47 protein-coding genes (1 of these 47 running past the window's edge) are annotated in these 49,566 nt (G+C 58.2%); 25 read left to right on the top strand and 22 right to left on the bottom strand.

Translation table 11 applies throughout. The annotated features are described in order from the left end of the window. The first annotated feature begins 275 nt into the window (after window positions 1-275). The 3 genes from KGB06_RS26060 to KGB06_RS26050 all read left to right on the top strand — a co-directional run bounded on the left by KGB06_RS26060 (window position 276) and on the right by KGB06_RS26050 (window position 3,485). A complete protein-coding gene (locus KGB06_RS26060; protein ID WP_223520940.1) occupies window positions 276-1,160 on the top strand; it encodes a LysR substrate-binding domain-containing protein in 885 nt (294 codons plus the stop codon). 100 nt (window positions 1,161-1,260) lie between these two features. Then, complete coding sequence (gene aguA, locus KGB06_RS26055; protein ID WP_223520938.1) at window positions 1,261-2,385, top strand: agmatine deiminase; 1,125 nt, start codon at window positions 1,261-1,263, stop codon at window positions 2,383-2,385. Between the two features lie 2 nt (window positions 2,386-2,387). Beyond that, window positions 2,388-3,485: an extracellular solute-binding protein gene (locus KGB06_RS26050; RefSeq protein ID WP_223520936.1), complete on the top strand. Its 1,098-nt coding sequence runs from the start codon at window positions 2,388-2,390 to the stop codon at window positions 3,483-3,485. Window positions 3,486-3,610: 125 nt separating this feature from the next. On the opposite strand, the gene KGB06_RS26045 is transcribed toward KGB06_RS26050, so the two are convergent. The 3 genes from KGB06_RS26045 to KGB06_RS26035 are packed head-to-tail and all read right to left on the bottom strand — an operon-like array spanning window position 3,611 to window position 6,151. Further along, window positions 3,611-4,228, bottom strand: coding sequence for a DNA-3-methyladenine glycosylase family protein (locus tag KGB06_RS26045; protein WP_223520934.1), 618 nt, complete (start codon window positions 4,226-4,228; stop codon window positions 3,611-3,613). 5 nt (window positions 4,229-4,233) lie between these two features. Then, window positions 4,234-5,037: an isocitrate lyase/phosphoenolpyruvate mutase family protein gene (locus KGB06_RS26040; RefSeq protein ID WP_223520932.1), complete on the bottom strand. Its 804-nt coding sequence runs from the start codon at window positions 5,035-5,037 to the stop codon at window positions 4,234-4,236. 31 nt (window positions 5,038-5,068) lie between these two features. Continuing rightward, window positions 5,069-6,151, bottom strand: a complete 1,083-nt coding sequence (locus tag KGB06_RS26035) for a bifunctional transcriptional activator/DNA repair enzyme AdaA (RefSeq protein ID WP_223520930.1) — start codon at window positions 6,149-6,151, stop codon at window positions 5,069-5,071. A 118-nt stretch (window positions 6,152-6,269) separates the two neighbouring features. On the opposite strand from KGB06_RS26035, the gene KGB06_RS26030 reads away from it, so the two are divergent. After that, window positions 6,270-6,680, top strand: coding sequence for a VOC family protein (locus tag KGB06_RS26030; RefSeq protein ID WP_223520928.1), 411 nt, complete (start codon window positions 6,270-6,272; stop codon window positions 6,678-6,680). A gap of 147 nt (window positions 6,681-6,827) precedes the next feature. Here KGB06_RS26030 and KGB06_RS26025 read toward each other — a convergent pair whose 3' ends face one another. The 6 genes from KGB06_RS26025 to KGB06_RS26000 all read right to left on the bottom strand — a co-directional run bounded on the left by KGB06_RS26025 (window position 6,828) and on the right by KGB06_RS26000 (window position 13,461). Next, window positions 6,828-7,616, bottom strand: a complete 789-nt coding sequence (locus KGB06_RS26025) for an SDR family oxidoreductase (RefSeq protein ID WP_223520926.1) — start codon at window positions 7,614-7,616, stop codon at window positions 6,828-6,830. A 46-nt stretch (window positions 7,617-7,662) separates the two neighbouring features. Then, complete coding sequence (locus tag KGB06_RS26020) at window positions 7,663-9,210, bottom strand: amino acid ABC transporter permease/ATP-binding protein (RefSeq protein WP_223520924.1); 1,548 nt, start codon at window positions 9,208-9,210, stop codon at window positions 7,663-7,665. A 64-nt stretch (window positions 9,211-9,274) separates the two neighbouring features. Further along, complete coding sequence (locus KGB06_RS26015) at window positions 9,275-10,069, bottom strand: ABC transporter substrate-binding protein (protein ID WP_223520922.1); 795 nt, start codon at window positions 10,067-10,069, stop codon at window positions 9,275-9,277. Between the two features lie 46 nt (window positions 10,070-10,115). Further along, on the bottom strand, window positions 10,116-11,186 hold the full coding sequence (locus tag KGB06_RS26010) for an isopenicillin N synthase family dioxygenase (RefSeq protein WP_223520919.1): 1,071 nt from the start codon (window positions 11,184-11,186) through the stop codon (window positions 10,116-10,118). 14 nt (window positions 11,187-11,200) lie between these two features. Continuing rightward, window positions 11,201-12,052: a sugar phosphate isomerase/epimerase family protein gene (locus tag KGB06_RS26005; RefSeq protein WP_223520916.1), complete on the bottom strand. Its 852-nt coding sequence runs from the start codon at window positions 12,050-12,052 to the stop codon at window positions 11,201-11,203. Window positions 12,053-12,543: 491 nt separating this feature from the next. Next, the gene (locus tag KGB06_RS26000) at window positions 12,544-13,461 is read right to left on the bottom strand and encodes a LysR family transcriptional regulator (RefSeq protein ID WP_223520914.1); all 918 of its coding nucleotides are present in this window, start codon (window positions 13,459-13,461) and stop codon (window positions 12,544-12,546) included. 246 nt (window positions 13,462-13,707) lie between these two features. Between KGB06_RS26000 and KGB06_RS25995 the strand changes: the two genes are divergently transcribed. The 7 genes from KGB06_RS25995 (at window position 13,708) to KGB06_RS25965 (ending at window position 20,673) form a co-directional block, all read left to right on the top strand. Next, window positions 13,708-14,148, top strand: a complete 441-nt coding sequence (locus KGB06_RS25995; RefSeq protein ID WP_223520912.1) for a DoxX family protein — start codon at window positions 13,708-13,710, stop codon at window positions 14,146-14,148. 74 nt (window positions 14,149-14,222) lie between these two features. Beyond that, the gene (locus tag KGB06_RS25990) at window positions 14,223-15,146 is read left to right on the top strand and encodes an NADP-dependent oxidoreductase (RefSeq protein WP_223520909.1); all 924 of its coding nucleotides are present in this window, start codon (window positions 14,223-14,225) and stop codon (window positions 15,144-15,146) included. Window positions 15,147-15,610: 464 nt separating this feature from the next. Continuing rightward, window positions 15,611-17,038 (top strand): APC family permease, encoded by a 1,428-nt coding sequence (locus tag KGB06_RS25985; RefSeq protein ID WP_223520907.1) that lies wholly within the window; start codon window positions 15,611-15,613, stop codon window positions 17,036-17,038. A gap of 42 nt (window positions 17,039-17,080) precedes the next feature. Next, entirely contained in the window at window positions 17,081-17,815 is a 735-nt protein-coding gene (locus KGB06_RS25980) for an SDR family NAD(P)-dependent oxidoreductase (protein WP_223520904.1), read from the top strand. Window positions 17,816-17,905: 90 nt separating this feature from the next. Further along, window positions 17,906-18,814 carry an NAD-dependent epimerase/dehydratase family protein gene (locus KGB06_RS25975; protein WP_223520902.1) on the top strand — a complete coding sequence of 303 codons (909 nt, stop codon included), beginning with the start codon at window positions 17,906-17,908 and terminating at the stop codon, window positions 18,812-18,814. A gap of 62 nt (window positions 18,815-18,876) precedes the next feature. Next, window positions 18,877-19,773: a polysaccharide deacetylase family protein gene (locus KGB06_RS25970; RefSeq protein WP_223520899.1), complete on the top strand. Its 897-nt coding sequence runs from the start codon at window positions 18,877-18,879 to the stop codon at window positions 19,771-19,773. Between the two features lie 537 nt (window positions 19,774-20,310). Beyond that, window positions 20,311-20,673 (top strand): DUF6124 family protein, encoded by a 363-nt coding sequence (locus KGB06_RS25965; RefSeq protein WP_223520896.1) that lies wholly within the window; start codon window positions 20,311-20,313, stop codon window positions 20,671-20,673. Window positions 20,674-20,746: 73 nt separating this feature from the next. On the opposite strand, the gene KGB06_RS25960 is transcribed toward KGB06_RS25965, so the two are convergent. After that, window positions 20,747-20,983 (bottom strand): hypothetical protein, encoded by a 237-nt coding sequence (locus KGB06_RS25960; RefSeq protein ID WP_223520894.1) that lies wholly within the window; start codon window positions 20,981-20,983, stop codon window positions 20,747-20,749. Window positions 20,984-21,160: 177 nt separating this feature from the next. Between KGB06_RS25960 and KGB06_RS25955 the strand changes: the two genes are divergently transcribed. Continuing rightward, entirely contained in the window at window positions 21,161-21,502 is a 342-nt protein-coding gene (locus KGB06_RS25955) for a hypothetical protein (RefSeq protein WP_223520892.1), read from the top strand. Between the two features lie 22 nt (window positions 21,503-21,524). Here KGB06_RS25955 and KGB06_RS25950 read toward each other — a convergent pair whose 3' ends face one another. Together KGB06_RS25950 and KGB06_RS25945 are read right to left on the bottom strand one after the other, a co-directional pair. After that, entirely contained in the window at window positions 21,525-22,145 is a 621-nt protein-coding gene (locus KGB06_RS25950; RefSeq protein WP_223520890.1) for a LysE family translocator, read from the bottom strand. 90 nt (window positions 22,146-22,235) lie between these two features. After that, entirely contained in the window at window positions 22,236-23,132 is an 897-nt protein-coding gene (locus tag KGB06_RS25945; RefSeq protein ID WP_223520887.1) for a DMT family transporter, read from the bottom strand. 87 nt (window positions 23,133-23,219) lie between these two features. Here KGB06_RS25945 and KGB06_RS25940 point away from each other — a divergent pair, with 87 nt between their 5' ends. The 6 genes from KGB06_RS25940 (at window position 23,220) to KGB06_RS25915 (ending at window position 29,462) form a co-directional block, all read left to right on the top strand. Continuing rightward, a complete protein-coding gene (locus tag KGB06_RS25940) occupies window positions 23,220-24,551 on the top strand; it encodes a PLP-dependent aminotransferase family protein (RefSeq protein WP_223520885.1) in 1,332 nt (443 codons plus the stop codon). A gap of 78 nt (window positions 24,552-24,629) precedes the next feature. Further along, complete coding sequence (locus KGB06_RS25935; RefSeq protein WP_223520883.1) at window positions 24,630-25,682, top strand: sterol desaturase family protein; 1,053 nt, start codon at window positions 24,630-24,632, stop codon at window positions 25,680-25,682. Window positions 25,683-25,803: 121 nt separating this feature from the next. Beyond that, on the top strand, window positions 25,804-26,769 hold the full coding sequence (locus KGB06_RS25930; protein WP_223520880.1) for a tripartite tricarboxylate transporter substrate binding protein: 966 nt from the start codon (window positions 25,804-25,806) through the stop codon (window positions 26,767-26,769). A 1-nt stretch (window position 26,770) separates the two neighbouring features. Next, window positions 26,771-27,265: a tripartite tricarboxylate transporter TctB family protein gene (locus KGB06_RS25925; RefSeq protein WP_223520877.1), complete on the top strand. Its 495-nt coding sequence runs from the start codon at window positions 26,771-26,773 to the stop codon at window positions 27,263-27,265. A gap of 24 nt (window positions 27,266-27,289) precedes the next feature. After that, window positions 27,290-28,798 (top strand): tripartite tricarboxylate transporter permease, encoded by a 1,509-nt coding sequence (locus tag KGB06_RS25920; protein ID WP_223520874.1) that lies wholly within the window; start codon window positions 27,290-27,292, stop codon window positions 28,796-28,798. Between the two features lie 76 nt (window positions 28,799-28,874). Further along, window positions 28,875-29,462 carry a LysE family translocator gene (locus KGB06_RS25915; RefSeq protein ID WP_223520872.1) on the top strand — a complete coding sequence of 196 codons (588 nt, stop codon included), beginning with the start codon at window positions 28,875-28,877 and terminating at the stop codon, window positions 29,460-29,462. A gap of 55 nt (window positions 29,463-29,517) precedes the next feature. Here KGB06_RS25915 and KGB06_RS25910 read toward each other — a convergent pair whose 3' ends face one another. From KGB06_RS25910 to KGB06_RS25900, 3 genes are all read right to left on the bottom strand, one after another. Continuing rightward, window positions 29,518-33,177 (bottom strand): Fic family protein, encoded by a 3,660-nt coding sequence (locus tag KGB06_RS25910; RefSeq protein WP_223520869.1) that lies wholly within the window; start codon window positions 33,175-33,177, stop codon window positions 29,518-29,520. A gap of 173 nt (window positions 33,178-33,350) precedes the next feature. Beyond that, on the bottom strand, window positions 33,351-34,184 hold the full coding sequence (locus tag KGB06_RS25905; protein WP_223520867.1) for an AraC family transcriptional regulator: 834 nt from the start codon (window positions 34,182-34,184) through the stop codon (window positions 33,351-33,353). A 35-nt stretch (window positions 34,185-34,219) separates the two neighbouring features. After that, complete coding sequence (locus KGB06_RS25900) at window positions 34,220-34,723, bottom strand: VOC family protein (RefSeq protein WP_223520864.1); 504 nt, start codon at window positions 34,721-34,723, stop codon at window positions 34,220-34,222. A gap of 254 nt (window positions 34,724-34,977) precedes the next feature. On the opposite strand from KGB06_RS25900, the gene KGB06_RS25895 reads away from it, so the two are divergent. From KGB06_RS25895 to KGB06_RS25870, 6 genes are all read left to right on the top strand, one after another. Beyond that, on the top strand, window positions 34,978-35,226 hold the full coding sequence (locus KGB06_RS25895) for a transmembrane sensor/regulator PpyR (protein ID WP_223520861.1): 249 nt from the start codon (window positions 34,978-34,980) through the stop codon (window positions 35,224-35,226). A gap of 1 nt (window position 35,227) precedes the next feature. Then, complete coding sequence (locus KGB06_RS25890) at window positions 35,228-36,382, top strand: NnrS family protein (protein WP_223520859.1); 1,155 nt, start codon at window positions 35,228-35,230, stop codon at window positions 36,380-36,382. 321 nt (window positions 36,383-36,703) lie between these two features. Continuing rightward, the gene (locus KGB06_RS25885; protein WP_223520855.1) at window positions 36,704-37,159 is read left to right on the top strand and encodes a (2Fe-2S)-binding protein; all 456 of its coding nucleotides are present in this window, start codon (window positions 36,704-36,706) and stop codon (window positions 37,157-37,159) included. A gap of 19 nt (window positions 37,160-37,178) precedes the next feature. Continuing rightward, window positions 37,179-39,347 (top strand): xanthine dehydrogenase family protein molybdopterin-binding subunit, encoded by a 2,169-nt coding sequence (locus KGB06_RS25880; protein WP_223520852.1) that lies wholly within the window; start codon window positions 37,179-37,181, stop codon window positions 39,345-39,347. A 1-nt stretch (window position 39,348) separates the two neighbouring features. Then, on the top strand, window positions 39,349-39,927 hold the full coding sequence (locus KGB06_RS25875) for a hypothetical protein (protein WP_223520849.1): 579 nt from the start codon (window positions 39,349-39,351) through the stop codon (window positions 39,925-39,927). 74 nt (window positions 39,928-40,001) lie between these two features. Next, a complete protein-coding gene (locus KGB06_RS25870; RefSeq protein ID WP_223520847.1) occupies window positions 40,002-40,592 on the top strand; it encodes a GGDEF domain-containing protein in 591 nt (196 codons plus the stop codon). Here the strand turns inward: KGB06_RS25870 and KGB06_RS25865 are convergent. Then, entirely contained in the window at window positions 40,570-40,995 is a 426-nt protein-coding gene (locus tag KGB06_RS25865) for a VOC family protein (protein ID WP_223520845.1), read from the bottom strand. The two genes, KGB06_RS25870 and KGB06_RS25865, sit on opposite strands and share 23 nt — an antisense overlap. A 114-nt stretch (window positions 40,996-41,109) precedes the next feature. Between KGB06_RS25865 and KGB06_RS25860 the strand changes: the two genes are divergently transcribed. After that, on the top strand, window positions 41,110-41,976 hold the full coding sequence (locus tag KGB06_RS25860; RefSeq protein WP_223520843.1) for a LysR family transcriptional regulator: 867 nt from the start codon (window positions 41,110-41,112) through the stop codon (window positions 41,974-41,976). Window positions 41,977-42,168: 192 nt separating this feature from the next. Here KGB06_RS25860 and fabI read toward each other — a convergent pair whose 3' ends face one another. The 6 genes in view from fabI to KGB06_RS25830 are tightly spaced (at most 24 nt apart) and all read right to left on the bottom strand, a layout consistent with a single transcriptional unit that may run on beyond the window. Beyond that, the gene (gene fabI / locus KGB06_RS25855; protein ID WP_007944572.1) at window positions 42,169-42,963 is read right to left on the bottom strand and encodes an enoyl-ACP reductase FabI; all 795 of its coding nucleotides are present in this window, start codon (window positions 42,961-42,963) and stop codon (window positions 42,169-42,171) included. A gap of 24 nt (window positions 42,964-42,987) precedes the next feature. Continuing rightward, window positions 42,988-44,595 (bottom strand): ABC transporter ATP-binding protein, encoded by a 1,608-nt coding sequence (locus tag KGB06_RS25850; protein ID WP_223520841.1) that lies wholly within the window; start codon window positions 44,593-44,595, stop codon window positions 42,988-42,990. Between the two features lies 1 nt (window position 44,596). Continuing rightward, on the bottom strand, window positions 44,597-45,616 hold the full coding sequence (locus KGB06_RS25845) for an ABC transporter permease (protein ID WP_223520840.1): 1,020 nt from the start codon (window positions 45,614-45,616) through the stop codon (window positions 44,597-44,599). A 1-nt stretch (window position 45,617) separates the two neighbouring features. Beyond that, the gene (locus tag KGB06_RS25840; RefSeq protein ID WP_223520838.1) at window positions 45,618-46,691 is read right to left on the bottom strand and encodes a microcin C ABC transporter permease YejB; all 1,074 of its coding nucleotides are present in this window, start codon (window positions 46,689-46,691) and stop codon (window positions 45,618-45,620) included. Window positions 46,692-46,695: 4 nt separating this feature from the next. After that, window positions 46,696-48,537: an extracellular solute-binding protein gene (locus tag KGB06_RS25835; RefSeq protein WP_223520836.1), complete on the bottom strand. Its 1,842-nt coding sequence runs from the start codon at window positions 48,535-48,537 to the stop codon at window positions 46,696-46,698. Next, window positions 48,534-49,566: the 3' portion of an extracellular solute-binding protein gene (locus KGB06_RS25830; protein WP_223520833.1), read on the bottom strand. It continues 800 nt past the right edge of the window; only the last 1,033 of its 1,833 coding nucleotides appear in the window; its start codon lies off the right edge, out of view; its stop codon occupies window positions 48,534-48,536. The genes KGB06_RS25835 and KGB06_RS25830 overlap by 4 nt, the downstream gene beginning before the upstream one ends.

The following is a 49,566-nucleotide window of genomic DNA, read 5'->3' as shown; positions in this document are numbered from 1 at the left end:
AGTCGCGAAATCAGACGATGCAGTGTTTCAGGAAGACCGCAAACTCAGGTTTTACGACTGCTGCGCAGCCGAACGCAGGCTTCGCCAGCTGCTACGGATCGCGTTATGGCTTAACTGATCGGCATTAGGGCAAGCCCGGCTCCTACATTGGTTTTGTGAACACTGAAGATCAACTGTAGGAGCCGAGCTCGCTCGCGATGAACGATGACGCGGTCTTGCTGGACGCCCGCTAATGGCCAAGGCAGCATGAGCGCCTTCACCACCGGGGCTGACTCATGCGACGACTACCTTCACTGGCAGCACTGCGAACCTTCGAATGCGCCGCCCGCCACGCGCACTTCGGCCGGGCTGCCGTTGAGTTGTGTGTCACCGACAGCGCTGTCAGCCACCAAATCCGCCAACTCGAAGAACACTTGGGCGTTTCGCTGTTCATCCGCGAAGGCCGGCAGATTCGCCCGACCATGGCTGCCGGGCGGCTGATGCAAAGTTTGCAGCAGGCTTTTGAACTGATCGGCGATGCCTGCGATGAGTTGCGCGATCCGTCATCGCTGGCGGTGTTGCGTCTGGCTGTTACCGCCGAACTGGCCCAAAAGTGGTTGATGAGCCGCCTCACGGATTTCTACGCGCGCTATCCGCACATCACCTTGCACCTGTACGAACAACCGATCGATGCAACGGCGCCGGGGGAAGACATCGACTTGGCGATCACCTACGGCACCGGTCCGGTGGACAGTAGTGCGTACTTTGTCAGGCCATTGCCGGCATTGCAGTTCTTTCCGGTGTGCAGCCCCGGCCTGTTCAATCAGGGCACACTCAAAGCGCCCAGGGATCTGGCACGCCATTGCCTGCTGCACGATGACCAGGACGGCAAGACCTGGACTGCCTGGCTGACCAGCCATGCCGGTGACCAGCGCCCCGAGCGACAGTTGTATTTCGCACATGCCGGCCTCGCACTGGAAGCGGCAGCCCAAGGGCAGGGCGTGGCGATGGGCGATAACCTGACAGCACAGGAAGATTTGCTCAGCGGTCGTCTGGTCCGGCCGTTCACCTCCAGCATGACCGCCCTCGGGCAATACGCGCTGGTGTGCGAACGAGTGCGGCTGGAGCGTCCGGCGGTGGCGCAGATGCTGGAATGGTTCAACGATCAACTGATCGATTGATGAGTTGAATTCAACTGTTCCGAAATAATCGTCGTTGGCGAGCAAGGCGCCAGCAACCTTAGCCTGTGGTCATTCCAATCCCCGCTGATGAGGTTTGACCATGGCACGTTTGCTCGATTCAACCCCTAAACAAGACGGTTTCCGTTTGCCCGGCGAATTCGAAACCAAGTCCGGTTGCTGGCTCGGCTGGCCGGAGCGAACCGACGTGTGGCGCAATGGCGCCAAGCCGGCGCAGAAAGTCTGGGTGCAAATTGTCACCGCGATCTCGCACAGTGAACCGGTCACCGTTTGCGCCTCTGCCACGCAGTTCGCCACGGCCCGCCGCCAGTTGCCGCCGCAAGTACGTGTGGTGGAAATGACCTGCAACGACACCTGGTTCCGCGACAGCGGCCCGTGCTTCGTGGTGAATGACAACAGCGGTGAAGTGCGCGGTGTCGACTTCGAATTCAACGCTTACGGCGGTCTCGACGGTGGTTTGTACTACCCGTGGGACAAGGACGATCAGATCGCCAGCAAGGTTCTCGAAATCGAACGTTTCGACCGTTACCGTGCGCCGCTGATCGCCGAGCTGGGCGGGATCCAGAGTGACGGTGAAGGCAGCATCCTCACCACTGAGCAATGCCTGCTCAACCGCAATCGCAACCAGCATTTGGGCAAGGATGAAGTCACGCGACGCCTGACCGATTACCTCGGCGCCGAGCAAATCATCTGGCTACCTCGGGGCTGCAAATTCGACGAAACCGACGGTCACGTCGATGACCTCGCCTGTTTCGTGCGTCCCGGCGAAGTGGTGCTGCAATGGACCGACAACCGCGATGACCCGCAGTGGGAAATCTATCAGGAGGCCTACGACATCCTGCGCAGCACCCGCGACAGCCGTGGCCGCGAGCTGATCGTGCACAAACTGCCGCAACCGGACGTGCTGGAGTGGACCGCCGAAGAAGCCGAAGGCCTGGATCAGCAAGACAGCACGCACACGCGTCAGGCCGGGACGCAAATCTGCGCGTCGTACATCAACTACTACGCCGGCAATACATCGATCGTGGTGCCGTTGTTCGGTGACCGCAACGATCAGGCCGCCATGGCGACCCTCGCCGAGCTGTTCCCGCAGCACAAAATCGTCGGCATTGAAAACTCCCGGGAGATCCTCCTTGGTGGTGGCAACGTTGCTTGCATCACCATGCCGCAATACGCGGCGCCTGCCAGCAACAAAAAGGGAGTTTGAATATGGGCCTGCACAAACTGACTCAAGCGTTATTGCTGGTGCTTGCACCCCTGTGTGTGCAGGCCGCCGACACCGCCAAACCGGTGGTCAACCTGTACATCTGGGGCGAGTACCTGGCGCCGGATACGCTGACCAATTTCGAGAAGAAAACCGGCATCCATGTGGTCGCCGATCACTTCGATTCACTGGAAACCGTCGAGACCAAATTGCTGACGGGTCGCAGCGGTTATGACCTGGTGCTGACGGCGGGACAGCATTTGTCCCGGGCGATCCAGAGCGGCGCGATCCAGACGCTGGACCGCAAGCATACGCCGCATTTTCAAGGCGTCGGCGAGGAGTTCCGTCAGCACATGGCGGTGTTTGATCCGGGCAATCGCTACGCCGGCATCTATGCCTGGGGCACCACCGGCGTCGGCTATCAGGAAGAGGCGGTGAAGCAGCGCTTACCCGACGCGCCCCGGGACAGTTGGGCGATGCTGTTCGACCCCGCCGTGGTGTCGAAATTTGCCGGTTGCGGAGTCAGCCTGCTCAACGATCCCAACGAGGTGTTTGCGGCGGTCATGAAGTACATGGGCCTGGACATCAACCGCCAGAACCTCGATGACCTGAAGCTGGCCGAGCAGCAATTGGCGAAGATCCGCCCGTATATCCGCTACTTCGACAATGACTTGAACATAAGCGACCTGGCCAACGGCAACACCTGCGTGGCGATGTCGTGGAACGGCAACGTGGCGATCGCCGCGGGGCAGGCCGAGGCGGCGAAGAAACCGTTCACGTTGAACTACCGGATACCCAAGGAAGGCACCTTGATCTGGTTTGACGCCATGGTCATTCCCAAGGACGCGCCACACCCCGAGGCGGGGCTGGCGTTGATGGATTATCTGATGACGCCTGAAGTGATCGCGCCGATCACTGACACCATTCACTACGCCAACGCCATTACAGCGGCGGATGGCTTGATTGATCCGGCGATTCGCAATGACCCGGGGACGTATCCGTCGGAGCAGGTGAGGGCATCGCTGTATAGCAAGAACGACAATGGGAAGGTGTTTAACCGGGCGTTGATTCGGGCGTTTAGTCGGTTGAAGTCGGGGTTGTGATTGGCCTTGAGTAATGTGGTGAATGTGATTCCGCCATCGCGAGCAGGCTCACTCCTACAGGGGATTTGTGGACACTGGAGATCCAGTGTAGGAGTGAGCCTGCTCGCGATGAACGATAACGCGGTCTATCTGGTAGGCACCCGCCACAAATACCACGCCGCCACCGTCCGATACGGGCTCCACGCCACCCCGATCTCTACCATTTGCTTACGCGTCGGCTGCACCTCCAGCCCCTTCAGCCGGCGATACCCTTCACGCACGCCAAAATCATCGGCCGGCAGAATATCCGGCCGTTCGAGGCTGTAAATCAGCAGCATCTCAACCGTCCAGCGGCCGACCCCGCGCAAGGTGATCAAGCGCTCGATCAACGCCTCATCCTCCATCGCCAACGCCGTCGCATATTCCGGCACCACGCCGTCCAGCGTTGCTTGGGCAATCCCCTGAATGGTCGCGATCTTGCCCGCCGAAAACCCGCAACTACGCATCTGATCAAACCCGGTCGCCAGTATCTGTTCCGGCCGTGGGAATGCCACCGACGGAAACAGGGCCAGCAACCGCCCGACAATCGCATCCCCGGCCTTGGCGTGCAGTTGCTGATAGGCAATCGCCCGCACCAGCGACTCATACGGATCGCGAGCCGCATGGGGCTGGTGCAGGCACGGACCGATGGCCGCGATGTGGCGCGCCCAGTCTGCGTCGAGGGACGCTAAAAACCGGGTCGCCGGCAGATAGGGATCGGGCATGGCGATCAAGTGTTTCCGGTTGATTTCAGCAAGGCGTTAACTTCACCGTAAGTAAAAGCCTTGAGGTGGCTGCTATCGAGTTTGCCGGTCTCCAGAAAGCTCTTGGCCAGCCCGGCCATGGCGCCATACAAAAACTCGGCGATGCCCGAACCGGCACTCAAACGCCTCACGCCCAGTGCTTTCAATGCTTCAAGCGATGGCAACCCCGGCAGCCCAAGCACATTCACCGGCAACGTCGTGCCCTGGCACAACGCGGCGATTTCATACTCCGCCGAGACACCCGCGGCAAACAGCCCGTCGGCACCCGCCGCTTGATACAGCGCGGCGCGCTTGAGTGTTTCGGCGACGCGATCTTCGGCCGGCACCAATCCTCGCAGGTACACATCGGTGCGGGCATTTATGAACAGCTTCACATTGCGCTGATCAGCAACCTTGCGCGCCACCTCGATCTTGCGCACCAGCAACTCGGGCGCAGACGCACCGTCTTCGATATTGATCCCGACCGCCCCGGCGGCAATTACTGCCTCAATCACTTGGGCAACCCGCGTCAGGTCATCGGAATAGCCAGCCTCGACGTCCACGGTCAACGGCAACGAAATCACGCGGACGATGGACTCGACGGTCGATACCAGTCGTTCGAGGGGCAGGGCATTACCGTCCGCATAACCATGAGCCCAGGCCACCGCCGCGCTGCTGGTGGCGACGGCTTTGCAGCCCAGTTGCTCGACGATACGGGCCCCGGTGGCATCCGCGACGTTGGTGAGGATCAACAAGCCTTCGTGGTGCAGTTGGTGGAATTGTGTGTCCATCGAATGTCCTTCCTGATGACGGTTGAGGCAATCAGAACGCCAGTTGTTGGGTGACCAGCATCGCTGCGTTTTCCAGCCGGAGCAGAAACGCCTTGCGCGGTTGTCCTCCACCATAGCCGGTCAGCGAGCCATCCGCACCGATGACCCGGTGGCAAGGCACCACGATGGCCAGTCGGTTGTGCCCGTTGGCCAGGCCCACCGCCCGACTGGCACCGGGTTTGCCCAACAGCCTGGCGATGTTGCCGTAGGTGCTGGTCTTGCCGTACGGGATCTTCGCCAATTCACCCCAGACCTGCCGGGCGAATTCACTGCCAGGCAGGTGCAGCGCGACGGTGAACTCGGTGAGTTTGCCGGCGAAATACTGCGCCAGTTCCACCTCGATCTGCTGTAGATGCGCGTTGTGCCCTGGCGCGACCGCGTAGCCATATCGGTTCTGCAGTTCTTCGACTTCACGGGTCAACGCCGGACGGTCGAGGAATTCCAGCAGCACCAGTCCACGGCGCTCGGCCATGGCGATCATCGGCCCCAGTGGTGTGGTCAGTCGAGTGTAGAGCAACGGTTCACTCTGCGCGGCTCGGCCCGGGGTGATGTGGAACGACTTTTGAAAGGCGTCACGGAAACCGCTGAGGGATTCATATCCCGAGTCGAATGCCGCGCTGTCGATGGAATCGCCCTGTTTGATCCCGCCCAGCGCCATGCCGAGACGGCGCGTGCGCAGCCAGGCGTGAAAGGTCATGCCCAAATGCTGCTTGAACCAGCGCCGCAGTTTCAACGGCTCGATGCCCTCGGCCAGCAACTGGGTGTCGGTCCAGCGCTGCTCGGGATCGGCATTCACCGACTTCAGCAGCGTCTGTACCCAGTCGGGCGCGATGGCCGCAGCGTCCAGCGGCTTGCAGCGCAGACACGCGCGATAACCCGCTGCCAGGCATTCATCGGCGTGCGCAAAGAACTCGACGTTCTCTGGTTTTGGCGAACGCGCCGTACAGCCGGGACGGCAAAAAATCCCGGTGGTTTTCACGGCCGTGAAGAACACCCCCTCGTAGGCAGTGTCGCGTTCGAGCATGGCGCGAACCATTTCAGCATGGGGCGGCAGTAAAGCGGTCTGTATGTTCATGGGCTGAGCATAAAACCCTGTGGGCGGTGTCTCCACCGGAAAATCGACAATGAATTTTTGTGGCTCTGGACTACAGTGATCGGGTTACTGATCAGGCAGCCAAACAGGGAGTGATTTCATGCAACCGTTTACGATTCAACACATCGATCACATCGTGCTGCGCGTCCAGGACCTGGAGCGAAGCATCACGTTCTACGCGCAGGTGTTCGGCGCTGAACTGGTCAAGCGCCAAGACAATCTGGGGCTGGTGCATCTGCGTGCCGGGACCTCCATGATCGACCTCGTCAGCCTGGACGGTGAACTCGGGCGCAAGGGCGGTGCCGCCGCCGGGCAAGAGGGGCGTAATCTCGATCATGTCTGCCTGCGCATCGAGCCCTTCGACGAAGCGGCACTCATCAGCCACTTGCAGTCGTTCGGTCTGGCGCCTGAGAAAGCGGCCACACGCTTCGGCGCCGAAGGCTATGGCTTGTCGCTTTATTGCTTTGATCCGGATGGCAATCAGGTCGAGCTCAAAGGGCCGTCCACGTAAAACACTACTGATCAGCCTTAGGTAGCCTGAAGTTGCTCGCGTAAAAATTCGATAAATCGTCGGGTTTGTTGGAGGGCCTGTTCTTGAGAAGTGCGGAGCGAATGGCGAAAACATCCATGCCATACGCTCCAATGGTGCCTGCCGTCATTATTGGCTGGAGCGAACGGCCCCTCCATCAATCAACAAATTCTGCCCGGTCAGGTAGCCCGCATGGCTGCTGCAAACGAAGGCACACAGCGCACCGAACTCCTCGGGTGAGCCGAAGCGTTTGGCAGGAATTTCGTGACGGCATTCGTCAAGGAATACCTCACTGTCTTGCCCCGACTCTTGGGCGGCCGCGACCAGGTTGTCACGCAGTCGATCGGTATCGAAGGAGCCCGGTTGCAGGTTGTTGATCGTCACATTACGACTGGCAATGTTTTCTTGCCGGGCAAGCCCGGCGATGAACCCCGTCAGACCACTGCGCGCGCCATTGGACAGACCCAGGCTTTCGATAGGGGACTTCACGGCACTCGACGTGATGTTGATGATTCGGCCAAATCCACGTGCCGCCATACCGTCTACCGTTGCCTTGATCAACTCGATCGGGGTGAGCATGTTGGCATCCAGCGCCTTGAGCCAGGCGTCGCGGTTCCATTCGCGGAAATCCCCGGGAGGAGGGCCTCCAGCGTTGTTGATCAATATATCGAAATGCTCATGGGCCATGAGCGCTGCCGCCCGACCCTCAGGCGTCGAAATGTCTCCGGCTACGGCGATGACAGTCACTTCAGGATTTATCGCTCTGAGTTGACGGGCTGTTTCATTCAGCGTCTGTTCGCCCCGTGCAGTGATCACCACGTTCACGCCTTCGTGGACCAGTGCCTGTGCGCAGGCTTTGCCCAGACCTTTGCTGGCGGCGCATACCAGCGCCCAGCGTCCTGCTATTCCTAGATTCATGCGGGTTTTCCTGAAAGAAGTAAGCTCAAAAAATGTAGTTGCCTATTCATGCAAGATCCACCGTTGCAGACCGGTTTGGCGATGGCGCATCGATTCCCATAAAGCGCCGCACTCGCTCTCCTTCGGCATCGCATCGTATGGTTTCAGGCGCGGCATCGAGTTGAATATTGCCGTTCTCCATGAAAATCACCCGGTCGGAGATCGACATGGCGAAGTCCATTTCGTGGGTCACGATCAGCATGGTCATGCCTTCCTTGGCCAGGTCGCGGATCACATTCAGCACGTCGTTGACCAGTTCCGGGTCGAGGGCTGAGGTCGGCTCGTCGAACAGCATGATCTGCGGCTCCATCGCCAGAGCCCGCGCGATCGCCACGCGCTGTTGCTGCCCGCCGGAGAGTTGATGCGGGTACTTGTGGGCATGGGCCAGCAGGCCGACCTTGTCCAGCAGCGCATAAGCGCGATGTTCACTCAGCTCGCCCGGCTGGCCGTGGTAACGCGGCGCCAGAGTGACGTTGTCGAGAATGGTGCGGTGCGGGAACAGGTTGAAGTTCTGGAACACCATGCCAATGTGCCGCACGCCTTTGCGCAAACGGGAGCTATCGGGTTTGTCCGAAGCTTCGATGAATTTTTCGCCGAACAACAGAATGTCGCCCGTATCGATGGTTTCCAGGCCGTTGACCGTGCGAATCAGCGAAGTCTTGCCGGAACCGGATGGGCCAATGATCGAGACAACCTGGCCGTATTCGACATTCAGGTCGATACCCAGCAGCACTTTGTGCGTGCCATAGCTCTTCTGGATGTTCTTCAGTTGCAGGATAGGCGTCGCGTTGTTGCCCGCTGCTTTGCGCGCACTGTCTGGCAAGGCTTCGGCGCAGGCCTTGAACTTGGCCACGGCGGCGTCATCGAGTGTGTGCGGCTTGCGGAAGTTCAGGTCCAGGTAGCGCTCCAGACGCTGCAGGAAGTAGCCAAACACGGTGACGATCAACACGTAGTAGACGCCTACCGCCGCCAGGGTTTCCATGACCAGGAAGTTGGTGGCATAGAGGCGCTGGCCGACAGTGAGAATTTCCGTCAGGGAGATCACCGACACCAGCGAGGTCAGTTTGACCACGGTGATGTATTCATTGATCAACGTGGGCAGCGAGATACGGAAAGCCTGGGGAATCACGATCAAGCGCTGCATGCCGAACAGGCCGACACCCAGCGCGCGCCCGGCTTCTTTTTGGCCCTTGGCCACGGAGATCAGACCACCACGGTGGATTTCCGCCATGTACGCCGCTTCGGTGACCACCAGGGCCAGCAAGCCAGAGTAGAAGGGGTTGGACAGTATCGGTCCACTGCCGGGAAACAATTGCGGCAAGTTGTAGACGAAGACCACCAGCACCAGCAACGGGATGCTGCGGAAGAACCAAATGTAGACCGCTGCGGGAATACGCAGCAAAGGCGACTGGGACAGCTTGGCCGTGGCCAGAACAAAACCCAGCAGCATGCCGATGAACCAGGCCAGGGCACTGAGCTGGACCACCGTGACGCAGGCACTCCAGAAGTCTGGCAGGGAGAACAGGGAGAAGAAATACGACCAATCAAATTGCATAGGGCACCTCGATCTGCCGCCCCGATGCAGGGGAGGCAGATGACCAAACTACAAGGACACGTTCTTAGTTGGCAGTCGGTTCTTCCAAGGCATATTTCTTAAGAATAGCGGCGTACTCACCACTCTTCTTGGTCTCCTCGAAGGCCTTTTGCACCGCCTGGAAGGTTTCTTCGTTACCTTTCTTGACGAAGATGCCCAAGGTTTGCTGATAGATCGGGTGATCGGTGGTGATGACTACCCGGCCGTTGGTCTTTTCCGCGATCAATTTTGCGGCGCCGGCGATTTCAACCTGGGCCTGAATGTTCTTGGACAGCAGAGCCTGGGTTACTTCAGGCGCCGAGGGGTACTCACTGACGGTGATGGCGCCTTTGTTGTTCGGCACGCAATATTCATCGGATAATTTCCTGAATTCCTTGACCCAGGTAGTGCCCTGTTCCAGACCCAATTTCAAACCGCACAGGTCTTCAGGTGTTTTCGCATTGATCTCGCTGCCCTTGGGCACCATGACCGCGGCACCGGTGTTGGCATAGGCGATGGTCTGGGCCTGAGTCTGGCGCTCCGGCGTGATGTACATGCCGGAAATGACCGCGTCGTACTTGCCGGAGTTAAGGCCCAGGATCAGGCTCGGGAACTTGGTGTCGACGAATTCCACCTTGGCGTTCATGTGCTTGGCCAGTGCCGCTGCTATCTCGGGGTCCGAGCCCACCACGTTTTTGTCCTTGTCATAGGACTCGAAAGGAGGGTAAGTGATTTCCATGCCGACCTTGAACGTGTCTGCCGCGGCCATGCTCACCGAGGCACCGAGCATACCGGCTGCCAATACAGCCAAGCTCAACAGGTTCTTTTTATTGTTTTTCATTTTTTACTGACTCCGGCGTAGGTAAGGGTGTAGATGAAAACTTCAATCAGGACGGTTGAGCCTGATTTTTCAAATGTCCGAAACTGGCGGGCTTGCGTGCCTTGCCTGGCAGTTGAACTTCCCCATTGGCCACCCTCGCGCGCAGGTATTGATAAGTCTGCAGTGCCTGGCCATACATGTGTTCGCCGATCGTGATTTCTTCGTAGTCCTTACTTGCCTGGGCGAACCCGGGAAGCGGTTTGATCTGGGTGTGGTAGTCGCAGGCATAAAACAGTGGAAAGGAATAACGCTCCTCGCTCACGCTGCGAACCCGGTGTGCAGTGGCAACGAATGCGCCTGCTGTCATCACTTCCAGCATGTCACCGATGTTCACCACAAAGGCATCGGCCATCGGTGGTGCATCGATCCATTGGCCAAGATTGTTCATGACCTCAAGGCCTGGTTTGTCGGCCAAGAGGATGGTGAAACACTCATAGTCAGTATGGGCGCCAAGACCCGGTGCGTCATGGGCGGCACCGTCGAAGGGGTAGTGGATCAGGCGCAGCTTGGACGGCGGACGGGTGACCAGGCTGTCGAAATAGTTTTCTTCCAGCCCCAGGGTCAGGGCAAAGCCGCCGAACAGGCGCTGGCCCAAGGCGAAGATCGCTTCATAGTAGGCCTGAACCGACGCCTTGAAACCTGGCAACTGCGGCCAGTCGTTGGGCCCCAGCAATGGGGTGTTGGCCAGCACCAGCGGGTCATCAGCCGGCACTTCGAAGCCGACGTCGAAGGCCTCCTTGTGGTCCGGCTTGCCTTTGGAATAGACCTCTTCGCCTTCGGGTACAAAGCCCTTGTGGGTTTGCGAAGTGCCGATGTAATGCCGCATCTTGGTGTCGAGGGGTTGGTCGAAATAGTCCTTGGCAGCCTTGCGCAGGTTGGCGATCAGCTGCGGGTCGATACCGTGATCGGTGATATAGAGGAACCCGACCTCGCTGGCAGCGCGCCCCAACTGTTCGGCCACGGCCAGGCGATGTTCCAGTTCAAAGCTGAGCAGACCGGCGATGTTAACTACCGGGATGCTGTTGAAATTGGCTTTGTGTGTGTCAGTGCTGGCGCTGTTATTTTTATTGTCAGGCATGACGCATCGGCTCCCTAAGGATTGCTTGAGTGGTGGAAGCGGCTGAAGTGTTGCCGCTCGGTCTGGCCCATCCACACGTTCAATGACCACAGGTCGGCAACGGGTACATTGGTGAAGGGCAAATGATGCAGGTAGCCGTCAGCGCCGAATTCCGGGGTCAGGGTGCTGATCTGGTAACCGCGGGCTTGCTGCGAGCGCCAAATGCTTTCCCAGTGCTGCTGATGGAAGGCCAGTTCTTTTGCATATTCGGGAGCCGCCGGGTGCGGAACCTGCGGGCCCTGGTCGTAACCGACCCGGGCCTGGATATGGTGAACCCGCTCGATGAAGGCGCTCAGGTCATCGGCCGGGTCGTTCAATAGACGCTCGCAGGTCACGACCCAATGGCTGATGTCACTGGTGAACAACAGATCGGGCAGCTGCCGGATCAACTCCAGCGTCACCCACGGGTTGAACAGCGACCGCGAGCGGTGGGTTTCGAAACTGCAGACCTGGCCATGTTTACGCGCCAGTTCCAGCGCTTGGCCAAAGAACTCCACTTGTTGTGGCAGGGACCAGCGATCATTACCCGCCAGCACGTTGACGAAGCGCGGGCCAAGTTCGCCGGCCCAGGCGAGTTTCTGCTGCAGGTCATTGAGGTGAATGGCAGGTGTTGCCGACTGGTCTGGCAGCACGTCGTACGCGGTGAAGACTGTGCTGATATAGCCCAGGCGATTGGCCTGGAGGAAGGCGCCGAACTCAGCCCGTTCACGGGCGTCCAGAGGCAGGCGTGCTTCCATGCCATCAAAGCCCGCCTGCAGCAGCTCCTCGAGCGCCTGGGCCTTGCTGGCGGTGTAACCCCACAGCGTGCGAAAAATTTCCAGCTTCATCGGTAATCCTCAAAAAACTCTGGGCGCAACCTGAGCCCACCCAGCGATGCCGTGGCGGGTTCGCTGTGGTGCCGATGTTAGGCATAGGCTGCGGCGTGAAAGAATCTGAAAGTTCAAATGAATACTTCAGACTTTCTTCAACAAATAGCTACCTACGTACACAGTGTTAGAGGTGGGGTTTTTTCGGTGGGTAGGCGTCTACGCTGACCAATAGCGAGAGTCGCCAGCATTATGGAATCATTTAGATCCATCCAAACAACACCCGGCGCTATGACGTGGATTTTCCATCCAGCGCAAGCTGATGGTCAGCTTGGTCTGAAGTCGGCCGTGGGCCAGACGCGACATTGGGCCAAATTCTTCGTTATATGGGCTGGGTGAAAGAGCATCTTGCGGGCGAGAACAACGTGTACGGCGTCATCGTTGCGTCAGATATCAACCAGAAACTGCGGTACGCCGCAACGCAGGTTCTAGAAAATCGATAAGCAGTACGATCAAGCGGGTGCCGCCTGCGCCGAGCTTTGTTGAATGAAACGGTCAATCAACCACCTCGCGGCGGGGCCCGGTGGTAAATCCGTGCGATAGATGACGTCGAAGGGATATTTTCCGCTTTTGTATTCCGGCAGGTTCAGCTTCACGAGTCGGCCGCTGTCCAGATCTTCCTGGATCATAGGGGCGGGCATGTTCCCCCAGCCAATGCCTTCACGCAGCAGCATGTGCTTGGCCCCAAGGTCCGCTAGCCGCCAGGTGCGGTTACTGAGAACGGCGAAATCCTTGTCCTTGGTCAGAAGTGAGCGGTCAGACAGCACCAGTTGAGTGGACTCTCGCCCGGCACCCGGAACATTAGAGTCGCTTGAGGCCAGTGGATGATTCGGGGCTGCCACCGGAATCAATTCGACACTGCCGACGCCAATTCTTTCGATACCGCTGATTCCCTCATTCATTGGCCCACTCACGCCGACTATCGCGCCGCGGTTGATCACCAGATCAGTGACAGCCCCAAGCGCTTCCATGTGCAGGTGGAGTGCGACCGTGGGGAATTCTTCTCGAAAGGATTTGAGGGCGTCCACCACACGTTCGGCGGGAAGCATCACATCGAGCACGACGTGAACTTCGGCTTCGAGTCCTTGCAGCAGGCCTTTGACCTTGGCGCGCAGTCCATGGATACCGTTGGCGATTGTTCTGGCTTCGACCAACACGGTGCGCCCCGCATCGGTAAGTTGGGGTTTGCGTGTTGTCTGGCGATCAAACAGCGATACACCGAGCTGCATTTCCAGGTTGGCGATTGAGTAGCTGACGACCGAGGTGGCCCGATGCAGTTTTCTGGCGGCCGCTGCAAAACTGCCGACCTCCACGACCGTCAGAAACACACGCAGTTGGTCCAGTGTTGGTGTTCCGGGGTCAGAGATCATGCCTGTTTCCTTGAGCGTAATGGCCGATATTAGCCCGCAGAGTGGCGGGTCGCAGAGCGGTTCATCTACAAGCCGGTGGTCGAGATGGAATGAAGCTGGCAGATGGAAGGTCTGGGGATGTCTTGCCTATTTTATCGAATCTAATGATCTAAATTAGCCAGCTATTCAGATTAGCTGACGAGGCGCAGGATTTCTTCACTAGGGCGGTTCATGTCGAATCGCACCCAATTGAAGGAAATGTCCCCCATGACTACTTCTGCAAACATCGCTCAATCAGCCACCTCTGAACATAGCCATTCCAACGTGACACAGGCCTCGGCCTCGTTGATCGGTCGCATTCTGCTCAGCGCCATCTTCATCCTCTCCGGATTTTCGAAGCTCGCCGCTCCCGCCATGATGGTCGGTTACATCAGCTCCGTCGGGCTTCCATTTCCCCAGTTGGCGCTGGCGCTGGCGATCATTGTTGAAATCGGTGGTGGCCTGGCTCTGATCGCTGGTTACCGCACCCGCACCGTCGCCGCCGTCCTGGCGCTGTTCAGTGTGTTTACCGCCTTGGCTTTCCATAGCGCACTGGCCGATCAAAACCAGTTCATCCACTTCTTCAAGAACATAGCGATGGCCGGTGGCCTGTTACAAGTCGTGGCCTTCGGTGCCGGTCGTTTCAGCCTCGACGCTCGTCGTCGTTGATGCCTCGCGCTGCGAAGGCCGGTTCCCTCGCAGCGCAGTGTTTGTCTCCCGTCCTTTCAATAGTCGAGGTCTCCATGAAAGCCATACGTGTGTACGAATACGGCAACCCTGAAGTGTTACGCCTGGATGAAATGGCGGACCCGGTGCCCGGTGAAGGTGAGGTTCTGATCGATGTCGCCGGAGCCGGGGTCAACCCGATTGACTGGAAGATCCTTTCCGGGGCGATGAAAGCATTCATCCCACTGCCGCTGCCTTTTACACCCGGGGTTGAAGTGGCCGGTACTGTTGTCGCGCTGGGGAAGGGCGTCACTGAGTTCAGCATCGGCGATGAAGTGTTCGGCTTCATCAATATCGTCGGTGGTTATGCGACCAAAGCGGTTGCCCAGGTTTCAAAACTGGCCTTGAAGCCTCGTACGCTTAGTGCACTCCAGGCCAGTGCTGTGCCCGCAACTGCTTTGACGGCATGGCAAGCGCTCACTGAACATGCAAGTGTGCAACGGCGCCAGAAAGTGTTGATCCACGCCGCAGCCGGTGGCGTGGGCAGCATGGCCGTGCAGATTGCCAAATACTTTGGCGCTGAAGTCTACGCAACAGCCTCTGCACACAATCATGCCTATCTGAAAGACCTCGGTGCTGATTACACCCTCGACTATACGACTCAGGCATTTGATGAGTGGGTGTCTGACGTCGATGTCGTACTGGATCTGGTTGGCGGCGAAACACAAACCCGTTCGTTTGCGGTACTGAAAAGAAACGGCGTGTTGGTATCGCCTGTGAGCCTGCCGAACATGTCGCTGGCAAATGACTATGGTGTGATCCCCGCAAATTTTGCTACCCGCTCGGATGGCCGGCAGCTCGCGCTCATTGCTGAACTGTTCGACAAGGGACACCTCACGGTCGATGTCGAGGCATACCCCTTGGCTGATGCGAAAGGGGCGATCGAGAAAAGCATGAGTCGTCATTTACGGGGCAGGCTAGCCCTCGATACAACGAAGTAAGCGCTGGGCCCGTTATCTGCCACCTCATCCGGGATGTGCGTGTTCACCTTGGCTGTGGTGGCGTTCTTTTCTCCGACTCTCCTGTGAGCAGGCCAATTCTGACAAGGACTTACTTCGCTCATTCAGATTTAAACATCGGAAATCTCTGATGGTAGTTATTTTTTGGCTGTTTCTATACTGGCCCCCCCACTCAAAGGTTTAAGCATCACAACGGTTACGCACGTAGCTATGCAGTTGAAGTGACTGCTGGCGGCTGAAAAAATCATTCTCGGCTGGAGAGTTTTCCTGGAGGGCGATAAAAACAAGAAAGCTGTAAATCAAATCTGAATAAGCTATTGGTGTCTGGCTTGTTCGGGTTTTGAGTATCTGCATTTTGCTTAGTTGAATAATAAGAGCAGTGTTCAAATCGACTCAGACGGTTTGATGCTACAAATCTTCTATAGCTATTAATCAGAGCCTGAAAAATGAACTTCTATGAACTCATCGGTTATGACCGTGACGGAACTGTTCGTGAACTTGATACGGCGCTAAACAAGGGGACTTTAACCACCAGGGATGTGACGTTTTCAGCGCTTGGTTTTAATGCTCCAGGCTGGATTGCAGCCTCTTCGATGTCGATTCTTTACTCAATATCGGGCCACCATGCTCCGCTGGCCATTTTAATTGCGTACTTCTTTCCAATGTTGGTCATGGCTTTCTGCATGATCTCCCTCACTCGACAAGCACCGTCGGCAGGCGGAGTGTTTACCTTCACGTCGCGGTTTCTCCATACCAGCGTCGGGACCATTCTCGGCTGGGCGTACGCTGTTGCCTGCACGGCAGTGATGGCCATGTGCGCAATCATCGGAACCGAATATATCCAGGCGCTGATCCCGGCACTGGCGGGTCCGCTTAACGCCAAATTGATCGGGACGGGTATGGTTCTGATCTTCCTGGCCATTTCCTGCAAGGGCGTCAATGCCACCGCCAAAATCGCCAGCATCTTTCTGATTTTCGAGATCAGTGTTGTTGCCGGGCTCGGGTTGATGGGCATCATCAACCCTCAGGTTCCCGATTTGTCGGTTATGTCCATGTATACGCTGGAAGGCTCGGGTGGCTGGTCAGCAATCGGGCCAGGGGTCCTGTTCGGAGTATGGATGCTCGCCAACTTCGATTCTGCGATCAACTACATCGAGGAATCGCGTATTCCCGTTCGAACCGTACAACGCTCCATGTTGCTCGTTCTGACCTCCGCCTTTGTTATTTACACCCTCGCGGCTATCGGCTGGCAGTACGCCGTGCCTGTGGAGAAATTGGCGGCAATCATTGAGGACGGCAACGGTGGGCCAATCGCAGCGGTCGCGAACGTTTACTTGCCACCGGCCATGGCCTGGATTGCATTGTTCGTCGTGATAACTTCGGCATGTGCCGGTATGCAAATCTCTTCGAGTGCGGCGGCGCGTACGCTCTATCGAATGAGTGAAGAAGGGCATCTGCCAGTAGCGCTTAGCGCCGTTAACAAAACAAAATCGCCGTGGCTCGCCAGCGTTATCGTCGCGGCCGTCGCTATTTCCCTGCTCTGGTGGAAACCGCTGGATAAGATTGTCTGGTACTACGATGTCGTGACTATCACGCTGGTGATGTCCTACATGGCGGCTATCGCAGCCTTTATTGTCATGACTTTCCGACGTCAGCGTTTCGGCATCGCGTTAGCACTGTCGATCCCTGCGGCTCTCGCCATCCTCGTTCTCGGATACATCGGTTATACCGCCGGCGCTAATCCAGTTTCGCCAGAGGACCAATACACGGCCTGGTACCTTGGCGCGCTGACGATCCTGTCTGGGGCGCTGATTCTGGTGTGGCAATCGCGTGTCTCCAGGCGCCCCGTGCTTTCCAAAGCGCAAGAGTCCTGATTTCCACGCGCGGCGTTCATTTAAAACATCATGGGTGAATTTATGAAACGTGTTGTCGTTATTACTGGAGCTGGAAAGGGCATAGGGCTGGCAATCGCCAAACGTTTTGCTGCAAGTGGCGATCATTTGGTACTCAATTACTTCGACACCAAGGACCAACTGGACCCCGTGCTACGTATTGCCGAAGAGAACGGTGGCGATGGGATCACTGTTCAAGCGGATATCAGTAATCCCGAAGCCGCAGCCGCAATCATCCGGGAGGCGGAGAGTCGCTACGGAAGGGTCGATATTCTTGTCAACAATGCCGGGAGACTGGTTTCGGCGACAGTAGAGCAAACGACCTGGGCGCAGTGGGAGCAGATGATCAGTACCAATCTCGGGGGGACCTGGGCCTGCATGCAAGCCGTGTTACCGGGCATGTTGGCACGCGGTCAGGGGCGGATTATCAACATCAGTTCCGAGCTGGGGCTGATTGGATTTCCGACCTACGCCGCGTACTGCGCATCCAAGGGCGGGGTGATTGCGCTGACAAAAGCGGTTGCCAAGGAAGTTGCCCCCCGAGGTGTATTAGTCAACTCGGTAGCGCCGGGGCCGATTGAAACAGACATGCTGATCAACGACACGATCGAATACAACGATGAGACCCGCGCGACCCTTCCATTGAGGCGTTTTGGCAAACCGGATGAAATCGCGGCCATGGTCGAGGCCCTGGCCGGGCCCGCGGGTGACTATATGGTTGGACAGATCATCAGCCCCAATGGCGGCGCTGCGATCTAGTTGGGTATCTCGAAGTTTAACTTCACTGAGTCATTAATTTCCCAGTCAAGTAAGTGGCTCTTATTCTGCTAATAACAAGAAGGATACAAAATGAGCGCTGTAATGATTACCGGTGGTTTAGGCTATGTGGGCAGATACCTGACTAAAAAGCTCAGCGAGCAAGGCGTCAAAGTGGTGAGTTACAATCGTGACTACTCCGAAGCCAAGTCTGAATTCATGACCCCTGTACAGGGGGAGTTATTCGATATACCCAGGATTGTCAGAACTATCCAGGAATATGGAGTTGATCGTGTCATTCACACGGCGGCCATGTCACATCCCGACTTGTCCATAGATCTGCCCATTACGACGGTGACGGCGAATATCGATGGCACAATCCATTTGCTTGAAGCAATGCGATTGGCGGGAATCAAAAAGTTAGTAAACTTTTCTTCGGAAACGGTGTATGGGCATTTCGAGGGCGTGATTAATGAACAAACACCGACTTACCCAACGACACCCTATGGTGTAACCAAGGTTGCCACCGAGCACTTTGGCCGAGTCTACAATGACCTTTATGGCATGGAAGTCATCTCACTGCGAATTGCGGAAGTGTATGGCCCGGAAAATAAAATGCCGCAAGTTCTCAGGGATATCCTTAAAACCGTCCATCGTGGTGAAGCATTTACCTTGCCTTCCGGCGGAGATCATCGGTTCCACTATATTCATGTGGAAGACGTTGTGCGTGCCGTCCTGATGGCGGCCGAAACCAGAGATCTGAAAGGCGGAGTCTTTAACATTGCCGGTGATCGCTCCTGGACGCTGCATCAAGCCGTTGAAATTATCAGGAAAATTATTCCTGATGCGCGCATCGAAGTTGGCGATGGTTATTGGCATCTCGATCGCCATGGGGAATGGGATCTCAGTGCGGCCGAGCGGGAGTTGGGCTATCGAGCGCAATGGTCGCTGGAAAAAGGACTCACGCATTATTCCAATTGGTTGCTCGATCACGAGTATTGATAGGGGGCTGGGTCGCTGTTGTTGGTGATTCATTAACTTTTAATATCAACGGGTGATTAAGCATGATTGCGAATCCTATTGTCTGGCCAAACGGTGCACGCTGCGCTGTAGCCTTTACCTTTGATATGGATGCGGACAGCATTCTGCATGTGGCGCACCCCAAAGATTCCGCGACACGGGTTGCCAGTATTTCCATGCTGCACTATGGACCGAAAGTGGCCATTCCAAGGATTTTGGAAACCTATCGGCGCTTCGAAATTAAACAAACGTTTTTCATCCCGGCCTGGTGCATCGAACAATACCCCGAGGCCATTGAGGCGATCGTCGAAGGTGGGCACGAAATTGCTCACCATGGCTACATACATGAACATCCAAACGAGCTGACCCGGGAAGAAGAAGCTTATTGGCTCGATCGGGGTTGCGACACCATCAAGCGCTTCACCGGCCAGGCACCGCGAGGCTGGCGGGCTCCCCTCTACAATATGTCAGAGCACTCGGCTGACCTGCTGATCGAGCGAGGCTTCAGTTATGACGCCTCTTTGATGGGGGATGACGTGCCTTACCTGTTGCGCACGGGTGTGGGCGAGCTGGTGGAGCTTCCATCCAGTTGGGCGCTGGATGACTGGCCTCAGTACATGCACAGCATCGACCTTGATTTTCAGATGCCGATTCAGTCGCCGCAACGCGCCGTCGAGGTTTTCAAGGCCGAGTTCGATGCAGCCTGGGAGTATGGCGCTCTCTTCGTACCGGTCTGGCATCCTTTCCTTTCCGGTCGTTTGTCACGATGGCATGAAGTGTCGAAGTTGATCGAATACATGATGGCCAAAGGTGATGTCTGGTTTGCACGAATGGATGAGATCGCCGCGCATGTCCAGCGCAGTGTAGCCACGGGCGCCTATAAACCACGGATTGATAAGCTGCCTTATTATCAGGGACCGGTTAAAGCGGCCATCAGATAAAACAAAAAACCCTGTAGGAGCGGAGCTTGCTCCGGGCGGCGTTCCGACGAAAGCGGTAGCACATTCAACATGGATGTTGGCTGACACATCGCCATCGCGAGCAGGCTCGCTCCCACCCGGATTTCGATCGACTGACGTAGCGAGAGAATTCCTCTGTCTCGCTGGCGCTTAAACAACAAAAATCCTGCCTGTTTAAACGAAGCCTCCTGTTACCACCCAAAGGCTACAACGCCTTGCGTCATCGCCTACGGGTAAGACAGAATCCGCCGGCTTGTGCGACTGTTGGGCCGGCTATATCGTTTCCCGGTCACTGAAAAACAGTGATCGGGTTTGGTAGCCCGTCTGCAATATAGTCGTATGGCGACACCTTATGCAGTCTCTTTTTTGGGGCTCGGCTATATATGGTGGTCATGCGTGGGGCTCCTTTGTGAGCGCCGGGTTTCCTATTGCAGCCGGTCTACCAACCCGCGTATGGCCGCCACCCTCGTTTGGTAGCAAGGGTTATGGCTCCTTCAAATCTGCAGTAGGAGTTTCACTATGATCAAACCAACACCCAACCCACCGGAAACAGATCCGGCATCGCCCTACGAATCCCTCGATTCCAAAAAATTCCATGAAGCGGCCGAACGCGCCCTCGACCATTACCTCAACCCGGCGGCCCAAATCATGGGCAGCACCCACGAACCCGAACCCATGTTCCTCGCCAACCCGAAGTACGACACCGAATCCCTGCTGGCCAACGCCAGCGAATCACTGGGATCGGCCACCACCATGCTCAGCAATTTTGCGGCGCTACTGGAGAACTCACACCGCAAGACCCTGCTGGGTATTACGCAAGTGGTCATGTTGGGGGAGTTGGCAGTGAATCAGGCGTTGGATAACGTCGAGCTTAAGGAGTAAACACAGACCCTCTGTGGCGCAGGGCTAGCTCGTCGCCACAGAGGGAGAGGTAGTAAGTCCGCATGTGCGTGCGCTAAAGCCACGTATTCACCACCCGCCGATCCAGTTCCTCCCAATCCGCCATGCCCAGCACTCGCGTGGTGTTCAACCCGCGCAAATAGCCGCGCAACTGATTGGCGGTGGCCCGCACAAGCTCCGAGTCAGGCGTGTTTTCGCACAACAGTACGGTTTCGTACTCGACCAGGTACTCGGCCACCCGGTCACGGAAATCGGGTAAAACGGCGTCGCGGATCAAGTCAAAAGTCCTCAAGGAGAGATCCTCATCAATCTTTTCCAGTTGTAATCGGGTGCGTATCCGTCTGCACGGCGCGCAACTATTGCCGGGAGTAATAGTGACCATTACGAAACGCAAGTTCTGCTTTGTCGACGATAGTCGGAAAATCGCCTCCATTGATGAACCGAACCGTTTATTTTCAGGATGAGACTGATGCGCCCTTTATTCGTGCCTGCCATGGTGTTTGCCCCTTTGTTGCTCGCCGGTTGTGCCTCCGCGCCGAATGCGCCGACCCTGACCTTGCAGACCAGCAAGACCCCTGCTCAATACGCCGACTGCGTCGTGCCGAAATTGCAGGGCAGTGCGTTGAACCCGACTGTCTCGCAAACCTCGCGCAGCTATCGAATCGTGGTGCCTAGTAAGGTATCGACGGACAACGTGCTGGAAGCCTACAAGGCCGGGAAGGGTGGCAAGGTATTCATCTACGAGCGCCATTTGCTGGCCTCGAACTTCCTGCCTTCGAGTTTTGAACGCGCCGCACAGGATTGCATCTGAAAGGACCGTCGCACCCGCTTGATCAAACCCGCTTCGCCATCAACAACACCGAAGCCGCCGCCGACAACAACCCCGCGCAGCACCGATTGAAGATCCGCTTGCCGGAAGGCTCGGCGAACCAGCGACGCATGTGCAGCCCCATGTAGGCGTACGCACTGATTGCGATCCATTCCAGCATCAAGAACAGCGCGCCGAGTAGCGCGAATTGCGGTGTCACCGCGCGGGTCGGGTCGACGAATTGAGGCAAGAATGCGGTGAAAATCAGGATGGCTTTGGGATTGCCGGCCGCCACCAGAAACTCCTGCCGCGCCAAGGCCAGCACGCCGACGGGGGCGCGGGTGTCAATGCGCTCGGCACCAGGATCAGCGCGCCACAATTGCCAGGCGAGGTAAAACAGGTAGGCCGCGCCGAGGATCTTGATTCCGTAGAACAGCATTTCGGAGGTTTGCAGCACCACCGCCAATCCTGCGGAGGCGAGGGCGATCATGCCGGCAAACGCCAGTAACCGACCGATCCCGGCCACGCAGGAGGCCCGATAGCCGTAACGCGTCGAGTTGCTGACCGACAGCAGGTTATTCGGGCCGGGTGCCATGTTCAGGGCAAAGCAGGCCGGCAGGAAAAGGGTGAGGGTGGCGAGGTCCATGGCGAGTCTCCGCAAACGAGAGCGCCATTTTTATCATGGACGGTGTGCGGCTCGCCCGGTACAGCCATGAACGCAAGCCGCAGTACACTTTCATTTGGCGAATTTTCTCGCGCCCGCGACGCAGAAAATCACCGCCACGGTGACCCCGAGCATGCCAAGGCTGACCTGTTCGTGCAGCAACGTCGCCGCCAGCGCCAAGCCAAAAAACGGCTGCAACAACTGAAGCTGTCCCACCGCCGCAATCCCGCCCTGCGCCAGCCCGCGGTACCAGAACACAAAACCGATCAGCATGCTGAACAGCGACACATACCCCAAGCTCAACCAGGCCGGCACACTGATCCCGGATAACGAAACGGGCATCCGCCACCAGGTCAATGCGGCCATCAACGGTAGCGACAACACCAAGGCCCAACAAATCACCTGCCAGCCGCCCAGTGTTCTGGAGAGCTTGGCGCCTTCGGCATACCCCAGGCCACACGCCAGAATCGCCAGCAGCATCAGGACGTCACCGACGGGAGAAGCGCTCAGCCCCTGAGAGACGGCGAAGCCAATCACCAGCAAACTCCCAAGCACCGAAAAAAACCAGAACGCCGGCCGTGGCCGCTCGCCACCGCGCAACACGCCGAAGGCGGCAGTGGCGAGTGGCAGCAGGCCGACGAAGACAATGGAATGCGCCGACGTCACGTATTGCAACGCCAGCGCCGTCAGCAGCGGAAAGCCGATCACCACACCCATTGCGACGATGACCAAAGGCAGCAACTGGCTGCGCGCTGGCCGCTGTTGCTTGAACAGCCATAGCATGCACAGCGCCAGCACGCCGGCGATGGTGGCGCGGGCGACCGTCAGAAACACGGGGTTGAATTCAAGCACGGCCACGCGAGTAGCGGGCAGCGAGCCGCTGAAGATCAGCACGCCGAAGAAGCCATTGATCAGTCCGCTTGCGTGCTTGTCCAGCGTCGGGCTTTTGAGCGTTGAGGTCCTTTCCATTTTGCGTCTCCGTGTCGGGTTGCGTGAATGGCATCTTATGATCCAGGATTAAGAACAATCAAAAAATTGTCATGGATACATCCCACGATGCCACGCTCTCGCTACAAGTCGCTGGTTGACACTTTTGCTGCTGATATTCACTCGGGGCGCTTACTGCCCGGCACACGCTTGCCGACGCACCGCCAGTTGGCCGTCAGCGAAGGCCTGGCGCTGGTCACGGCCAGCCGGGTCTATGCCGAGCTGGAAGCCATGGGGCTGGTCAGTGGCGAAACCGGGCGCGGGACCTTTGTCCGCGAGACCTCGTTGCCACCCAGTCATGGCATTGATCAGCCAGATGTCGCGGCAGGGTTTATCGACCTCAACTTCAACTATCCCTCGCTGCCGGGGCAGGGCGATCTGTTGCGCAATGCCTTGCGTCAACTGGCGTTGTCCGGCGACCTGGAATCACACTTGCGCTATCAGCCCCATGCCGGGCGTGCGCATGAGCGCGCCTCCATCGCCCGCCATTTGAGTAGCCGTGGTTTGACGGTTCAAGCTGAGCAGGTATTGATTGTCAGTGGCGCGCAGCATGGCCTGGCAGTGACGTTGATGGCGCTGCTGCGACCGGGTGACGTGATCGCGGCCGATGCGCTGACCTATTCGGGCTTCAAGGTGCTGGCCGAAGCGTTGCATCTTGAAATCGTGGCCATCCCCGTCACAGCGCAGGGGCCGGATCTTGAGGCGCTGGAAAAACTGTGCCGCAGCCGGACAGTGCGTGCCGTCTACACCATGCCGACCCTGCATAACCCGATGGGCTGGGTGATGGCCGCCGATCAACGCGAACACCTGGTGGCGATTGCGCGCAAGCATGACCTGCACATCATTGAGGACGGGGCCTATGCGTTTCTCGCCGAAGAAGCGCCGCCGCCCATTGCTGAACTGGCCCCGGAACGGACCGTCTACGTGTCCGGTTTTTCCAAGAACGTCGCCACCGGTCTGCGCGTGGGTTTTATCGCGGCACCGGCGCAAAGGGTGGCCGCACTGGAGCGCACGATCAGGGCGACCACCTGGAACACTCCGGGCGTCATGACGGCCATCGCCTGCGCATGGCTCGACGATGGAACGGTCAGCACGCTGGAAGCGCAAAAGCGCGCTGATGCCCAGGCCCGGCAGGCTTTGGCCAGTGAGGTGCTGGCGGGACTGCGCGTGGTTCGCCATCCCTCGTCCTATTTTCTTTGGCTGCCTCTGGTGGAGGATGCACGGGCGGACCAGATCGCCATGGCCTTGATGCGCGAGCACGTTTCGGTCTCGACCGCCGAGCCGTTTGCCACCTCTGTCCATGTGCCGCATGCGATCCGCCTGGCGCTTGGCTCGGTGGGTATGGACACGCTTCGAGAGGCGCTGATGGCGGTGAAGCGAGTGGTCGGGGCTTATACGTAACGGAACTGGCGCAACGACGTTTCTTTTGCAATTGAGAATGATCTACACTTCGCTTCCGTTGCCGGAGGCCCGTCGCTCGTGGAAGTACTGACTTTTTTTTATGACTATTTGTCCAGGTGGGTAATCGAGCCGGTCGCCGACCAGTTTTTCGGCATTTTCGATTTGAACGGCCGCTTCGGCTTGCTGTTTCTCATGACGTCCTACAGCGTCGCCTATGCGCTGTTCCACTACCGCAAATCCCGTGGATTGACCCACGCCTCTACGTTCTGGCAGTTCATCGGTGGCCGTCGGGTTCACCTGCATCGCTCGGCGTTGCTGGATTACCGCTACTACTTCGTCCGCGCCATCCTGAAAGTCATGCTGGTGCTGCCCATCTTCGGCCTGGTGGACGCCTATATCCTGCGCTCCGGCGACTACGTGCGTTTTTTCACTGAGTTGTGGGGCGCGCGCCTGCAAGTCGAGGAACACCCAGCGTTGTCGCTGATCTATGGCCTGGGCGTGTTCATGGTCAAGGATTTCGCCAACTATTGGGGCCACCGGGCCTTTCATACCCGCTGGCTTTGGGATTTCCACAAGGTCCATCATTCGGCGCCGGTGCTGGTCCCGGCGACTGCCAGCCGGGTTCACTTTATGGAAAAAATTGTCGAGAAGGTGACCAATACGCTGTGCATCGGTGCCTTTGCCGGGATCTTCTGGTACGCCTGTGGTGGCGAAATCAGTCGCTACACCCTGTTTGGCGTGACCTGGATGGTGTTGATCCTCAACGGCTTTGCCGCCAACCTGCGCCATACCCATGTATGGCTGTCGTTTGGCCCCGTGATCGAACATGTGCTGAACAGCCCGGCCCAGCATCAGATTCATCACAGTGACGCACCAAAACACTTCAACAAGAACTTCGGCATCAACCTGTCACTCTGGGACTGGATGTTCGGCACGCTCTACGTCACCACCACCAAGCCCGAGGCGATCCGCTTTGGCACCAGCGACGCGGATCACCAGCGTTACCTGACGGTGTACAGCCTGATCGTTACGCCATTCGTGGACATCGCCCGCAAGATCCGCCTGACGAAACCCGCGCAAACTCTTGCCCCCGAGTTGGTTGACGGGTCGAAGGACGTGTCTCTTCGGTAACAGGACGCCCCCAAACGAATCCATGACCTACGCTTGTTCTCAGGCGCATGTTCAGTGAGCAGGGGTTGCTCCTGAGCGAGATTCAACCGGCACCTACAAAAACAAGATCAGGAGTCCACTCATGTTCGCTTTGTTCCGTCGTTTCAATTTCGCCGCTGCCGTGGCTATCACCGCTGCCGCACTCGCAACACCCGCCCTGGCGCTGGATACCGTCAAGTTCATGGCCCCCGGTTCTGTCGGTGGCGGCTATGACCAGACCGCACGAGATCTGGGCAAAGCCATGATCGAGGCCAAAGTTGCCAAGGCCGTCACCTTCGAAAACAAGGGTGGCGCAGGCGGTACGCTGGGCCTGGCGCAGTTTGCCAACAGCACCAAAGGAGATGGGAGTGCGCTGCTGGTGGTGGGCGCGATCATGGTCTCGGGCATTGAACAGAACAAACCGCAAATTACCCTGAAGGACGTGACACCGATTGCCCGGCTGTTTACCGAATACAACGTGATTGCCGTGCGCAAGGAGTCCGAGTTCAAAACCCTGGACGACTTGTTGACTGCCTTCAAAGCCAAGCCGACCAGCATCACATGGGGCGGCGGCTCAAAGGGCTCGGTCGATCACATCGGTATCGCCGAGCTGGCCGGCAAAATGGATATCCCGGTCAATAAGGTCAATTACGTCGCCTTCGGCGGTGGCGGCGAAGTGGTTGCTCAGGCACTCGGCGGCCAGCTCAAAGTGATCACCGGCGGTTATGCCGAATTGGGGCAATACATCAAGAACGGCCAGTTCCGCGTCCTCGCCATCGGCGCGCCGGAGCGCGTTGCCGGTATCGATGCTCCGACCCTCAAAGAAAAAGGGTACGACGTGATCATTGGCAATTGGCGCGGTGTGTACGGTGCCGCAGGTCTTAGCCCTGAGCAGCGTAAGGAGCTGACCGACGCTGTCGTCGCTGCCACCAACAGCCAATCCTGGCAAGACAACATTAAAACCAACGCGTGGTCGTCGAGCGTGTTGACCGGCGACGCATTCGGCAAGTTTGTCGACGAAGAACACGTGCGGCTGCGGGCGATGCTGGTTAACGTCGGGCTGCTTTGACATGACCGGGATGCGCAAGATTGTGCCGCCACAGTTGGCGATAGGCCTTGGCCTGATCGCCATCAGTGCGGTACTGGCGGTCGGTGCCTGGTGGTTTCCGCCCGAGATGGGCTTCGTCATTTTGCCCGCGTATGTCTATCCCTCTGGGCTGGCAGTGTTCCTGGGTGTCGTCGGGTTGCTGCTGAGTTATCAAGCCTGCACCGGTGGTTTTCGTGAATTGGCGGACCACGAAGACGAGTCGGCCAAAGCGTTGCCCGGCGGCAAACTCGGTGCGGCGTGGGTGACGGCGGGGCTGGTGGGGGTGGCGTTGTTGATTAACCTCATCGGTTTCGTCCTTGCGGCGGGGTTGCTGTTTGCCTGTTCCGCGCGCGGGTTTGGCAGTCGCCATCCTCTGCGGGATCTGGCCATCGGCATTGCCTTGACGTTGCCGATTTACTGGCTGTTTAACGTCGGGCTCGGGGTTTCCCTGCCGCCCCTTGTCAACGCCTGGATCTGAGCCGGGCTGAAGGAGATCAAACCGGTGGATATTCTCGCAAGCCTGGCGATGGGGTTTTCCGCCGCGCTGTCACCAATCAATTTGATGTGGGGGTTTATCGGCTGTTTGCTCGGCACGGCGATTGGTGTGTTGCCCGGTATCGGACCGGCGCTGACCGTCGCGCTGTTGCTGCCAATCACCGCCAAGGTCGATCCCACTGGCGCGCTGATCATGTTCGCCGGCATCTACTACGGCGCGCAGTTTGGCGGCTCGACCACCTCCATTTTGCTCAACACGCCGGGGGAGTCATCCTCCATGGTCACGGCCCTGGAAGGTAACTTGATGGCCCGCAACGGCCGGGCCGGGCCGGCACTTGCCACGGCGGCAATCGGTTCATTCGTGGCCGGGACCATCGCCACAATTCTGCTGACCCTGTTTGCCCCCGTCGTCGCCACGCTGGCGCTGAAATTTGGCCCGGCGGAATATTTCGCGATTCTGGTGCTCTCGTTCACCACCGTGTCGGCAGTACTTGGCGCGTCGATGCTGCGCGGTTTCGCCTCGCTTGGGGTTGGCCTGGCCATCGGCTTGATCGGGCTGGACTCAACCTCGGGCATCGCCCGTTACACGCTGGGGGTGCCGGAGTTGGTGGATGGCATCGAAGTGGTGCTGGTGGCGGTCGGTTTGTTTGCCGTGGGAGAGGCGTTGTACAGCCTGCTGTATCAAAAAGAAGAAAGCAGCGGTCGGCACCGCTTGACCTCGTTGTGGATGACCCGCGCCGACTGGAAACGCTCGGTTCCGGCCTGGCTGCGCGGCACGCTGATCGGTTTCCCGTTCGGCTCTATTCCGGCGGGTGGCGCCGAGATTCCGACGTTTCTGTCCTATTCGGCCGAACGCAAGCTGAGCAAGTACCCGAAAGAGTTTGCGGGCAGCAAGGGCGAGGGCGCGATTGAAGGGGTTGCTGGCCCCGAGGCGGCCAACAACGCCAGCGCGACGGGCTCGTTGGTGCCGCTGCTGACGCTGGGCATTCCGACCTCCGCGACGGCGGCCATCCTGTTGGCAGCGTTCCAGAACTACAACCTGCAACCGGGGCCGATGTTGTTCCAGACCTCGGGTGACCTGGTCTGGACCCTCGTCGCCTCGCTGTACATCGGCAACGTTATTCTGCTGGTGTTGAACCTGCCGTTGGTGGGGTTGTGGGTGAAACTACTGCAAATTCCCCGGCCGTACTTGAATGCCGGCATTCTGGTGTTTGCCACCATCGGCGTGTACGGCATGCGCCACTCTTCGTTTGATCTGCTGCTGATGCTCGGCATCGGCTGGGGCGGGGTGCTGATGCGGCGTTTCGATTTCCCCGTGGCGCCGGTGATCGTCGGTATGTTGCTGGGGCCGATGGCTGAAAAACAATTGCGCAACGCCTTGTCCATTAGCGAAGGCGATTGGCTGATCTTTGTCACGCAACCCATCGCCGCGTCGTTCCTCGCGTTGACGCTTTTGGTGTTGATCGTTCCGCATTTGCTCCACGCTCGGGGCATCAAATTGCATGAGGATGATTAGGCAGTTTTCTTCAATACGCGGGGCAGGGTGCTCAGTACCGTGAGCGCTGATTTCCCTGAATTGAAGAAGGTGTGCGATGAGTCTGATTATCTCCATGGCAACGTTTGCACTGGTGGCGTCCATAACGCCGGGGCCGGTGAATATTGTGGCGTTGAGTTCGGGCGCGCAGTTTGGCTTTCGCGCCAGTCAACGTCACGTTGCAGGGGCAACGCTGGGGTTCGTGTTGTTGCTGGTGCTGATGGGCCTGGGGCTGCATGAAATATTACGGTTGTGGCCAGCGTTGACGCGGGTGGTGCAATGGGCGGGCGTGGCGTTTTTGTTGTTCATGGCCTGGAAACTGGCGGCGGACGATGGTCGTCTCGATGCCAAGGCGTCGGCAAAGGCGCCATCGATGGTGTATGGCGCGGTCATGCAATGGCTCAACCCGAAAGCCTGGCTGGCCTGCGTGGCGGGGATGGGCGCCTTCGTCGCAGACGGCGAGGCGCGGTTGGTGTGGCAGTTTGCAGCGGTGTATCTGGTGATCTGCTATGTGTCCGTCGGCTGTTGGGCGTACGCCGGGACATTTTTGCGTGGCTATCTGGACAACCCGGCGGGCATGCGCCTGTTTAATCGGACCATGGCGTTGCTGTTGGCAGTGTGTGCGGTCGGATTGATGTTTTCCTGAAACCACACCCCTTCAAACGAGGTGTGGAGTCATTAGGAGCGTCGGGTAGCGAACCTCAACTCAAACCGCTCAAGGCGCTTTCGGTCGCGACACTCAGCGGGGTGAATCGACCCTTCCTCAATTCTGCAATCGCGTAGATCGCACGGGCGGTACGGCCATTGCCATCGACAAAGCTGTGGTAGCCAAGGAATGCTCCCAGCATCTGTTTCGCGAAATGCTGGTGATCCGGATCAAGTGTTGCGAGGTGCTTTTCCAACAGCGCCGCACCCGAGACATTTGAAGGATAACGGGCCTCTGCGGTCGGGCTACGGAAACTCCCCGTCACCTCGGGCGCGATACGCCGATGCAATTCGTTATAGACCGAAGGGGAAGTCAGGGGCAGGTTGTTGGCGCTGTATTCTCCAAGCACGTCTCTAATGTTGTCCGCCTGGTTTCGAGAGTTGGAAGCCTTGAGAATCCAGGCGTTGGCACGTTCACTGTCGCCAGTTAAACCACTGGGATTAAAGGTAAGTTCATCAAGGATGCCGTCGAAAGGTGCCTTGCCAAGGTCTTTGGCGATCAAGGCACTCTGATGCAAGCTCATCGCCCTCAGATTTTTGTTTTCTACCTTCAGCAGGCCATGGAAGATTTCCGCCAACGTTGTGTGTTCCTGGAACTGACGCAGGTTGGTCAGGGAAAACTTTTCAGCCTGACGCCGGATCAGCCTGTCGACAACGCCTGGGTCCAGGACTTCTTCGAGCAACCAGGCAGGTTCGGACTTGAGGGCAATGTCGACCAGTGAATGCTCCAGCAGATGTTGAAGCTCTTGTTCTGGAATGTTCTTCAGCAGGTTCGCATCAGGTGCGCGTAGATGCTTGAGCACCTGGTCGGCGGTTTCGATGCCATCAGCCTTGAAAATCGTGCGTGCATGACTGACAGCGTCCAGCGACATACGGATCTTCGTTGCCGCGCCCGTATGGTCGACGGCGCTGAGCAGATCATAGGTGTTCGCGCCGGTCAAATAGCGCAATTGCTGCCTTGCCAGATGCGGGGCAGACAGAGCATGCGCTCCGAGTTTTTTCACGCCTCTACCCAGTAATTTGCCGCCCCCCTGGAGCAATGGCGGCAGGCCGTCCAGTGGGTTGAACAGGCTGAGGATTGTCCGGCTGAGCACTTTGGAAGCAGACAATAGCCGGGTAGCCACGGTTGCAGTTTTGGCGGTGGTGGCGGCAATTTTTCCCGGCACGGCTGCAAACGACATAGCGACCAGTGCCGCGTCCATGACGCACCCGGAGATTGCGCTCTTCTGCCTGGATGGAACACCCGAGGACAGCTCCTCGATGCACTCCTTGAAGGGAATGATCAGGTTGAGAATGGAATTGAAGACCGCATCGGTCTTTTCTATGGCCCGCTCTCGTACCGTTTGATCGAAACCCAATTGCTTCAGCTCATCTTCGGTGAAATATGGGTTTTCTTCAGCCATTAGCTGGCCGATGGCCTTTTGGCGCGGCGACCGCAAATAAGCGGGGGGAGATGCCGGCTCTGCTTCATTCAGTGGCGCCTTGAGTTCACCGATCTTTCGGATAAACACTTTGGAATGGGCATTGTCCCGTGGTTCAAGGTTTTGAAGATAGGCGTCTACGTCGACCGGTATGTTCTCGATAACTTTGTGGTGAGCAACGTCTGGCTCAAAGTCATTCAGATTCCGACCCAACAGCGGACGGAACAGGGGTTCAAGTTGTTGATTGGGATTGCATTCCAGTCTTAATGGAAAAACTTCATAACACCGAACGTTATCGCGCCATTTGGCACACAGGATGACACCAAAACGCCCCGTCGTTCCCGGGGCAACAACAGGATCAGTCACAATGCCTGGTCGTGCAGCTGAAAAGGTGGTTTTTGTATATTGTCGAATGCAATAAATATCAAGAGCGCCGTACTCTACGTAGTCGGCGTCTTCGGGTTTTAATTGCGACAGTGCAATGACTATGTTGCTGGTCAGTGCCTCGGTTGTTTCTCTGTAATATTTGTCTATAGCTTCTTCGTATATATCGGCAATCGGAAACAGGCTGCTCAGTTGAGGGAATGAGTGGTAAATGCTGTTTCCCCCGGGGCGGTCCCAATCCTCGGTGTGAAGTTCATCCCCCAAGTACAGATCGATAACCGATACCTTCCTTCCTGCGCCACCCCCCGTGCCGCGATGTTTAACCAGGAGCTCCTCAGGGTCACAGTCAGGTATCTCTGCTTTCAGTGCTTTTAGAGCCAGCGGCTTGCGATGGGGTAATGGGTTGCCAAGTTTGCTCGCGGCATCCGTTATCAAATCGACGTACTGGTTGTATTTACTAAACGCGAGGGTAACGGCTTCCTGGCTCAGTTTGCCCCCGACGTCCCGGGTGATCAGGTTGTTCATCACTGCCCAGGTCATCACCGGGTCAGCCGAGGTTGCAGCAAACATTGCCTCCAGTTGAGGGGAGAGCTTCGACAGCCGACTGAAACCGAGCAAGTGCTGATAGCCCATGCTTCGAGAAATACCAGGGGCGACAGCTTCTGCAAAGTGCACGGATTGGGTGAAGACGACCCAGCCAGGGGTACCGATCCGCAATTTCTCCGGCAGATCCAGGGCCAGATACTCCGGCGCCATCCCCCCCAGAATCAACTCGGCCACCAGCGGTGCGATCAGGGTGTCGAGCCTGAGCGTATCGACCAGATGCAGTTCCAGTTGCCGGCGCACCTGCGCTGGCCGGCTCAACAAGTAACGCTTGGAGTACAAGTCAAAGCCTGCAAACGTGGTGTTGGCAATGTCGGCGTCAGGGTCAAGGTCAAGCAGCATCACTGCAATCATTAGTTGCTCTATGAACTGCTCTGTCGGCTTGGGATCTTTGTCTTCGGCGAACCAGCCGAGAGCGTCGATATACGCTTGCCCATTGGCCGAAGACACTACCGCGCTGTCGATCAGACGGCTCAGTCGGGCAGGTACCCGGTCTGGAGAACCGCTTTCGAGTACCACCGATCGAGCGTACAGCGCAGCCAACGAGATCAAGCCTTCAGTTTCTTCTTCTGTGACTCGACGAATGATTGCGCGGTTTTCTTCCGTCAGCTTGAACGGTGAGTCCTCGGGGCAATCCAGCAACTGCCAGTAGTTCTCATACGGTGAGTTTTCGGGAAGGGTGGCGAAATGGAGTAAATCAATGAGTTCATTGGCACCTTCTTCAGTGGTGGGAAGTGGCAATTCGTGGAAGCGCAACCACTGACCGACTGTAATCTGTTTGCTTGACGTAACCATCCCGCCGGTCATCTTTGCGATGCTGGCCAACAGGCTAAGGCTTTCATCGAAATCCGCGACACCGGAGAAATGCTGGGTGATGTCTACACCCGCGGAAAAGTAAGGGACGGTGACGTGAGTGTCCTCACTTTGGTGGCTGCTGAGATTTTCGTAGGCGTAATAAATACGAGCATTTTCATCGACGTAAAAGGCCACTGGTTGTGGGAGAGATTGTTCGGATCGAATCCTGACAAAGTCTGGATGCCGGATAAGTCTCACCAGACTAAAAGCCCCCGGACGATGCAGATCATCAAAATCGGTGTCTTCTACCCGGGAAGTTGCCAGGCGGTCCCATTCCCACTCAATGGTTTCTTTTACTCCTTGATCGCCGATAAAGTTGGAAATGGCTTCGGTGATCAATTGTTTTTGATGTTGGTTTTTAGATTGAAAGAGGGTGTTGTTTAAATCACTCAAGTTGGAAGCTCCGTCTTCTGGTTTCGGTGTGGGGCGAGCTTAAGTGAATGCGTGGAGAAGTGTCGTCGCACTTATATGACGGCGTGTTTCATTCTTCAGAAATAGTTGGAGAGATTGGTTGGTGTATATGTAACGAATGTTTAATCATGCAAGGCTGGGCCCAGGTTAAAACATTAACCGCGATACTGCCCCGGTGTCGCCGCCAGATGCTGTTTAAACGCCCGTTGAAAATGCGCCTGATCAGCAAACCCTGCTTCCAGCGCTACATCGGCAATCAACTTGCCACTGCGCAATTGATCGCGGGCGAACTGGATACGTCGGTTGACCAGAAACGCATGGGGCGTCATGCCGTAATGCTGTTTGAAGGCGCGAATCAGGTACGACGGCGACAGTTGAGCCGCCTCGCAAATGTCCTCAAGCTTGAGCAGCTGCGTGCAGTTGTCGCGGATGTAGTCAGCAGCGCGTTCCAGCTTGAAATTGGGTTCGCGCAGCGGTTGGTCAACGGGGTTGAGCCGCTGTTGTACATCAGTGAAAAACTCCACCGCCACGCTGTGTTTGCACAGCACGTCCTGCAGGGGATCGACCAGTATTTCGTACAGACCTTTCAGGCCGGTAAACAGCTGGATATCGCGGGTATGGGTGGTGGAAAAGCGTCGAAACGCCGAGTCCTGGCTGAAGCCAAGCTGATGCTGCAAGTCGGTCAGCCAGGGTGTCTCGACGTACAGCATCAGGTACGACCATGGCTGGTCGTCGATCGGATTGCAGGCATGAACGTCGTCCGGATTCATCAGCACCACGGTGCCGGTACTGACCTGAAACGCGGCTTGCTCATGCAGGTAGGTGCTGCACCCGGCAGTGATCGCACCGATGGAAAAGTGCTCGTGGGCGTGCCGGGTGTAGCAGACGTCACGACCGTCGGCGATGGAGCGGGCTTCGATGAAGGGCAGGGCGTCATCACGCCAGAAGCGCGGGGCCTTGTCAGCGTTTTTGGCAGCGGCGTGCTTCATCGTCAGCGTCCTCGGCAGGTCAGCCCTGGAGTGTATTAGCTCTCGCCGTCAAAGGCTCGTTGCAAGGCTGCGATGTCGAGCTTTTTCATCTGCATCATGGCTTGCATGGCGCGCTGGGACTTGGTCGTGTTCGGGTCTTTCAACATCTCCATGAACGGGATCGGGACGATTTGCCAAGACAGCCCGTATTTGTCCTTGAGCCAGCCACACTGCTGGGCCTGCGGCTCGCCACCGGCGGAAAGCGTGCCCCAGTAATGGTCGATTTCTTCCTGTGTCTGGCAGTTGACCTGAAAGGAAACCGCTTCATTGAACTTGAAATGGGGGCCGCCATTGAGGCCGGTAAAAGGTTGCCCATCGAGCTCAAAGCTGACTGTCAGCACCAGGCCTTCAGGCATGCCGTGAACCTCCTGGCCAGCCTTGCCGTAATGAGTGGTGCCGGTGATTTTTGAATGATCGAAAATCGAACAGTAATACTTCGCCGCCTCTTCGGCCTGAGTGTTGAACCAAAGGCAGGGAGTCAGTTTTTGCACGCGTTGCATGGTGGTGCTCCTCTACGGGTTACTCATGCTGGACTATCAGCGTAGTCAGCCTGTCGACGATCAGTTGGACCGTAGATCGATAACTTGATGGAAATAGAAGTCAAAGTGACTAGATGTAAGGTCATATAGACTATTTTTCGGTGTGGTCGATATGACTTCATATTTCTCAAGATATTGATTTAAAAGGGTTAAATTCCTGGCACGAGACTTGATACTCAAAACGTACAACTGACCCGCTTCAGGAGTACGGCAAAATGTTCGATTTTTTCGATAACCCTCTGACCGTTCTGAACCTGTCGAGCAAAGTGCTCGGCGCTGGCCTGACCATGCTGTTGGCCGGTATCTATGGCGCCTACCTGTACGGCGGTCATTTGCCGATCGTGGTGTTGGTGTCGATGCATGCCATGACCATCATCGGGCCGACCTTAATCAAGATTGGCTACGTCATGCGCCTGCTGGCTCAGTATCGGTTGGGTAAAGGCCTGACCCATGCGGTGGCTTGAGATGAGAAAAATCGCCGCTGCCCCGGTATTCAGCCTCGGATTTCGACCGTTCTTTTTCGCCGGCGCCGTGTTTGCGGCCGTCGCTGTGGCGATCTGGGCACTTTGGCTGTATGGCCGCTTGCCCGGTGCGCAACCGATGGGCGGTATGTTGAGCTGGCATCGGCACGAGATGCCGTTCGGGTTTGCCACGGCCATCATCGCCGGGTTTCTGTTGACGGCGGTGCCTAACTGGACCGGGCGTCCCGGCTTGAGCGGCTGGCCGTTGATCGGGCTGGTGCTGGTGTGGTTGCTGGCGCGATTGGCGTGGTTGCTGCCGATCCCGGCGCCCCTGTTGATTGCTTTGCAGACACCTTTTCTACCGTTGTTGGCCTGGATGTTGGGGCGGGATTTGGTTGCGGCCGGCAAGCGCGAGAACTACCCGATTTTATTGGTGGTGGCCCTGATAGCCGGCTGCCAGGCGTTGACGCTATGGGGGATCGCTACCGATGACGTCGTGCTGCAGCGACGTGGTGTGCTGGCGGCCTTGTGGTTGGTGGCGGCGTTGATGACAGTGATTGGCGGGCGGGTCATTCCGTTTTTCATTCAGCGCGGCTTGAACCGTCCCGCCACGCCTGCGGCGCATCCGCTGCCCACTAAAATCCTGCTGGTGAGTTCGTTGTTGGCGGCGGTGTCCTTCGCCAGTGGTTTGAACGATATCCCGAGGGTGTGGTTGGCAGCGTTGTTTCTGCTGATGGGCACTTTGCATCTGCTGCGTTTGTGGCGCTGGCATGATCGAGGCATTTGGCGGGTGCCACTGCTGTGGTCGCTGTACCTGGCGTATGCCTGGCTGCTGATGGCCGCGCTGGCGATGGCGCTGTGGCATGCGGGGCTGATGTCACAACAAAGTCTGGCCACCCATGCGCTGGCCGTGGGCGGCATCGGCGGGTTGATCCTGGCGATGATTGCCCGCGTCAGCCTTGGCCACACCGGGCGACTGTTGCAGCCGTCGAAAACCGTGGTGCTGGGCTTTGCCTTGCTGATCGTCGCTGGCGTCTGCCGGGTGTTGCTGGTTCCGTTTTCCGGGGTAGGGCTGGGACTCTCGGCGCTGCTGTGGTGCGCGGCGTTTGGCCTGTTCCTGACGCGATACACGGCAATCTTGTTCACGCCAAGGGTCTAGTGCCCCAAGCCACCCCGTAGCAGCTGCCGAGCAGCGCGAGGCTGCGTCCGGCGACGAAGTCGCCGTAAAATCAGACACTGCGGTGTGACAGAAAAACCGCATTCGCAGGGTGTACGACGACTTTGTCGCCGGACGCAGCCTCGCGCTGCTCGGCAACTGCTACAAGCCATCAGATTGGTCTTGAAGGGGTGACCGGTGGTCGATGAACCGGTCTCGCCCGACATTTTGCGCTTAGCTGAAGGGAGAACCCCAAGGCGCGCACAGGCAGTTGATTGTCACAGCGACGCCCTTCAGAACACCGTGAGTCTGAGGACAATCACAATGCTGACCCTCAACATCAATGGCAAGGATCAGGAGCTCGATGTCCCGGCGGACATGCCGCTGCTCTGGGTGCTACGCGATGTTGTGCACCTCACCGGCACCAAATTCGGCTGCGGCATGGCCCAGTGCGGCGCCTGCACCGTGCACGTCGACGGTGCGCCGTTACGTTCCTGCATTACGCCCGCTACAGCCGTGTCCCACGGACAGAAAATCCTCACCATCGAAGGCCTGTCCACTGACGGCTCGCACCCGGTGCAACAAGCCTGGGCCGAACTCGATGTGGTGCAGTGCGGTTACTGCCAGTCCGGGCAAATCATGTCCGCCGCCGCGTTGCTGGCGAAGATTCCCCAACCCACCGACAGCGACATCGATCAGGCGCTCTCCGGCAACATCTGCCGCTGCGGCACCTACCCAAGGATTCGCGCAGCGGTCAAACGTGCCGCCGGGATGGGTTGACGTTGAGGGGGCTGAAACCATGAACAGCATCCACCCGTTGTCGCGCCGTAGTTTTCTCAAGGGCAGCGCCCTGTTGGGCAGTGGTCTGGTGGTGGCGTTTGTCATCCCCGGTGCCCATCGCTTTGCCTTGGGCGCGGAGAATCAAGGCAACATTTTTGCGCCCAATGCCTTCCTGCGGATTGGCAACGACAACAGCGTCACCGTACTGCTCGGCCATTCGGAAATGGGCCAGGGCATCTGGACCGGCCTGACTATGTTGATCGCCGAAGAACTGGACGCTGACTGGTCGAAAATCCGTGTCGAACACTCACCGGCCTCGGCCGCTGAGTACGGGATGCCTGGTTTTGGCGGCATGCAGATCACCGGGGGCTCGACCTCGACCTGGATGGAGTTCGACCGCTACCGCCAGGCCGGGGCGGCAGCACGCCTGATGTTGATCGAAGCGGCAGCCAAGCGGTTTGATGTTGCACCTTCGCAGATCCGCACCGAATCTGGCGTGGTCATCGCGGGCGACCAGCGCGCCACTTATGGCGAGCTGGCGGATGACGCCGGCCAGCTGCCGGTGCCGGATCCGGCCTCGATCAAGTTCAAGGAGGCCAAGGACTGGAAGATCATCGGCAAACCCACCAAACGCCTAGACACGCCGGAGAAAATTACGGGCCAGGCCAAGTTCGGTATGGACGTGCAGTTCGACGGTTTGATGACCGCCATGGTTGCCCGGCCGCCCGTTTTCGGTGGTAGCGTCAAATCCTTCGAAGGCGCCGAAGCGCTGGCGGTGCCGGGCGTGCATAAAGTGGTGCAAGTGCCGACGGGCGTTGCGGTGATTGCCGATCATTTCTGGGCGGCAAAGCTGGGGCGCGATGCGCTGAAAGTCGACTGGGACCTTGGGCCGAACACCGGCCTGGACAGCCAGAAACTGCTGGAGAGTTTCCGCAAACTCGCCGCCACGCCAGGTATTTCGGCCAGCAAGGCGGGTGATGCAACTGCCGCAATGAGCAAAGCGGCGAAGAAGCTCGACGTCGAATACAGCGTGCCGTACCTGGCCCATGCGCCGATGGAACCGCTCAATTGCACGGTGAAAATCAGTAAGGACAAATGCGAGATCTGGACCGGCACCCAGTTTCAGACGCTGGATCAAATGATCGCCGGAAAAATTACCGGGCTCAAACCCGAACAGGTGGAGATTCATACCGAGTTTCTCGGCGGTGGTTTTGGTCGCCGGGCCAATCCGACTTCCGATTTTGTCGCTGAAGCGGTGCAGGTCGCCAAGGCGGCGGGCGCTCCGGTGAAAACCGTGTGGTCCCGTGAGGACGACATTCGCGGCGGTTACTACCGTTCGATGTTCCTGCACCAGGCGAACATCGGGCTGGATGCCGACGGTTTACCGGTGGCCTGGAAGCATGTGCTGGTCGGGCAGTCGATTATGGCCGACACGATGCTGGAGGCGAGCATGGTCAAGGGTGGCGTCGACAAGACCTCGGTCGAAGGCGTCGCCGATAGCCCATACATCGAAGACCTGGCCAATCACCAGGTGGAACTGCACTCACCGAAAACCGGCATCGCCGTGTTGTGGCTGCGCTCGGTCGGGCACACTCACACGGCGTTCGTCATGGAGTCGTTGATCGATGAAATGGCCGAGGCGGCCGGCAAGGATCCGGTGGAATACCGACGAATCTTGCTCAAAAACCACCCGCGCCACTTGGGCGTGCTCAATCTGGCGGTCGAGAAAGCCAACTGGGGCGCACCATTGCCCGACGGTCACGCATTGGGCGTAGCGGTACACGAGTCGTTCGGTAGCTTTGTGGCGCAGGTCGCTGAAGTGTCCCAGGACAATCTGAAAATCCGCGTGCACCGGGTGGTGTGCGCCGTGGATTGCGGAATTGCGGTCAACCCGCAGAGCATCGCCGCGCAGATGGAATCGTGCATCACCTTCGGCCTCAGCTTCGCTTTGCACAGCAAACTGACCTTAAGGGGCGGGCAGGTGGTGCAGTCCAATTTCCACGATTATAAGGTGCTGCGGCTGAACGAAATGCCGGTGGTCGAGGTGCATATCCTGCCGAGCAGCGACAAGCCCGGAGGCATCGGCGAGACCGGTGTTCCGCCTACAGCGCCGGCGGTCGCCAACGCCGTGTTCGCCTTGACCGGGCAGCGCTTGCGTGAGCTACCGCTGCAACTGTCGGGGGTGTGACATGAAACGACATCTGATACTGGGCGCGGTGCTGTTGATCGGCTTGGCGTGCTATGCCGAGTACCTGATTGCGGACGACAAGGAAGCCATCAAGGCATTCGATACGGTGCAGAAAGTCTTTCAAAGTCCGCGTTGTCAGAACTGCCATATTCCGGATGATTCGCCGTTGCAGTTCGACGCCGGGATTCCCCACGCCATGAACGTGGTACGCGGGATGGACGGCAAGGGCGCGGCCGGTTTGCCGTGCGTAACGTGTCACGCCGAGTCCAACCCGCCGGCCAGCTACGGGCCGCATACGCCACCGGGGGCACCGCACTGGAGCCTGCCGCCCGCGTCGCACAAAATGGCCTGGATCGGTCTGCCAGCCGACAAGTTATGCGCGATGATCAAAGACCGCTCCAGCAATGGCGACCGTGATTTCGCCGCACTGATCAAGCATGTGAGCGACGACAAGTTGGTGCTGTGGGGCTGGAACCCCGGCGAGGGCAGGGCGCCGGTGCCGGTGCCTCACGACGTCTTCGTCACGCAGTTCAAGCTGTGGGCGCAGGCGGGAGGGCCGTGTCCGCTGGTGGGCGGTTGACCGGCGGTCCGTTAACACTGAGTCAATGCGGGTATGACCGACTCTAAAGACCATACCTGCGAATGGAGTGAGCCATGCTAATCCCAGGCAAACCGGTCAAACCAGGTGCTGGTGCCAGTCCTTTACGTTCCCCGCAAGAAGAGCGTGAATGGCTGCGTGACTTGGCGCGCAAGGCCGAGCAAGAACTGTCCGGCGTACAGATGGCGAGCATGGACGAGTTGACCCTGCTCCCCAACCGCCACGGGTTCACCACGCTGGCCGAACAAGGCGTGGACGCCTGTCAGCGACTGGAGAAACCAGCTACGTTGTTGCTGTTCAACCTTGATGACTTCAAGCGCACGCACTACCTGTATGGTCGGGCCGCGAGCGACAAAGCGCTGAAAGTCTTCGCTGACGTACTGCGCATCGCCTTTCGCGAAAACGATGTCATCGGTCGACTGGGCAACGATAAGTTTGTCGCGTTGCTCACGGGTTCAGGCGCGGTCGAACTCGCCGCGATCAAGGCCCGACTCGAAGAAATACTCGCCGAGCGCAATGCCGCGGCCCATCGCGCCAACGACCTGCGTTTCAGCCTCGGCCAGATCGAATACGACCCTCTGCTTCACGGCTCAATCGAAGGGCTGTTGGCCGAGGCGGACGCGTTCACTTGGCAAACAGCTGACTGATGTCCTTGAACGCCTTGAACTCCAGCGCATTGCCGCAAGGGTCGAAGAGGAACATCGTTGCTTGCTCGCCCACCAGGCCCTGAAAGCGAATACCCGGTTCGATCACGAACGAGGTGCCCAGCGCGGTCAGACGCTGAGCCAGCGCCTCCCACTCACTCATGCTCAAGACCACGCCGAAATGCGGAACAGGCACGTTATGGCCGTCTACGGCATTGGTGTGCGCGGCTTCCTGGGAGGCACTTTTCTGTGCCAGGTGAATCACCAGTTGATGGCCGAAAAAGTTGAAATCAACCCAGTGGTCGCTGGAGCGACCTTCTTCCAGACCGAACACCTCGCCATAAAAATTCCGTGCGGCGGTCAGGTCATACACTGGAATCGCCAAGTGAAAAGGGGACAGTTGCATAGGGCGAGCCTCGGATGGTGGTAGGTGTGAGGCTGAGTTTAGCGCTGTGCTTTTTGATTGAAAGACGATAGTTTTTGCATCGAGCTCAAATTATTTCGATCAATCGAGAGTGCGATGCTGCGGGAACTGAAAACCTTCATCGCCGTCACGCGTTACGGCACCTTCGCTGCCGCCGGCATGCACATCGGCCTGACGCAGTCGGCGGTCAGCGCGCAGATGCGCAATCTGGAACAGGCGCTGGGCATCCGTCTGTTCGACCGCACCGGGCGTCAGGCGATTCTTAACGCCGCAGGCCAGCGGGCTTTGCCGATGGCCAAAGAGATGCTGGACACCTTCAGCCGCATGGCGATCAGTGATGACGTCAGTGAATACAGAGGTGAGTTGAAGATTGGTGCAGTGGCCACGGCTCAGACCGGGTTGCTGCCCCAGGCGTTGTTGCGGTTGAGGCAGCAGGCACCGTTGCTGGAGCCGAAACTGGTGCCGGGTGTGTCGCTGAATCTATTGAGCCAGGTGGACACCGGTGAGGTGGACTTGGCGATTCTGATCAAGCCGCCGTTTGAACTGCCCAAGGAGTTATCGGCGCAGGTCATTCGCCGTGAGCCGTTCGTACTGATCGTGCCGATGGACCTTGAGGGCGATGAGCCGTTACCGATACTCGCCGACCATCCGCAGGTGCGCTACGACCGCAATTCGTTCGGCGGACGTCTGGTGACGCGGTTTTTACGTGAACAGCAGATTGACGTGCAGGTGGCGCTGGAATTGGATGAGCTGGAAGCCATTGTGAAAATGGTCGAATGCGGTTTGGGCGTGTCGCTGCTGCCCGAGGCAGGGCTGTGGCTGGAGTATGGGGCGAAGGTCAGGATCATCCCGTTGGGCGAGCTAACGTTTTACCGGGAGATCGTACTGTTGCAGCGCTATAGCCAGCGCACACAGCCGATTCAGCAGCTGTTCGCCCAATGCCTCACACACTTCGAAGGCTAAACACAAATCCCCTGTAGGAGCGGCGGTGCGGCGATCCGACTTGCCCGCGAATGCGGTGTATCAGTCAACATCCATTTTGAATGTTAGTCCGCCTTCGCGGGCAAGCCCGCTCCTACATTGATCCTGTCCAACCTGAAACAACGGGCACAAAAAAACCGCCTGAACAGGCGGTTTTTTTGGGCTAGCTGAAGATTACTCTTCCAGGCTACCCATCGCAGTGGTGTTGAAACCACCGTCTACGTACATGATTTCGCCGCTGATGCCGGACGCCAGGTCCGAGCACAGGAAGGCGCCGGCGTTGCCGACTTCGTCGATGGTGACGTTGCGACGCAGCGGGGTTTGCGCTTCGTTGGCGGCCAGCATCTTGCGGAAGTTCTTGATGCCGGAAGCGGCGAGGGTGCGGATCGGACCAGCCGATACGCAGTTGACGCGGGTGCCGTCCGGGCCCAGGGAGCCGGCCAGGTAACGCACGCCAGCTTCCAGCGAAGCCTTGGCCATGCCCATCACGTTGTAGTTCGGCATGGTGCGCTCGGCGCCCAGGTACGACAGGGTCAGCAGGCTGCCGTTGCGGCCTTTCATCATTTCGCGACCGGCTTTGGCCAAGGCCACGAAGCTGTAGGCGCTGATGTCATGAGCGATGCGGAAACCTTCACGGGTGGTGGCTTCGGTGAAGTCGCCGTCCAGTTGGTCGCCCGGGGCGAAGCCGACGGAGTGCACGATGCAATCCAGGCCGTCCCACTTCTTGCTCAGCTCAACGAAGACCTTGGCGATTTCTTCATCGCTGGCCACGTCGCACGGGAAGCACAGTTCAGGGCTCGAACCCCAGCTCTGTGCGAACTCTTCGACTCGACCCTTGAGTTTGTCGTTCTGATAAGTGAAGGCAAGCTCAGCGCCCTCGCGATGCATGGCGGCAGCGATGCCGGATGCGATGGACAGCTTGCTGGCGACACCGACGATCAGTACGCGCTTACCGGCGAGAAAACCCATGTGTTGCTCCTCTCTTTCAGGTTATTACGCAGTGGCTGGTGCCAGGAAAGCGGCTTCCAGCAACTGCTGTGTATACGGATGTTTGGGGGCGGCAAAGATACTTTGCGCGTCTCCCTGTTCGACCACTTGGCCTTGCTTGACCACCATCAGCTGGTGGCTCAGCGCTTTGACGACAGCCAGGTCATGGCTGATAAACAAATACGTCAGGTTGTACTTGGTTTGCAGTGACCGCAGCAGCTCCACCACTTGGCGTTGTACGGTGCGGTCGAGGGCCGAGGTCGGCTCGTCCAGCAAAATCAACGCCGGTTTTAGCACTAATGCCCGGGCAATGGCGATTCTCTGCCGTTGCCCGCCGGAAAATTCGTGGGGGTAGCGGTGCCGGGTTTCCGGGTCCAGACCTACCTCCTTGAGTGCCGCAATAATCGCTTGTTCCTGTTCCGCCTCGGTGCCCATCTTGTGGATCCGCAGGCCTTCGCCGACGATCTGGCTCACGCACATCCGTGGGCTCAGGCTACCGAACGGGTCCTGAAACACCACCTGCATCTCGCGGCGCAACGGTCGAACTTCGTTCTGCGTCAGGCAGTCTAGCTGCTTGCCTTCAAAACGGATCGCGCCCTTGCTGCCGATCAGCCGCAAAATTGCCAGGCCGAGCGTCGATTTGCCGGAACCGCTTTCACCCACAATCCCCAGGGTCTGCCCCTGGGGCAGGCTGAAATTGATCCCGTCCACCGCTTTGATGTGGTCAACAGTCTTTTTCAGCAGGCCTTTCTTGATCGGGAACCAGACTTTCAGGTCCTCGACTTGCAGCAATGGCGGCCCGATTACATTGGTCGCCGGCGTGCCGCTGGGCTCCGCTGCCAGCAGTAACCGAGTGTACGGATGCTGCGGCGCGCGGAACAACTCTTCGCACGATGCCTGTTCGACGATGCAACCGCGCTGCATGACACATACGCGATGCGCAATTCTTCGCACAAGGTTCAAATCGTGGCTGATCAGCAGCAGCGCCATGCCCAGGCGGGCCTGTAACTCCTTGAGCAATTCGAGGATTTTCAGCTGAACGGTCACGTCCAGCGCCGTGGTCGGCTCGTCCGCGATCAGCAATTCCGGCTCATTGGCCAGGGCCATGGCGATCATGACTCGCTGACGCTGGCCGCCGGATAATTCGTGGGGCAGGGCTTTCAGGCGTTTTTCCGGCTCGGGAATCCCAACCATCTCCAGCAGCTCCAGTGTGCGTTTGGTCGCCACTTTGCCAGTCAGGCCTTTGTGGATGCCCAGCACCTCGTTGATCTGCTTTTCGATGGAGTGCAGCGGGTTGAGCGAGGTCATCGGCTCCTGGAAGATCATCGCGATCCGGTTGCCGCGGATGTGGCGGATCGTCTTCTCTTTCAGGTCCAACAGGTTGTGCCCGGCGTACTTGATGGTGCCGGACGGATGCCGGGCGATCGGGTAGGGCAGCAGTCGCAGGATCGAGTGGGCGGTAACCGACTTGCCCGAGCCGCTTTCACCGACCAACGCCAGGGTTTCGCCGCGCCGGATATCAAAGCTCACGCCCTCGACCACCCGTTGCACGCGCTCGCCAACGCCAAACTCGACGGACAGGTCGCGCACTTCGATCAGATTGTCCTGATTCATTTCACTTCCTCGGGTCGAAGGCATCGCGAGCGGACTCGCCGATAAACACCAGCAAACTCAACATTATCGCCAGCACCGCAAACGCGCTGATGCCGAGCCATGGGGCTTGCAGGTTGGACTTGCCCTGGGCCACCAACTCACCCAGTGACGGCGCGCCGGGTGGCAAGCCGAAACCGAGGAAATCCAGTGCGGTCAAGGTGCCTATAGCGCCGGTCAGGATGAACGGCATGAACGTCATGGTCGAGACCATGGCGTTGGGCAGGATGTGGCGGAACATGATTGCACCGTTCTGCATCCCCAGCGCCCGCGCCGCACGCACGTATTCAAGGTTGCGCCCGCGCAGGAACTCGGCGCGCACCACGTCCACCAGGCTCATCCACGAAAACAGCAGCATGATCCCCAGCAACCACCAGAAATTCGGCTGTACGAAGCTGGCCAGGATGATCAGCAGGTACAGCATCGGCAAGCCGGACCAGATTTCCAGAAAACGTTGCCCGGCCAGGTCCACCCAGCCGCCATAGAAACCCTGCAAGGCCCCGGCAATCACGCCGATGATCGAACTGAGAATGGTCAGGGTGAGGGCGAACAACACCGAAATCCGGAAGCCGTAAATCACCCGCGCCAGCACGTCGCGCCCCTGATCATCGGTGCCGAGCAGGTTTTCCATCGACGGTGGCGCCGGGGCCGGGACTTTCAGGTCGTAGTTGATGCTTTGATAGCTGTAGGGAATCGGCGCCCACAGCACCCAGGCGTCTTTGGCCTTGAGCAGTTCGCGGATGTACGGGCTCTTGTAATTGGCTTCCAGCGGGAATTCGCCGCCGAAAGTGGTTTCCGGGTAGCGCTTGAGCGCAGGGAAGTACCAGCTGTTGTCGTAATGCACCACCAGCGGTTTGTCGTTGGCGATCAGCTCGGCGCCAAGGCTCAGGCCGAACAACAGCAGAAACAGCCACAGCGACCACCAGCCACGCCTGTTGGCCTTGAACAGTTCGAAACGGCGTCGATTGAGCGGGGACAGGTTCATCTCAATGCTCCCGGCTTTCGAAGTCGATGCGCGGATCGACAAAGGTGTAGGTGAGGTCGCCGATCAGTTTCACCACCAGGCCCATCAAGGTGAAGATAAACAGCGTGCCAAACACCACCGGGTAATCGCGGTTGATCGCGGCTTCAAAGCTCATCAAGCCGAGGCCGTCGAGGGAGAAAATCACTTCCACCAGCAACGATCCGGTAAAGAAGATCCCGATGAGCGCTGACGGAAACCCGGCGATCACCAGCAACATGGCGTTGCGGAACACGTGGCCGTAAAGCACACGATGACGGGTCAGGCCCTTGGCCTTGGCGGTGACCACGTACTGTTTGTTGATTTCATCGAGGAAGCTGTTTTTGGTCAGCAGGGTCATGGTCGCGAAGTTGCCGATCACCAGCGCCGTCACCGGCAAGGCCAGGTGCCAGAAGTAATCGAGGATTTTGCCGCCCATGCTCAACTCATCGAAATTGTTCGATGTCAGCCCGCGCAACGGGAACCAGTCAAAATAGCTGCCGCCGGCGAACACCACGATCAGCAGGATCGCAAACAGGAACGCCGGGATCGCGTAGCCGACGATGATCGCCGAGCTGGTCCAGACATCGAAGTGGCTGCCGTGTCGCGTGGCCTTGGCGATCCCCAGCGGGATCGACACCAGGTACATGATCAGCGTGCTCCACAACCCGAGGGAGATCGACACCGGCATCTTTTCCTTGATCAGGTCGATGACCTTGGCATCGCGAAAGAAGCTGTCGCCGAAATCCAGAGACGCATAGTTCTTCACCATGATCCACAAGCGTTCCGGTGCCGACTTGTCGAAGCCGTACATGCGCTCGATTTCCTTGACCAGCGCCGGGTCCAGGCCTTGGGCGCCGCGATAGGCGGAGCCGGCCACCGACACTTCGGCACCACCACCGGCGATGCGGCTGGTGGCGCCTTCGAAGCCTTCGAGCTTGGCGATCATCTGCTCTACCGGGCCGCCGGGAGCGGCCTGGATGATCACGAAGTTGATCAGCAAAATGCCGAACAAGGTCGGAATGATCAGCAGCAGTCGCCGAAAAATATACGCCAGCATCTGATTACTCCGTGGCCGCAGGGGAGGCTTGCAGTATGGTTTCGACTTCTATCGCAGGTTTCGCGTCTGGCTTGATCCACCACGTGTTTGTGCCGATGTCGTACAGGGGTGAGGTTTTAGGATGGCCGATGTGGTTCCAGTACGCCACGCGCCAGGTCTTGATGTGCCAGTTGGGGATCACGTAATAACCCCATTGCAGCACGCGGTCCAGTGCCCGGGCATGCGCCACCAGGCTTTTGCGCGAATCGGCGTTGATCAGTTGCTCGACCAGTTGGTCCACCACCGGGTCTTTCAGGCCCATGGAATTGCGGCTGCCGGGTTTGTCGGCGGCGGCCGACATCCAGAATTCGCGCTGTTCGTTGCCAGGAGAACTGGACTGCGGAAAGCTGCCGACGATCATGTCGAAGTCCCGTGAGCGCACGCGGTTGATGTACTGCGAGACGTCGACCCGGCGGATCACCAAGTCGATCCCCAGGTCGCTGAGGTTGCGCTTGAACGGCAGGAGTACCCGCTCGAATTCGGTCTGCGCCAACAGAAACTCGATGGTCACCGGTTTGCCGGTGGCATCGACCATTTTGTCATCGACGATCCGCCAGCCGGCCTCTTGCAGCAATTGATAGGCTTTGCGCTGATGGTCGCGAATCATGCCGCTGGCGTCGGTCACCGGGTTCTGGAACGCCTCGCTGAACACTTGCTCAGGGATCTTGCCGCGGAACGGATCGAGGATCGCCAGTTGATCGGCATCCGGCAGGTCGGTGGCGGCCATTTCCGAATTCTCGAAATAGCTGCGGGTGCGCGCGTAGGCGCTGTTGAACAATTGCTTGTTGGTCCATTCAAAGTCCAGCAGCAACGCCAGGGCCTCACGCACGCGCACGTCCTGGAACAACGGGCGGCGCAGGTTGAACACAAAACCCTGCATGCCGGTGGTGTTGCCGTTGGGGATCTGTTCCTTGATCAAGCGGCCTTCGGTGACGGCCGGGACGTTGTAAGCATTTGCCCAGTTCTTCGCGGTCATCTCCAGCCAGTAATCGAACTGCCCGGCCTTGAACGCTTCGAGCGCCACGGTGTTGTCGCGGTAGTAATCGGTGGTCATCACGTCGAAGTTGTAGAACCCACGATTGACCGGCAAGTCCTTGCCCCAGTAATCCTTGACCCGCTCATAGCGAATCGAACGCCCGGCCTTCACTTGACTGACTTTGTACGGGCCACTGCCCAGCGGTATCTCAAGGTTGCCCTTGTTGAAATCGCGGTCGGCCCACCAATGCTTGGGCAACACCGGCAACTGGCCGAGGATCAGCGGCAACTCACGGTTATTGGTGTGCTTGAACTTGAACAGCACGGTCAGCGGGTCTTCGGCGACCGCTTCCTCGACGTCGTTGTAGTAACCCCGATAGAGCGGCGCGCCGTCCTTGGTCAGCATCTGGAAGCTGAACACCACGTCTTCGGCGCGGATCGGATGGCCATCGTGGAAACGCGCTTCAGGGCGCAGGTAGAAACGCACCCAGCTGTTGTCCGGGGCTTTCTCTATCTGGCCGGCCACCAGGCCATATTCGGTGAACGGCTCGTCCAGCCCTTGTCTGGCGAGGGTGTCGTAGATTATGCCGATGTCGTCGGCCGGAACGCCCTTGCTGATAAACGGATTGAGGCTGTCGAAGCCGCCGAAACCGGCCTGACGAAAGATCCCGCCCTTGGGCGCATCCGGGTTCACATAGTCGAAATGTTTAAAGTCAGCGGGGTACTTTGGCGGTTCGTTGTAGAGGGTCACGGCGTGTTGCGGGGCGGCACAGGCCAGCCCGGCGAACAGCAAACCGCTGGCCTGCAACAGCAGGGCGCGTACGGGTTTCATCGATCTTTCTCCGAAGACTTCAGCCACCATGCGCTCAGGCCCAGGGTGTAGGGCGGCGTGGTGACAAAGGCTAACCGGTTACGGTAAGCCAGGCGGTGATAATTGAGGTACCAGTTGGGAATGCTGTAGTGCTGCCACAGCAACACGCGGTCGAGGGCTTTGCCGGCGGCGACTTGTTCGTCGCGGCTCTGGGCGGCGAGCAGTTGTTCGAGTAAATGGTCGACCACCGGGTTGGCGATACCGGCGTAGTTTTTACTGCCCTTGATCCCGACCTGGCTGGAATGAAAATACTGCCACTGCTCCAGGCCCGGGCTGAGGGTCTGGTTGAGCGTCATCAAAATCATGTCGAAGTCGAACTGATCCAGGCGCTGTTTGTACTGGGCGCGGTCGACGGTGCGCAGGCGCGCGTCGATACCAATGCTGGCGAGGTTCTCGACGTAGGGCTGGAGGATGCGTTCCAGGTTCGGGTTGACCAGCAGGATCTCGAGTTGCAGCGGTTGACCGGCGGCGTTCTGCACACGCTGGCCATTGAGCTTCCAGCCGGCCTCGGCAAGCAGTCCAAGGGCTTTTCGCAGGGTTTCCCTTGGAATGCCGCGGCCGTCGGTTTGCGGCAGGCTGAACGGCTCGGTGAAGAGTTTGGCGGGCAACTGTTCGCGATACGGCTTGAGCATCAGCCATTCATGACCGACCGGCAGGCCGGTGGCAGAGAATTCGCTGTTGGGGTAGTAACTCAGGGTGCGCTTGTAGGCGTCGCTGAACAGCGTGCGGTTGGTCCACTCGAAGTCGAACATCAGCCCCAGCGCTTCGCGGACCTTGGTCTCGGCGAAGGTCGGGCGCCGGGTGTTCATGAACAGGCCCTGGCTCTGGGTCGGAATCTGATGCGGGATCTGCGCTTTGATCACGTCGCCGCGACGGACCGCCGGGAAGTTGTAGCCGTTGTCCCAGTTCTTGGCCTGGTGCTCGATGTAAACGTCGAACTCGCCGGCCTTGAACGCCTCGAAGGCGACATCGCTGTCACGGTAAAACTCG

This window comes from Pseudomonas sp. GL-B-19 (assembly GCF_019956415.1).
In the GTDB taxonomy this organism is placed as follows: Bacteria; Pseudomonadota; Gammaproteobacteria; order Pseudomonadales; family Pseudomonadaceae; genus Aquipseudomonas.
The sequence above is the reverse complement of the archived record's forward strand: the minus strand, read 5'-3'. Positions and strand labels throughout refer to the sequence as shown.

Excerpts from the sequence above, each read along its gene's own strand:
- KGB06_RS26060 (WP_223520940.1), top strand. The coding sequence starts at position 276 with ATGCGACGACTACCTTCACTGGCAGCACTGCGAACCTTCGAATGCGCC.
- aguA (WP_223520938.1), top strand. The coding sequence starts at position 1,261 with ATGGCACGTTTGCTCGATTCAACCCCTAAACAAGACGGTTTCCGTTTG.
- KGB06_RS26050 (WP_223520936.1), top strand. The coding sequence starts at position 2,388 with ATGGGCCTGCACAAACTGACTCAAGCGTTATTGCTGGTGCTTGCACCC.
- KGB06_RS26045 (WP_223520934.1), bottom strand. The coding sequence starts at position 4,228 with ATGCCCGATCCCTATCTGCCGGCGACCCGGTTTTTAGCGTCCCTCGAC.
- KGB06_RS26040 (WP_223520932.1), bottom strand. The coding sequence starts at position 5,037 with ATGGACACACAATTCCACCAACTGCACCACGAAGGCTTGTTGATCCTC.
- KGB06_RS26035 (WP_223520930.1), bottom strand. The coding sequence starts at position 6,151 with ATGAACATACAGACCGCTTTACTGCCGCCCCATGCTGAAATGGTTCGC.
- KGB06_RS26030 (WP_223520928.1), top strand. The coding sequence starts at position 6,270 with ATGCAACCGTTTACGATTCAACACATCGATCACATCGTGCTGCGCGTC.
- KGB06_RS26025 (WP_223520926.1), bottom strand. The coding sequence starts at position 7,616 with ATGAATCTAGGAATAGCAGGACGCTGGGCGCTGGTATGCGCCGCCAGC.
- KGB06_RS26020 (WP_223520924.1), bottom strand. The coding sequence starts at position 9,210 with ATGCAATTTGATTGGTCGTATTTCTTCTCCCTGTTCTCCCTGCCAGAC.
- KGB06_RS26015 (WP_223520922.1), bottom strand. The coding sequence starts at position 10,069 with ATGAAAAACAATAAAAAGAACCTGTTGAGCTTGGCTGTATTGGCAGCC.
- KGB06_RS26010 (WP_223520919.1), bottom strand. The coding sequence starts at position 11,186 with ATGCCTGACAATAAAAATAACAGCGCCAGCACTGACACACACAAAGCC.
- KGB06_RS26005 (WP_223520916.1), bottom strand. The coding sequence starts at position 12,052 with ATGAAGCTGGAAATTTTTCGCACGCTGTGGGGTTACACCGCCAGCAAG.
- KGB06_RS26000 (WP_223520914.1), bottom strand. The coding sequence starts at position 13,461 with ATGATCTCTGACCCCGGAACACCAACACTGGACCAACTGCGTGTGTTT.
- KGB06_RS25995 (WP_223520912.1), top strand. The coding sequence starts at position 13,708 with ATGACTACTTCTGCAAACATCGCTCAATCAGCCACCTCTGAACATAGC.
- KGB06_RS25990 (WP_223520909.1), top strand. The coding sequence starts at position 14,223 with ATGAAAGCCATACGTGTGTACGAATACGGCAACCCTGAAGTGTTACGC.
- KGB06_RS25985 (WP_223520907.1), top strand. The coding sequence starts at position 15,611 with ATGAACTTCTATGAACTCATCGGTTATGACCGTGACGGAACTGTTCGT.
- KGB06_RS25980 (WP_223520904.1), top strand. The coding sequence starts at position 17,081 with ATGAAACGTGTTGTCGTTATTACTGGAGCTGGAAAGGGCATAGGGCTG.
- KGB06_RS25975 (WP_223520902.1), top strand. The coding sequence starts at position 17,906 with ATGAGCGCTGTAATGATTACCGGTGGTTTAGGCTATGTGGGCAGATAC.
- KGB06_RS25970 (WP_223520899.1), top strand. The coding sequence starts at position 18,877 with ATGATTGCGAATCCTATTGTCTGGCCAAACGGTGCACGCTGCGCTGTA.
- KGB06_RS25965 (WP_223520896.1), top strand. The coding sequence starts at position 20,311 with ATGATCAAACCAACACCCAACCCACCGGAAACAGATCCGGCATCGCCC.
- KGB06_RS25955 (WP_223520892.1), top strand. The coding sequence starts at position 21,161 with ATGCGCCCTTTATTCGTGCCTGCCATGGTGTTTGCCCCTTTGTTGCTC.
- KGB06_RS25950 (WP_223520890.1), bottom strand. The coding sequence starts at position 22,145 with ATGGACCTCGCCACCCTCACCCTTTTCCTGCCGGCCTGCTTTGCCCTG.
- KGB06_RS25945 (WP_223520887.1), bottom strand. The coding sequence starts at position 23,132 with ATGGAAAGGACCTCAACGCTCAAAAGCCCGACGCTGGACAAGCACGCA.
- KGB06_RS25940 (WP_223520885.1), top strand. The coding sequence starts at position 23,220 with ATGCCACGCTCTCGCTACAAGTCGCTGGTTGACACTTTTGCTGCTGAT.
- KGB06_RS25930 (WP_223520880.1), top strand. The coding sequence starts at position 25,804 with ATGTTCGCTTTGTTCCGTCGTTTCAATTTCGCCGCTGCCGTGGCTATC.
- KGB06_RS25925 (WP_223520877.1), top strand. The coding sequence starts at position 26,771 with ATGACCGGGATGCGCAAGATTGTGCCGCCACAGTTGGCGATAGGCCTT.
- KGB06_RS25915 (WP_223520872.1), top strand. The coding sequence starts at position 28,875 with ATGAGTCTGATTATCTCCATGGCAACGTTTGCACTGGTGGCGTCCATA.
- KGB06_RS25905 (WP_223520867.1), bottom strand. The coding sequence starts at position 34,184 with ATGAAGCACGCCGCTGCCAAAAACGCTGACAAGGCCCCGCGCTTCTGG.
- KGB06_RS25900 (WP_223520864.1), bottom strand. The coding sequence starts at position 34,723 with ATGCAACGCGTGCAAAAACTGACTCCCTGCCTTTGGTTCAACACTCAG.
- KGB06_RS25895 (WP_223520861.1), top strand. The coding sequence starts at position 34,978 with ATGTTCGATTTTTTCGATAACCCTCTGACCGTTCTGAACCTGTCGAGC.
- KGB06_RS25890 (WP_223520859.1), top strand. The coding sequence starts at position 35,228 with ATGAGAAAAATCGCCGCTGCCCCGGTATTCAGCCTCGGATTTCGACCG.
- KGB06_RS25885 (WP_223520855.1), top strand. The coding sequence starts at position 36,704 with ATGCTGACCCTCAACATCAATGGCAAGGATCAGGAGCTCGATGTCCCG.
- KGB06_RS25880 (WP_223520852.1), top strand. The coding sequence starts at position 37,179 with ATGAACAGCATCCACCCGTTGTCGCGCCGTAGTTTTCTCAAGGGCAGC.
- KGB06_RS25875 (WP_223520849.1), top strand. The coding sequence starts at position 39,349 with ATGAAACGACATCTGATACTGGGCGCGGTGCTGTTGATCGGCTTGGCG.
- KGB06_RS25870 (WP_223520847.1), top strand. The coding sequence starts at position 40,002 with ATGCTAATCCCAGGCAAACCGGTCAAACCAGGTGCTGGTGCCAGTCCT.
- KGB06_RS25865 (WP_223520845.1), bottom strand. The coding sequence starts at position 40,995 with ATGCAACTGTCCCCTTTTCACTTGGCGATTCCAGTGTATGACCTGACC.
- KGB06_RS25860 (WP_223520843.1), top strand. The coding sequence starts at position 41,110 with ATGCTGCGGGAACTGAAAACCTTCATCGCCGTCACGCGTTACGGCACC.
- fabI (WP_007944572.1), bottom strand. The coding sequence starts at position 42,963 with ATGGGTTTTCTCGCCGGTAAGCGCGTACTGATCGTCGGTGTCGCCAGC.
- KGB06_RS25850 (WP_223520841.1), bottom strand. The coding sequence starts at position 44,595 with ATGAATCAGGACAATCTGATCGAAGTGCGCGACCTGTCCGTCGAGTTT.
- KGB06_RS25845 (WP_223520840.1), bottom strand. The coding sequence starts at position 45,616 with ATGAACCTGTCCCCGCTCAATCGACGCCGTTTCGAACTGTTCAAGGCC.
- KGB06_RS25840 (WP_223520838.1), bottom strand. The coding sequence starts at position 46,691 with ATGCTGGCGTATATTTTTCGGCGACTGCTGCTGATCATTCCGACCTTG.
- KGB06_RS25835 (WP_223520836.1), bottom strand. The coding sequence starts at position 48,537 with ATGAAACCCGTACGCGCCCTGCTGTTGCAGGCCAGCGGTTTGCTGTTC.